This is a genomic window from Pontibacter chinhatensis, assembly GCF_900113285.1.
GTDB classification, from domain to species: Bacteria; Bacteroidota; Bacteroidia; order Cytophagales; family Hymenobacteraceae; genus Pontibacter; species Pontibacter chinhatensis.
This window is the reverse complement of the sequence record NZ_FOOT01000013.1, coordinates 1-56,701: the sequence shown is the minus strand read 5'-3', so window position 1 is coordinate 56,701 and position 56,701 is coordinate 1. Positions and strand designations below refer to the sequence as shown.

55 protein-coding genes and 2 tRNA genes are annotated in these 56,701 nt (G+C 52.0%); 27 read left to right on the top strand and 30 right to left on the bottom strand.

Annotated features, from left to right (window positions below; translation table 11 throughout):
• Positions 1–30: 30 nt before the first annotated feature.
• From BM040_RS20575 to BM040_RS20520, 12 genes are all read right to left on the bottom strand, one after another.
• The gene (locus BM040_RS20575) at positions 31–921 is read right to left on the bottom strand and encodes a DUF5777 family beta-barrel protein (RefSeq protein WP_092105524.1); all 891 of its coding nucleotides are present in this window, start codon (positions 919–921) and stop codon (positions 31–33) included.
• 2 nt (positions 922–923) lie between these two features.
• Entirely contained in the window at positions 924–1,490 is a 567-nt protein-coding gene (locus BM040_RS20570) for a YceI family protein (RefSeq protein WP_092105522.1), read from the bottom strand.
• 10 nt (positions 1,491–1,500) lie between these two features.
• Entirely contained in the window at positions 1,501–1,887 is a 387-nt protein-coding gene (locus BM040_RS20565) for a hypothetical protein (protein ID WP_092105520.1), read from the bottom strand.
• Positions 1,888–1,981: 94 nt separating this feature from the next.
• The gene (locus tag BM040_RS20560; RefSeq protein ID WP_092105518.1) at positions 1,982–2,479 is read right to left on the bottom strand and encodes a CHRD domain-containing protein; all 498 of its coding nucleotides are present in this window, start codon (positions 2,477–2,479) and stop codon (positions 1,982–1,984) included.
• Positions 2,480–2,581: 102 nt separating this feature from the next.
• On the bottom strand, positions 2,582–3,775 hold the full coding sequence (locus BM040_RS20555) for a porin family protein (protein WP_092105516.1): 1,194 nt from the start codon (positions 3,773–3,775) through the stop codon (positions 2,582–2,584).
• A complete protein-coding gene (locus BM040_RS20550; protein ID WP_175491141.1) occupies positions 3,768–4,301 on the bottom strand; it encodes an RNA polymerase sigma factor in 534 nt (177 codons plus the stop codon). Before BM040_RS20550 ends, BM040_RS20555 begins: the two co-directional genes overlap by 8 nt.
• 185 nt (positions 4,302–4,486) lie before the next feature.
• Complete coding sequence (locus BM040_RS20545; protein ID WP_092105512.1) at positions 4,487–5,344, bottom strand: cyanophycinase; 858 nt, start codon at positions 5,342–5,344, stop codon at positions 4,487–4,489.
• Between the two features lie 33 nt (positions 5,345–5,377).
• On the bottom strand, positions 5,378–5,710 hold the full coding sequence (locus BM040_RS20540; protein ID WP_092105510.1) for a plastocyanin/azurin family copper-binding protein: 333 nt from the start codon (positions 5,708–5,710) through the stop codon (positions 5,378–5,380).
• Positions 5,707–6,255 (bottom strand): DUF4142 domain-containing protein, encoded by a 549-nt coding sequence (locus BM040_RS20535; RefSeq protein WP_092105508.1) that lies wholly within the window; start codon positions 6,253–6,255, stop codon positions 5,707–5,709. Before BM040_RS20535 ends, BM040_RS20540 begins: the two co-directional genes overlap by 4 nt.
• A 73-nt stretch (positions 6,256–6,328) precedes the next feature.
• Positions 6,329–6,802 (bottom strand): hypothetical protein, encoded by a 474-nt coding sequence (locus tag BM040_RS20530; protein ID WP_092105506.1) that lies wholly within the window; start codon positions 6,800–6,802, stop codon positions 6,329–6,331.
• Positions 6,789–8,621 (bottom strand): glycoside hydrolase family 15 protein, encoded by a 1,833-nt coding sequence (locus BM040_RS20525; RefSeq protein ID WP_175491140.1) that lies wholly within the window; start codon positions 8,619–8,621, stop codon positions 6,789–6,791. The genes BM040_RS20530 and BM040_RS20525 overlap by 14 nt, the downstream gene beginning before the upstream one ends.
• A gap of 7 nt (positions 8,622–8,628) precedes the next feature.
• Positions 8,629–9,309, bottom strand: a complete 681-nt coding sequence (locus tag BM040_RS20520) for an RNA polymerase sigma factor (protein ID WP_092105502.1) — start codon at positions 9,307–9,309, stop codon at positions 8,629–8,631.
• Positions 9,310–9,428: 119 nt separating this feature from the next.
• On the opposite strand from BM040_RS20520, the gene BM040_RS20515 reads away from it, so the two are divergent.
• The 5 genes from BM040_RS20515 (at position 9,429) to BM040_RS20495 (ending at position 13,150) form a co-directional block, all read left to right on the top strand.
• Positions 9,429–9,848, top strand: a complete 420-nt coding sequence (locus BM040_RS20515; protein ID WP_092105500.1) for a tRNA (5-methylaminomethyl-2-thiouridylate)-methyltransferase — start codon at positions 9,429–9,431, stop codon at positions 9,846–9,848.
• Between the two features lie 382 nt (positions 9,849–10,230).
• Positions 10,231–10,965 carry a hypothetical protein gene (locus BM040_RS20510; protein WP_092105498.1) on the top strand — a complete coding sequence of 245 codons (735 nt, stop codon included), beginning with the start codon at positions 10,231–10,233 and terminating at the stop codon, positions 10,963–10,965.
• Between the two features lie 30 nt (positions 10,966–10,995).
• Positions 10,996–11,211, top strand: a complete 216-nt coding sequence (locus BM040_RS20505) for a hypervirulence associated TUDOR domain-containing protein (RefSeq protein ID WP_217646809.1) — start codon at positions 10,996–10,998, stop codon at positions 11,209–11,211.
• Positions 11,212–11,238: 27 nt separating this feature from the next.
• On the top strand, positions 11,239–11,748 hold the full coding sequence (locus BM040_RS20500) for a DUF488 domain-containing protein (protein WP_092105496.1): 510 nt from the start codon (positions 11,239–11,241) through the stop codon (positions 11,746–11,748).
• Between the two features lie 346 nt (positions 11,749–12,094).
• Positions 12,095–13,150 carry an NAD(P)-dependent alcohol dehydrogenase gene (locus tag BM040_RS20495; RefSeq protein ID WP_092105494.1) on the top strand — a complete coding sequence of 352 codons (1,056 nt, stop codon included), beginning with the start codon at positions 12,095–12,097 and terminating at the stop codon, positions 13,148–13,150.
• Between the two features lie 172 nt (positions 13,151–13,322).
• On the opposite strand, the gene purL is transcribed toward BM040_RS20495, so the two are convergent.
• The 5 genes from purL to BM040_RS20465 all read right to left on the bottom strand — a co-directional run bounded on the left by purL (position 13,323) and on the right by BM040_RS20465 (position 23,455).
• Positions 13,323–17,006 carry a phosphoribosylformylglycinamidine synthase gene (purL, locus tag BM040_RS20490; protein WP_092105492.1) on the bottom strand — a complete coding sequence of 1,228 codons (3,684 nt, stop codon included), beginning with the start codon at positions 17,004–17,006 and terminating at the stop codon, positions 13,323–13,325.
• A gap of 560 nt (positions 17,007–17,566) precedes the next feature.
• Positions 17,567–19,594 (bottom strand): T9SS type A sorting domain-containing protein, encoded by a 2,028-nt coding sequence (locus tag BM040_RS20485; protein WP_175491139.1) that lies wholly within the window; start codon positions 19,592–19,594, stop codon positions 17,567–17,569.
• A gap of 1,266 nt (positions 19,595–20,860) precedes the next feature.
• Entirely contained in the window at positions 20,861–21,676 is an 816-nt protein-coding gene (locus BM040_RS20480; protein ID WP_092105488.1) for a universal stress protein, read from the bottom strand.
• 931 nt (positions 21,677–22,607) lie between these two features.
• Positions 22,608–23,105 (bottom strand): DinB family protein, encoded by a 498-nt coding sequence (locus BM040_RS20470; protein WP_092105484.1) that lies wholly within the window; start codon positions 23,103–23,105, stop codon positions 22,608–22,610.
• Positions 23,106–23,380: 275 nt separating this feature from the next.
• Positions 23,381–23,455 (bottom strand) — tRNA-Glu (locus tag BM040_RS20465).
• Positions 23,456–23,634: 179 nt separating this feature from the next.
• Here BM040_RS20465 and gap point away from each other — a divergent pair.
• The 4 genes from gap (at position 23,635) to BM040_RS20445 (ending at position 27,124) form a co-directional block, all read left to right on the top strand.
• Positions 23,635–24,627 (top strand): type I glyceraldehyde-3-phosphate dehydrogenase, encoded by a 993-nt coding sequence (gene gap / locus BM040_RS20460; protein WP_092105482.1) that lies wholly within the window; start codon positions 23,635–23,637, stop codon positions 24,625–24,627.
• Between the two features lie 242 nt (positions 24,628–24,869).
• Positions 24,870–25,721: a universal stress protein gene (locus BM040_RS20455; protein WP_092105480.1), complete on the top strand. Its 852-nt coding sequence runs from the start codon at positions 24,870–24,872 to the stop codon at positions 25,719–25,721.
• An 84-nt stretch (positions 25,722–25,805) separates the two neighbouring features.
• A complete protein-coding gene (locus tag BM040_RS20450; protein ID WP_092105478.1) occupies positions 25,806–26,687 on the top strand; it encodes a diacylglycerol/lipid kinase family protein in 882 nt (293 codons plus the stop codon).
• A gap of 89 nt (positions 26,688–26,776) precedes the next feature.
• Entirely contained in the window at positions 26,777–27,124 is a 348-nt protein-coding gene (locus BM040_RS20445; protein WP_092105476.1) for a translation initiation factor, read from the top strand.
• A 558-nt stretch (positions 27,125–27,682) separates the two neighbouring features.
• On the opposite strand, the gene BM040_RS20440 is transcribed toward BM040_RS20445, so the two are convergent.
• The 6 genes from BM040_RS20440 to BM040_RS20410 form a co-directional block, all read right to left on the bottom strand.
• On the bottom strand, positions 27,683–28,108 hold the full coding sequence (locus tag BM040_RS20440) for a hypothetical protein (RefSeq protein WP_092105474.1): 426 nt from the start codon (positions 28,106–28,108) through the stop codon (positions 27,683–27,685).
• 61 nt (positions 28,109–28,169) lie between these two features.
• On the bottom strand, positions 28,170–28,904 hold the full coding sequence (gene kdsB, locus BM040_RS20435; protein ID WP_092105537.1) for a 3-deoxy-manno-octulosonate cytidylyltransferase: 735 nt from the start codon (positions 28,902–28,904) through the stop codon (positions 28,170–28,172).
• Between the two features lie 249 nt (positions 28,905–29,153).
• Complete coding sequence (locus BM040_RS20430) at positions 29,154–29,495, bottom strand: hypothetical protein (RefSeq protein ID WP_092105472.1); 342 nt, start codon at positions 29,493–29,495, stop codon at positions 29,154–29,156.
• 18 nt (positions 29,496–29,513) lie between these two features.
• Positions 29,514–29,843, bottom strand: coding sequence for a hypothetical protein (locus tag BM040_RS20425; protein WP_092105470.1), 330 nt, complete (start codon positions 29,841–29,843; stop codon positions 29,514–29,516).
• A 536-nt stretch (positions 29,844–30,379) separates the two neighbouring features.
• Complete coding sequence (locus BM040_RS20415; RefSeq protein WP_092105466.1) at positions 30,380–30,604, bottom strand: hypothetical protein; 225 nt, start codon at positions 30,602–30,604, stop codon at positions 30,380–30,382.
• Entirely contained in the window at positions 30,601–31,965 is a 1,365-nt protein-coding gene (locus tag BM040_RS20410; RefSeq protein ID WP_092105464.1) for an NfeD family protein, read from the bottom strand. The genes BM040_RS20415 and BM040_RS20410 overlap by 4 nt, the downstream gene beginning before the upstream one ends.
• A gap of 104 nt (positions 31,966–32,069) precedes the next feature.
• On the opposite strand from BM040_RS20410, the gene BM040_RS20405 reads away from it, so the two are divergent.
• Together BM040_RS20405 and BM040_RS20400 are read left to right on the top strand one after the other, a co-directional pair.
• Positions 32,070–32,837 carry a DUF4905 domain-containing protein gene (locus tag BM040_RS20405; protein WP_245756322.1) on the top strand — a complete coding sequence of 256 codons (768 nt, stop codon included), beginning with the start codon at positions 32,070–32,072 and terminating at the stop codon, positions 32,835–32,837.
• A 5-nt stretch (positions 32,838–32,842) separates the two neighbouring features.
• Positions 32,843–33,811, top strand: a complete 969-nt coding sequence (locus BM040_RS20400) for a septal ring lytic transglycosylase RlpA family protein (protein WP_245756321.1) — start codon at positions 32,843–32,845, stop codon at positions 33,809–33,811.
• Between the two features lie 971 nt (positions 33,812–34,782).
• Here the strand turns inward: BM040_RS20400 and BM040_RS20395 are convergent.
• From BM040_RS20395 to BM040_RS20370, 6 genes are all read right to left on the bottom strand, one after another.
• A complete protein-coding gene (locus tag BM040_RS20395) occupies positions 34,783–35,781 on the bottom strand; it encodes a beta-ketoacyl-ACP synthase III (protein ID WP_092105458.1) in 999 nt (332 codons plus the stop codon).
• A gap of 146 nt (positions 35,782–35,927) precedes the next feature.
• A complete protein-coding gene (gene plsX, locus BM040_RS20390; RefSeq protein WP_092105456.1) occupies positions 35,928–36,869 on the bottom strand; it encodes a phosphate acyltransferase PlsX in 942 nt (313 codons plus the stop codon).
• A 52-nt stretch (positions 36,870–36,921) separates the two neighbouring features.
• Complete coding sequence (gene rpmF, locus BM040_RS20385; protein WP_073854612.1) at positions 36,922–37,119, bottom strand: 50S ribosomal protein L32; 198 nt, start codon at positions 37,117–37,119, stop codon at positions 36,922–36,924.
• A 50-nt stretch (positions 37,120–37,169) separates the two neighbouring features.
• On the bottom strand, positions 37,170–37,712 hold the full coding sequence (locus BM040_RS20380; protein ID WP_092105454.1) for a YceD family protein: 543 nt from the start codon (positions 37,710–37,712) through the stop codon (positions 37,170–37,172).
• A 71-nt stretch (positions 37,713–37,783) separates the two neighbouring features.
• Positions 37,784–38,806 carry a 4-hydroxythreonine-4-phosphate dehydrogenase PdxA gene (pdxA, locus tag BM040_RS20375; protein WP_092105452.1) on the bottom strand — a complete coding sequence of 341 codons (1,023 nt, stop codon included), beginning with the start codon at positions 38,804–38,806 and terminating at the stop codon, positions 37,784–37,786.
• Between the two features lie 6 nt (positions 38,807–38,812).
• Entirely contained in the window at positions 38,813–40,246 is a 1,434-nt protein-coding gene (locus BM040_RS20370; RefSeq protein WP_092105450.1) for a leucyl aminopeptidase family protein, read from the bottom strand.
• A gap of 159 nt (positions 40,247–40,405) precedes the next feature.
• Here BM040_RS20370 and rsmA point away from each other — a divergent pair, with 159 nt between their 5' ends.
• The 6 genes from rsmA (at position 40,406) to BM040_RS20340 (ending at position 45,263) form a co-directional block, all read left to right on the top strand.
• Positions 40,406–41,191, top strand: coding sequence for a 16S rRNA (adenine(1518)-N(6)/adenine(1519)-N(6))-dimethyltransferase RsmA (rsmA, locus tag BM040_RS20365; RefSeq protein WP_092105448.1), 786 nt, complete (start codon positions 40,406–40,408; stop codon positions 41,189–41,191).
• Between the two features lies 1 nt (position 41,192).
• On the top strand, positions 41,193–42,545 hold the full coding sequence (mgtE, locus tag BM040_RS20360) for a magnesium transporter (RefSeq protein ID WP_092105446.1): 1,353 nt from the start codon (positions 41,193–41,195) through the stop codon (positions 42,543–42,545).
• A gap of 91 nt (positions 42,546–42,636) precedes the next feature.
• Positions 42,637–43,023 carry a hypothetical protein gene (locus BM040_RS20355; protein WP_139217861.1) on the top strand — a complete coding sequence of 129 codons (387 nt, stop codon included), beginning with the start codon at positions 42,637–42,639 and terminating at the stop codon, positions 43,021–43,023.
• Positions 43,024–43,135: 112 nt separating this feature from the next.
• On the top strand, positions 43,136–44,089 hold the full coding sequence (locus BM040_RS20350; protein WP_245756320.1) for an NAD(P)-dependent oxidoreductase: 954 nt from the start codon (positions 43,136–43,138) through the stop codon (positions 44,087–44,089).
• A 296-nt stretch (positions 44,090–44,385) separates the two neighbouring features.
• A complete protein-coding gene (gene greA, locus BM040_RS20345) occupies positions 44,386–44,859 on the top strand; it encodes a transcription elongation factor GreA (protein WP_092105440.1) in 474 nt (157 codons plus the stop codon).
• 2 nt (positions 44,860–44,861) lie between these two features.
• A complete protein-coding gene (locus BM040_RS20340) occupies positions 44,862–45,263 on the top strand; it encodes an HIT family protein (protein ID WP_092105437.1) in 402 nt (133 codons plus the stop codon).
• Between the two features lie 776 nt (positions 45,264–46,039).
• Here the strand turns inward: BM040_RS20340 and ruvC are convergent.
• Positions 46,040–46,612 carry a crossover junction endodeoxyribonuclease RuvC gene (gene ruvC, locus BM040_RS20335; RefSeq protein WP_092105434.1) on the bottom strand — a complete coding sequence of 191 codons (573 nt, stop codon included), beginning with the start codon at positions 46,610–46,612 and terminating at the stop codon, positions 46,040–46,042.
• Positions 46,613–46,665: 53 nt separating this feature from the next.
• On the opposite strand from ruvC, the gene BM040_RS20330 reads away from it, so the two are divergent.
• The 10 genes from BM040_RS20330 (at position 46,666) to BM040_RS20275 (ending at position 56,545) form a co-directional block, all read left to right on the top strand.
• On the top strand, positions 46,666–47,625 hold the full coding sequence (locus BM040_RS20330; RefSeq protein WP_245756319.1) for a lysylphosphatidylglycerol synthase domain-containing protein: 960 nt from the start codon (positions 46,666–46,668) through the stop codon (positions 47,623–47,625).
• A 71-nt stretch (positions 47,626–47,696) separates the two neighbouring features.
• Positions 47,697–48,770 (top strand): glycosyltransferase, encoded by a 1,074-nt coding sequence (locus BM040_RS20325; RefSeq protein WP_245756318.1) that lies wholly within the window; start codon positions 47,697–47,699, stop codon positions 48,768–48,770.
• Entirely contained in the window at positions 48,751–49,008 is a 258-nt protein-coding gene (locus BM040_RS20320; RefSeq protein WP_092105428.1) for a hypothetical protein, read from the top strand. The genes BM040_RS20325 and BM040_RS20320 overlap by 20 nt, the downstream gene beginning before the upstream one ends.
• Positions 49,009–49,469: 461 nt before the next feature.
• Entirely contained in the window at positions 49,470–50,699 is a 1,230-nt protein-coding gene (locus BM040_RS20310) for a PP2C family protein-serine/threonine phosphatase (RefSeq protein ID WP_092105424.1), read from the top strand.
• Between the two features lie 73 nt (positions 50,700–50,772).
• On the top strand, positions 50,773–51,402 hold the full coding sequence (locus BM040_RS20305; RefSeq protein WP_245756317.1) for a polysaccharide deacetylase family protein: 630 nt from the start codon (positions 50,773–50,775) through the stop codon (positions 51,400–51,402).
• Positions 51,399–52,490: a glycosyltransferase gene (locus BM040_RS20300; protein WP_092105422.1), complete on the top strand. Its 1,092-nt coding sequence runs from the start codon at positions 51,399–51,401 to the stop codon at positions 52,488–52,490. The genes BM040_RS20305 and BM040_RS20300 overlap by 4 nt, the downstream gene beginning before the upstream one ends.
• Positions 52,491–52,761: 271 nt before the next feature.
• Positions 52,762–53,529, top strand: coding sequence for a TatD family hydrolase (locus tag BM040_RS20295; protein ID WP_092105420.1), 768 nt, complete (start codon positions 52,762–52,764; stop codon positions 53,527–53,529).
• A gap of 1 nt (position 53,530) precedes the next feature.
• Positions 53,531–54,601 carry an asparaginase gene (locus BM040_RS20290; RefSeq protein WP_092105417.1) on the top strand — a complete coding sequence of 357 codons (1,071 nt, stop codon included), beginning with the start codon at positions 53,531–53,533 and terminating at the stop codon, positions 54,599–54,601.
• 67 nt (positions 54,602–54,668) lie between these two features.
• Positions 54,669–54,756 (top strand) — tRNA-Ser (locus BM040_RS20285).
• Between the two features lie 559 nt (positions 54,757–55,315).
• Positions 55,316–56,545, top strand: coding sequence for a T9SS type A sorting domain-containing protein (locus BM040_RS20275; RefSeq protein ID WP_092105413.1), 1,230 nt, complete (start codon positions 55,316–55,318; stop codon positions 56,543–56,545).
• The last annotated feature ends 156 nt before the right edge of the window (positions 56,546–56,701 follow it).

The following is a 56,701-nucleotide window of genomic DNA, read 5'->3' as shown; positions in this document are numbered from 1 at the left end:
TAGGGGCGTTTTCTTTGGACAGAGTATACTTTACCATTTCTCTTTTCCCTTCAGGTCGAACACACGGGAGATGTTGAAGCCGAAGTAGATGTCGCCGTCGGACCAGTAGCCCGTGTTCTGCGGCACAAAGAATTTCTCCACCATGCCCTGCGCGTTGGTAAAGATGAGCTGGAACACGTGCCCTCCCGTCTCGATGTCGAACCCGAGGGAAAGGGCGTTCCGAAAATCCTCGCGCGTATGGCTGGAGAGCAGGTAGTAGTACTCAGCGTTAAACGAGGTATGTTTGGTGATCTTAAAGCGGCCCCCGGCTCCCAGGGCGTACACATCCGTATCGTCGTGCCGGGTGGGAACGAGGTTGCGGTGCACCAAAGTAGGGGAGAGTTGCAGCGAGAGCCGCTCGGTAAACTTGCGCGCAAGCAGTGCCTGGTAAGTATAACTGAACCGGTGCTTGGAGTCGAAGTTGCCCCCGGATTCCTGCGGCCAGTCCAGGGTGCGGATGGCGGCACTGGTAAACAGCGTGAGGGTAACGGGCATGCCCATGCCTTGCCGTTGCTGCAGGAGTTTATACTTTAAAAAGCCGTCGTAGGTCTTCTCGAGCGAGCTGCGCCCGATGCCTACGTTCAGCCTGTCGGTGAGGCCATACTCCAGCCCCAGCCGGATGGTGGCCTGGTCGAGCCCGAAGAACTCGTAGGCGCCACTGTTGAGAGTACCGAAGCGGTGGGAGATTAGGAAAAGCAGCACGCCTGCCCCGTTTGTCTCTACCGAGTGCCCGTTGGCCAGGCGCGTAGCCTTAAAAGTACCCGTTACCAATCCCGTAGCAGCGCTGTCACTGCTTTCCGCCAGCTGCAACAGGTCGTCTTGTGCCTTGGCCGTGTGCAGGGCCAGGCAGCAAAGTATAATCAGAACGTATCGCTTTCGCATAATTAGAGGCTGTTGCCTTTTAATGGTTCGTAGGTGATATCCACGTAAATGTCAATGCGCCGGGCGATGTTGTTGCGCACCAGCCTCGGGATCCTGATGTCGAACTCCTGCGGCGTTACCGAGAAGGTCGACTTGCCCAACAGCCGGCCGTCTTTCACCTCCAGCACCCCTACCGTGTCAATATCCTTGTTTCGGCCATGTATGTTGAGCACCCCCTGCACCCGCACCTTGTAGGCTGCGTTCTGCTGCAGGTTCACTTCCTTTATGTTGACGACCTTGCCCTTGAAGGAGGCTTTCGGATACTTGTCTGACTCCACGTAGTTCTCGTTGAAGTGGGTTTGCATCAGCTTCTTGCGGAACTGGAACTCGTTCATGGGCACCGAGAAAACCAGTTCGCCGGAGCTCATGTCCAGAATGGAAACGACCTTATGGTTGTGCGCTTCAATATCCTCTAAAGGGGCATCCGAGAAAAACCAGATATGGCCGGTTTTGGTGGCGTACCGGGCCTGTGCCAAGACTTGGGCTTGAGTCCAGAGCAGCAGAAATAAAAGTAGGAGCAAGGGCTTCATAGGTAGTAGGTTAGTTGTTCGGAAAGCCGGCATCCACCCATTTGCGGATTTTGGCGATGTCACATTCAGCTAGTTTGGGGGCGTCCTGGGGCATGGGTATAAAGCCGGGCGCATGCGAAATCACGCCGACCAGGTGCCCGTGATGGGCCTCTTCGACCACACCCTCGTAGCTATCCAGCACCACTCCGCCCTCGGCTATGCTGGAGGCGTGGCACCTGTAGCAGTTGGCGGCAAGTATGGGCACCACGGTACCCGAAAACGTAACGGCGTCTGTGCTGCACTGCGCCAGCGGATCGGCGGGCATCAGGTCTTCTTCGTTATCGTCGGTGCAGGAAACAGCGCCAACAGCCAGCAGGAAAGCCAGTACCGACAGAAGTTTTATACTTTGGCGAATCATAGTGATGGGATGAAGTGGTTTATGAGATGTACCGGACAAGGGGAGAGTCCTGCCCGACTGCCAGTGAGCGTGCAGCCGGACAGGTAGCTATGAACTATTGTGGTAGCACTTGTGCCCTGATCTCTCCGTCCGGGAAGTCGCTGCTGTGGATGTTAAGGAACCAGCCACCGCTCAGCAACTCTGTTTCCTGGTCGGCTGTCAGCGCCGGCGAAGCACCTGAAAGCGGGCTTCTGAAAGGGTTGGCGCTCGAATAAGGATCTGCGCCAGGGTTAATCGGAATCACAATCGGACCGGGTGAGCCTACGGCGCCCCTGTGGAAGTGCATGGCGGTAGGCGTAATGCCCTGGAAGGTGATGTTGTAGGTCATGATGCGGGTGGTCTTATTATAAGTGCCCCGGAAGGTGCCTGTCGCTTCCGAGGTGTTGGCAGGCACTTCCTGGGCGCCGGTCAGTGTCACCTCCTGCAGTTGTATAATCTCATCCATCGGGTTCGGGTTGCCGCCATCATCGTCGTCGTTGCAGCCGCCCATGGCAAACAGCAGGGGCAGCACCAGAGCAAAAAGGGTTTTAATGGAGATTCGATATGTTTTCATCTCATTGATAAATTAAAAGTAAGAATTGAAATGTGTGGGCAATAAGCTTCTTCCTAACACAGGTAGGCTGTGTTATCGTGGTGGTGTATTAGTGGCCGGGAGTTAGCGCAAAGTATAGCCTGCCTTAAAAAGTATCCCCGCGCTCGTCAGTTTCACGCGCCCCGCCCCAATATCGGCGAGCGGGATCTTGGCAAAAGGCTCTGCCCCGAAACTGAAGGCAGGGCTCAGCTGGTGCGTGTAACCTACCGAGAGATTCTGCACCCCGAACCAGTGCCTGTTCTCGTTCCTCACCTCCAAATCCCGGATGTAGGGGCGCGGCCCGCCGTAGCGGTACGTATACTTCTCGTTCAGCATCAGGTAGCTGGAGAGCCCTGCCTGCACCGAAACTGCGTGTTTGCTGCGCGCCAGTACCACATACTGCAGGTTCAGCGGAATGTCGAGCACCTGGCATTTGGCCACAATGGCATCAGGAATGTGGTGCCCGTCCCAGAAACCGGTGTAGGGCTCGTATTCCCGGGCGTTGGTGTTGTAGCGCTTGGTGGCATTTAGCGCCCCGGTCACCAGGCTCAGGCGTTTAGTTAGCGGCAGGCTAACCAGCAAACCAGCATTCATACTTACCGCCTCGGCATTTTTGAACCTGACGGTGGTGAAGTCCGGCGCTACTACCAGGGCCAGGGTTATGTTCCGCAAAAACACCTTCTCCTGGTAGGGTTCATCAGGCTCAGCCTCCGTTGGCTGCGTGGTGGAGTCGGGTGCAGTAGCCGCCGGTTTATACTTTGCGGCCAGAGGGGCGACGCTGTTCCCAAAGCTATACTTTTTTATCGATGGCCCTTGGGCCGCTATCACAGGGGTGGTGCTTTTCAGAGGCTCTGCCAGGGTGGCCTTGGTTGCTGCAGGGCCAGGCGCAGCCGAAACGCTGCGCTGTGGGGAGGCGGGTGCCGCCGGGGTAAGGGGGCGAGAGGATGCGGGTAGCCTGGATTCGGGTGAAGTTATACTTGCTCCGGCATCCCCTCGCCCCGGCAGCTCAGTTGGTGGTGTAATCAGCGCTTTTTCTTTTGAGGCCGTGCCAGGCTCCGGCGCCACTGTAGGGGCAGCGTTTTCTGTCAGTTGCCAAACGGTTACTACGCCAAGCAGAAGGCCGAGTAGCAGTACCGGTAGCCAGCGCCTGAGGGTAGCCCCCGCACCAGCCTTTCCATCCAGCCTGCGATCCATGGCCTTCCAGGCTTCCGGGTCAAAGGGAGGCTCGTAGCCCTCGGCTGATCTTCTGAACAGGTCGTCAAGTTCTTCGTCAGACATATTGCTTATACTCTTCTATCCTGCTTTTTTTGAGCGTCTCCCGAAGGTTAGCCCTTGCCTTGGCAAGGTTCGATTTCGAGGTCCCGACCGAGATGCTGAGCATCCGGGAAATTTCCTCATGGTTGTATCCGTCTATCACGAACAGGTTAAACACGGCCCGGTAAGCTGGCGAGAGCTTCTGTACCAGCGAGATCAAGTACTCGTAGTTTATCTGCTGCACCACATCGTAAGGGTCAGCCTCCGGCTCTGCCGTTTCCAGGTTCTGGAGGTGGTAGGTCCGGAGGTTGTGCCGGTAGTTATCCAGGGCGGTGTTGATCATGATCCGCCGCAGCCACAGCTTAAAGGGCTTGTGCGGGTCGTACTGCTTTAGCCGGGTGAATACCTTCATAAAGCCGTCGTTCAGCACTTCCTTGGCCTCCTCCAGGTTCTGGGAGTAGCGGGCGCAGATGCTCAAAGCGTAGCCGAAGAAATGCTTGTACAGCTTTCTCTGTGCTTCCCGGTCCTGTTGCAGGCAACCTTGAAGCATTTGGTCCAACTCTTTGCCTTCTGTCTCGCTCACTGTTCCAGAATTTGCGCTCCCATCACGGACGAAATGCCGCCACGGTTGCCTTGGCCAGAAAAAATATTTTAGAGGATAGTTTATACTTTGGTGCGCAGGGTGATGCGATACTTTTATACTTGCTGCGAATGGGTAAGGTCTTTCAAGGCAGCTTAGCAGTTACTAAACTCGCCGGAGGCCAGGTGGTACGATTGCCCTTTTGGCAGGACGTGCAGGATAAGGTTCTCGATGCAAAGTGCCTCCTCTTCTTTCGCCTTTTGGTAGTTGTTTCGCAGCACCTGCCGCCCGTCGATGATGATGACCAGCCCGGAGCCGATTGTTTCGATGCAGCTGTTCTGTTTGATCAGGATGCCCGTGTCCTCGCCCAAACCTATGCCGATGTGGGAGGTGGTGGAGGCCACGGCCTCGATGAGGCGCGGGATGCGGCGGCGGTTGACAAAGTGCGTGTCGATGATGATCTGCTGCAGCAGGCCCAGCCCCTGCCGGAGCTCCACCGTCCCTTTTAGCAGCGGGTCTCTTTCCAGCGAACCGTTTATCATCAGGCCCGACAAGGCCATGGCCCCGGCGCTGGTGCCCGATATCAAAAACATCTCCTCCTGTTCGTAGCGGTTTCTGATGATTTGCAGCGCTTTCGTGCCAAGTAGCACGTGGGGCAAACGGCTCTGGTCGCCGCCGCTCAGCATCACGCAGTCCGTTTTGCGGAGGCGTTCCAGGTAGTCGGGCCTGGCAGTGTCTTCCCGGTCCTGAAGGGGCAGGATGCCCACGTTATCGCATCCCAGTTTCAGAAAGGCATCGGTGTATACGTTGCCCACCTCCTCAGGGAAGCGGGTGGCCGTGGTAATGACCTCGATGCGGGTGCCGGGGCCGTAAAGCTCATCATGGATGCGCTTAAGGATACCCTGGTTGAAAAAGTGTGAGGGTTGCTTGAGTTCCACGGCTTCCGGAGAAGGGGCGATGCCTTTGTCCTCGTTGCCGCCGATGGCCACTATCCTGCCTTTGGGTGATTTCATACTTATGGTGCTTTTATACGCCTGTACTTCTGCTTACTCCACCTTCACCTCGCCTTTCATGGTGGGGTGAAAGGTACAGTAATAGGCCGCACTTTTGGTGATGGCCATGCGCCAGCTGTCGCCGGAAGCCAGGGTGGGCGACTTCCAGGACGTTCCGGATTGCTCGGTGGCGTTGTGAGACACCATGTCCTTGTTCACGAACACGAGGGTATCACCGGCGCTGACCACCAGGGCAGCGGGCTTGAACTGCATCTGGCTGATCTCGATGGTGTGTACCTTGGGTTTGGGCAGGGGCGCAAATGTCGTGCAGAGCAGCATCAGCCCCAGCAGCGACAGATCGACCGGTAGCAGTTTCAGGGTTTTCATTTTTCGTTGAGTTGATTTTGCAGCATCTGGGCGTGCTCCAGGTGGGCTTGCAGCGCCGGAACTATACTTTCCAGCAGGCCGCGCAGTTCCTCGTTCTCCGACTCCGGTATCAGCAGGTCTTTCACAGCTGAAATAACCGCCTGATGGTAAGCCACCTCATTGTCTACATAGGCCTTGTCGAAAGCGGCGCCGGATTTAGTTTGTAGCATCTTGGCTGTTTTGGCTGCATTGGCCTGCAGTTGCTTGCCCACGGCGTTCTCCTGCGGCGTTACACCCAGCTTCTGTACCAGGTCGGTGGCCTGCTTAATCACCGCTTCGTGGTCGTTAATCATGGTTTGGGCGAACTGCAGCACAGCCTCGTTCTCAGACCGTTCCTGCGCCAGGCGGGCCTGGTCAATGTCGATCTGGTTGGCGATAACGGCTACAGAGGCTACTTCGGCGTCAGATAATTTGGGGCTTTCCTGCGCGGTGGCAGGTGCCGCGAGCAGGGCAAAGTATAAAAGTATACCCATGGCCCAAAGCGTTGTTGATTTTAATGCTTTCATAGTTATAAAGAGTTTGGTTTATACATTAGAGAAAGATTTCGCCTAGTCGTTACAAAAACTCGGGGGTTTGTTTTCAGCTGCCGCAGAACAGCCCCAGCACACCGCCATAAACCAGGTGGCCCAGCAGCGTGACCAGCGGGGTGCCGCGGCCATAGTTCAGGGCCAGGAAGCCCGGCGGCTCGAGTTGGCGCGTAGGGGTAGGCCCCTGGTAGGAGTTTGCCACGCGCGGGTGTAGCGTGGTCAGCAACTGCAGGCCGACTGTAAGTACAAAGGCGCCGTGCACAAAGCCTACGGCCATCCCAAACCACCAGGTGCTCAACTGGCTGCTCTCGAAAGCGGCCGCGTAGATAAAGGCGAAAAGCCAGCCCATGACCAGGTGCACCGCAAAACCGAGCAGTGGGGCCTTGTTGCGGTTCGGGGTGAAAAAGGTGCCCAGCAGAAAGGGCAAATCCATGCGCGTAAGGCCCAGCGGCCGGGACGCGGCCATCAGTATCGTCAGTATAAGCGTGGCCGCGAAGCCCCATAAAAAGAGATCACTTGTAGGCATAAGGCTGTTCCTGTTGCTGGTATACTTCGTTAAGGGCAAGTGCCGCGTTAATCAGGCCAATGTGCGTGAAGCCCTGCGGGTAATTACCCAGCAGCGCTCCGGTCTCGGGATCAATTTCCTCGGACAGCAGCCCGGCGGGGCTGGCGTGTTTGAGGAGGGTATCAAACAACTCCCTGGCTTGTTCGGGCTCACCGGACCGTGCCAGTACTTCCACGAGCCAGAAGTTGCAGATGCCGAAAGCTCCCTCACCGCCCTCCAGGCCGTCTGTTACGCCACGGTAGCGGTAAAGCAGCTTGTGCTTCAGCAGCTGTTGGCAGATCATTTTGGTAGTGGAACGCATGCGTTCAGCCGAGGCCGGACAATAACCCACCAGGGGCAGGGTGAGCAGGCTGGCATCCACGTCGTTTCCGCGAAAGGCCCGGGTGTAAGTCTGCAACTCCTGGTTATACCCGGCTTCCTCTATACTTTCCCGGATGCGGTCTTTTGTTTCGCTGAACTTCTGCACCGGCGCATCCTCCCATTTATACTTTCGGGCAAGTTTCAGCAAGCGGTCCAGCCCCACCCAGGCCATTACCTTGGAGTGGGTGTGGAGGGCCAGGTCAGCGCGTATTTCCCAAATGCCGTTATCAGGTTGCTGCCAGCTGCGGCAGATAATCTGGCCCAGGCCCAGCAGAAATTTGCGGGTGTCGCGGTCGAAGACTTCCACCAAGGGCGCATAGGCATGCACGGCGTCGAGCACCTCGCCGTATACATCGAGCTGAAACTGCTTGTCCGCACCGTTTCCGATCCGGACTGGGGTGGAGTTTTGGTAACCTGTTAGCCAGCCCAGTACTTGCTCCTTCAGGGAGGCGTGGCCGAATACCGAGTATACCACCTGCAGCTTTGGCCGGGTAAGGCGCGTGGCGTGCAGAATCCAGTTCATGTAGGCGTGTGCCTCCTCGGTGTAGCCCAGTTTTACCAGCACTCTTATCGTGAAAGAGGCGTCCCGGAGCCAGCAGTAGCGGTAATCCCAGTTGCGCTCCCCGCCCAGCTCTTCGGGAAGGGAAGTGGTAGGAGCTGCGACGATAGCCCCGGAGGGGGCATGCGTGAGCAGCTTGAGGGCCAGCACGCTGCGCAACACCTCTTCCTTGTACAGCCCCTCATAGCGGCACCGGCTGCTCCAACTTTGCCAGTAATTTATACTTTGGATCATCCGCTGAAAACCTGTTTCCCTTAGCTCGGGCAATACGGCAGGGCTTTGGCTGGAGTAGCTGAGTGAGAAGCTGACCTGCGCGCCGGGTGCTACGGTAAATGCTGCGGTGGCCATACTTTCCGTTATGGCAAACTGACCGGGCTCCAGGGTGCTGAGCAAGGTATAGATGTTTTCGTGCCAGGCAAAGTGAATGCCCAGCCGCTTCCTGTCCTGCAGGCGCGGCGTGTTTTTGCCGTAGTAGGTTCGGGGCACATACTCCAGCCGGAAGGTTATACTTCCCGAAACAGCCTCCACCACGCGCAGCAACTCATGGTCAGGGAAGAGGGCACGGGTCTTATCTTCCTCAGTTTGAACCGTGAAGGCATCCAACAGCCGTGCCTGGCCATCGGCTGTTTCAAAAACAGTTTCTACTACGTTGGTGCCCTCTAGGTAGCGTTGGCGGGAAGTATACTTGCCCACAGGGCGAATGCTGAAGTAGCCCCCGCGTGCATCATCCAACAGGGCGGCAAAAATGGCGGGCGAGTCGAACTCAGGCAGGCAGCACCAATCAACCGAACCCGTGTTGCAAACCAGGGCAGCAGCGCGGGCGTTGCCAATCAATGCGTAGTCCGACAGGGGGAGGGCCATGGCAGGTTTATACTTGCTTGTCGTGGGGGAGCGCCTGCAGCACCCGTGCCACCAGGGCATCGCAGCGCTTGTTGCCAAACTCAAACACATCCTGGCTCACCGACAGCTTAAACAGGCTCTCTTTTAAATGCGCTTTGGCCCGGTGCAAGCGTACTTTTACGTTGCTCTCAGACAGGTCCAGGCACTGGCTGATTTCCTGCACCGGCATGTCTTCTACCTCGCGCAGCGTGTACACAATTCTATACTTTTCGGGAATGTTGTCGATGGCTTTTTCCAGTAGTTGCTTTACTTCCTGCCGTATCGCGAGTTGCTCGGGGTTCATGGGGTTGGTCTGGTTTAACAGGTGTGAAAAATCCTCTGGCTGGTCTACCAGAAGCGAATGAGGCGAGAGCCTTTTCTGCTCGCGCAGCCGTGCCAGGGCATTGTTTATCCCTATCCGGATGAGCCAGGTGGAGAACAGGGAATCGCTGCGGAACTGGTGGAGCTTCTCGAAGGCCTTCAGGTAAGTGTCCTGCATGGTGTCTTCCACCTCCTGCTCCTGTTTAAGGTAGCTCCGGATAACGCGGTAGAGCTTCTGGTTGTGCCGGCGCATCAGAAGTTCATACAGCGATACTTCTCCGGCAAGTACCCGCTCGATGACCGCTGCATCCGGTAGGGCTGTGTTTTCGGCTACTGTGGTTTGCTTCATGATTGAAAGTATGATTTGTTGATTAGATGCGCTGTTTGCCAATGCGTTACAATGTTTTGTAACGTTTTTGCCAGGATTTCATCTAACTATCAGAATTTAAACTTAAAGGAGGATAAATCATGGGAACATTTGCATCAACAACCAGTGCGCACAGGGCGGAACGCCCGGCGTACGACCGCGTGGCCACCGCCACCAACCTACTCAAGTATACCTACGGCCTGGTGCCCATCATAGCGGGCCTGGATAAGTACACGCACCTGCTCACCGACTGGAATAAGTACCTGGCACCGGCTGTGGCGGACATCCTGCCCTTCAGCCCGGGCACCTTTATGAGTATAGTGGGTATTATTGAGATTGTGGCCGGCGTGCTTGTCTTCGTGAAACCAAAAATCGGGTCGCTGATCGTGAGCCTGTGGCTGGTGGGCATTGCCCTAAACCTGCTGCTCACCGGTGAGTATTTTGACGTGGCCGTGCGTGATCTGGTGATGGCGATTGGCGCGTTCACCCTATACTTGCTCTTGCCAGACGATAAGGCTTAGGAACAGGGTAGAGGTGAGGCCTAACATATTTTTTGTCTGGATAAGGGGCTGGCTGCTTCCCTTAACTTCGGGGAAAGTGGGGCATCAATAGGGTATGGCGTCCGTATTAGGGCAAGCTTACGTACAAGATACTGATTACCAGAAAGTACAGGAGCCCCGCGCTTCTGAACCCTGGAAGCAGCAACTTGCATGAGGCTATTTACACAAGGTGCTTCTGTCTATGCTTTCTGGTAGGTGAAGTATAGGCAGAAGCATTTTGTGTGCTAAGCCGTATCTGGAATAAAGTATGGAATGAGTGGCTGGTTTACAGTTGCTTCCTATCAGGCAAGCGGAACATGCCGGCTTATTCTCCCTTTGCGTGGTCACTTCTCTTACTAATGCTATGGAAACCTTACCTATCTATATCTCAGTTGTTTTCGCGCTCACTACTTTGCTGGCTGTCTGGCTGTTTTTCAGGGCAGCGCATTTTTCGAAGTATGTGCTGGCCCTTAGCTTAGCCTGGCTTGCCGCACAGGGTGGCCTGGCCCTGACGGGGTTCTATACTGTAACCAACACGCTTCCTCCCAGAATGCTGCTGTTGGTTCTGCCGCCCCTGCTGCTTATCGCCATTCTGTTTGCTACCAGCAGGGGCAGGCAGTTTATAGACGGACTGGACACTGGCGCACTAACCTTGCTGCATTTGGTGCGGGTACCGGTAGAAGTGGTGCTGTTCTGGTTGTTTCTGGGGGGAGTAGTGCCGGAGTTGATGACCTTTGAGGGGCGGAACTTCGATGTCCTGTCAGGGCTGTCTGCTCCCGTAGTGTACTATTTGGGCTACCGTAGAAACAGCAGCGTGCCCAAAGGTTTCCTGTTAGCCTGGAATTTTCTTTGCCTCGGGCTCCTGTTAAACATTGTCATCAACGGAATTCTGTCGATTCCCACGCCCTTTCAGCAATTCGCTTTCAACCAGCCCAATGTGGCTTTGTTATACTTTCCATTTGTCTGGTTGCCGTGTTTTATAGTGCCAGTGGTGTTTTTCTCGCACCTGGCTACCATAAAGCAGTTGCTGGCTTACAAAGGCAAAGCGGCTGGCAATGGGATTGATAAATCCGGAAGTCCTTTTTTACGTTCAGCTTAAATGGTTAAGAGTTGAACCTCCAGGATTGGTATGATAAAGCAGAAATTCAAGAAGGGCGATCACGTGCGCTGGAACTCCGAGGCGGGCTACGTGTCAGGCACCATCATCAGGGTGCATACGTCGGACTTCGACTACAAAGGCCACCGGCACCGCGCCAGCCAGGAGGAGCCACAGTACGAAATTAAAAGCGATAAAACGGACCACATTGCCGCCCACAAGGGTACTGCCCTTTCTAAAATTGAGTAAGCGCAGCGCAACGGTCCGCTACCTGATATGATTGCAAAAAACCTCACCATCTGGACGTTTGGGCACTCTACCCGCAGCCCGGAAGAATTTGTGGCTGCCCTTAGCTCCTTCGGGATAGAAGTGCTGGCCGATGTGCGCCGGTACCCGGGCTCCAGAAAGTATCCGCATTTTAACGTGGATGCGCTGCAAGCCCTTCTGCCCGAAGCCGGCATTGATTACATGCCTTTCACAGAGCTCGGTGGCCGGCGCAAACCGCGTCCGGATTCTACCAACACCGTATGGAGAAGCGAATCTTTCCGGGGCTACGCAGACTATGCGGAGACAGCTGAATTTGCCACAGGCATTGCGCGGCTAACGGAAGTAGCTACCCGGAAAAGGACGGCCTATATGTGCTCGGAGGCCGTGTGGTGGCGCTGTCACCGGGCCATCATCTCCGATTACCTCAAAGAGCGAAACTGGCGCGTGATGCATATCATGAAAGAAGAAGTCGCCAAAGAGCACCCCTATACTTCGGCCTATCTGAAAGTACATTCTTGAGAGGATGGGAAAAGCATAACTAAGCCCAGAGCGGGCCAAAAGAGGAGGAGCAAAGTATAAGTATAAGTATAAGTATAAGTATAAGTATAAGTCAGCTTATACTTTACTATACCTTCCTTGTAAGCCAATGGTAACCAAGTTTATACTTATGAAACCAGGTTTAGGCAACGTGGATCTATATAGCTGGTCCAGATAATCTCTTCTAAATAAGCTGATACCATACTTTACGGGGCACCTGAAAAAAGAAGAGCCTGCTGCGGAAAGTAGTATGGCTGTTAAATGATTTTTTCAGTAAAAGGATAAGTGCTGGCACAAAGCGCTTGTAAAAGTATAAAATAAACCAACTATGGAAGTAAAAGAAGTAAGAGCATTTGGTACAGAGGCAGCTGAGGCGCCATTAAATCAACTAAACATTAACCGCAGAAAACCTACGCCGCATGACGTAGAGATTGACATCCAGTATTGTGGCGTATGCCACTCTGATCTTCACACGGCACGAAACGAATGGCATGGGACCGTCTATCCCTGCGTACCCGGCCATGAAATTGTCGGCAGGGTCATACGTGTCGGCGAGCATGTTTCTAAATTTAAAGTAGGCGACTTAGTGGGGGTAGGCTGTATGGTGGATAGCTGCCGGGAGTGCCAGTACTGTAGAGAGGATCTGGAACAATACTGCGAGAAAGGCAATATCCAGACCTATAACTCACCCGATAAACACCTGGGCACCCAAACCTACGGCGGGTACTCCGAAAGCATTGTAGTAGACGAGGATTTCGTTTTACGCGTCCCTGAAAACCTAGACTTGCCAGCTGTGGCGCCATTGTTGTGCGCAGGCATCACGACGTACTCGCCGCTGAAACACTGGCACGTGGGGCCTGGTCAGAAAGTAGGGGTGGTTGGGCTTGGTGGCCTGGGGCACATGGCCGTTAAAATCGCCAAGGCAATGGGTGCCGATGTGATTGTGTTTACCACTTCCCCTTCTAAGGTAGAAGACGCTAAGCGACTTGGTGCTGATGATGTGGTGCTCTCCAAGGATGAGGCCCAGATGCAACGTTACGCCGGAAAGCTGCACTTCGTCCTGGATGCCGTTTCTGCCCAGCACGACATCAACGCTTACCTGAACCTGTTACGGGTGGACGGAACCCTGGCTTTGGTAGGGGCGCCGGAATACCCGCTTCCGGTGGCAGCCTTCAGCCTTATCCCGGCCCGCAGAAGCTTTGCCGGGTCTTTGATTGGCGGCATCGCTGAAACGCAGGAAATGCTCGATTTCTGCGGCAAACATAATATCGTGTCGGATATAGAGCTAATTAACATCCAGCAGATCAACGAAGCCTATGAACGTCTGCTGAAAGGGGATGTAAAGTACCGTTTCGTCATCGACATGACTTCGCTGAAGCAATAGGTATAAAGCAGTAGATGGTATAGGTGGCAGAGAGTTTATACTTCACTTATGCCCGCTACCTGAAAAAGTGACAACAAATGGCTTAAAATAAAAGACCTCCTGCCGTAGTTACAGCAGGAGGTCTTTGTTTATACTATAGAGAATTCAGGTCAGAAGATACGCCTGCATCTTCTTAGTTTCCATTTTCCTCCAGCCACTTTCTGGCATTCACGAAAGCCTCCATCCAGGGCGATACTTCATCCTGTCGGCCTTTCGGATAATGTGCCCACTGCCACTGCAGGAGCGAGCGCTCGATGTGCGGCATCATTACCAGGTGGCGTCCTGTCTCGTCGCAGATCATAGCCGTGTTATAGTCAGAGCCGTTCGGGCAGGCAGGATACGTATCGTAGGCGTACTTGGACACGATCTGGTACTTGTCCTCTGTGTGTGGCAGGCTAAAGCGGCCTTCCCCGTGCGATACCCAAACACCCAGCGTACTTCCGGCCAGGCTGGAAAGCATCACGGATTTGTTTTCCTGAATCGTCAGCGAGGTAAAGATACTTTCGTGTTTCTGGCTGGTGTTATGCAGCATTTGTGCCTTTTGCTCATGGCCCATGGTAATGAAGCCTAGCTCCACAAACAGCTGACAGCCGTTGCAAATACCCACCGATAAGGTGTCTTCCCGGTTAAAGAAGTTCTCAATGGCGGTTTTCGCTTTCTCGTTGTACATAAAGGCACCAGCCCAACCCTTGGCAGAACCAAGTACGTCAGAATTAGAGAAGCCACCCACTGCACCAATGAAGCGGATATCTTCCAGGGTTTCCCTTCCAGATATCAGGTCCGTCATGTGCACGTCCTTCACGTCAAAGCCAGCCAGGTACATGGCGTTCGCCATCTCGCGCTCGGAGTTACTTCCTTTCTCGCGGATGATAGCAGCCTTTATTCTTGGCTTGGAAGGGTCTATCACTGGCTTTTTGCCATCGAAGCTAGCCGGGAATTTATACTTCAGCTCGTGCTTCTTGTAGTTGTCGAAACGCTCTTTGGCGCTTACCGGCCCACTTTGCTTGATGTCCAGCAGGTACGAGGTCTTAAACCAGGTATCACGCAGCTGGGCAATGTCGAAGCTGTAAGCATCCGCGCCGTTTTTCAGCTCCAGGGTGGCAGCGTTTGTGCTTGTACCTATCTTGTGGAAAGGAACTCCGTTTGCTTGTAGGGTTGCTTCTACGTCTGCCGTGGCCTGGAATACAACGCCTATGTTTTCAGCGAAGAGCACTTTCACGCTGTCTTCCTCGCCCAGTGAGGTAAGGTCGATGGTAGCACCCAGGTTATTGTCGGCAAAGCACATCTCCAGCAGGGTGGTAATCAAGCCGCCGCTGCCAATATCGTGGCCTGCGGCTATTTTACCTTCTTTAATCAAGCCCTGCAGCGTATCAAAGGCCTTGCTGAACAGCCCGGCATCGGTCACATCCGGCGTTTCGTTGCCAATTTTGTTAACGATCTGCGCAAAAGAAGATCCGCCTAATTTATAGGCATCGTTGGATAGGTTGATGTAGTAAATGTTTCCACCGTCGCGCTGCAGCACCGGCTCCACCACCTGGCGTACGTTGCTGCAGTTTCCTGCGGCAGAAATGATCACCGTGCCTGGTGCGATAACCTCCTCGTCCTTATACTTCTGCTTCATCGAAAGCGAGTCTTTACCGGTCGGGATGTTAATGCCCAGGGCAATGGCAAAGTCAGAGCAGGCTTCTACTGCCTGGTACAAGCGGGCGTCTTCTCCTTCGTTCTTCGAGGCCCACATCCAGTTGGCAGAAAGCGACACGCTCTTCAGGCCATCTTTCAGCGGAGCCCACACAATGTTGGACAAGGACTCGCCAATGGCGTTGCGGCTACCAGCGGCCGGGTTAATCAGCGCTGAGATAGGGGAGTGGCCAATAGAGGTTGCGATGCCTTCTTTGCCCTGGAAGTCCAGTGCCATCACACCGCAGTTGTTGAGCGGCAGTTGCAGCGGACCGGCACACTGCTGCTTGGCCACACGGCCACCCACGCAGCGGTCCACTTTATTGGTGAGCCAGTCCTTACAGGCCACAGCCTCCAGTTGCAGCACCTGCTCCAGGTACGTATGCAGCTGGTCTTTATCGTAAGTCACGGGCTGGTACGTTCTTTCAACCGTCTGGTCGGTCATCACCATTTTAGGCGAACTTCCAAACATATCGCTCAACTCCAGGTCCATCGGCTTTTCACCGGTAGAGGCTGATTCGAAGGTAAAGCGGTAGTCTCCGGTAACCTCACCCACCGTGTACATAGGGGCGCGCTCGCGTTCCGCTATCTTTTGCAGGGTGGCAATGTCTTTTTCGCCTATTACCAGGCCCATGCGTTCCTGCGATTCGTTTCCGATGATTTCCTTTGCAGAAAGGGTAGGGTCGCCAACAGGCAGTTTGTCCAGGTCAATTTTGCCACCGGTTTCTTCCACCAGTTCAGAGAGGCAGTTTAAGTGGCCGCCGGCACCGTGGTCGTGGATCGATACAATCGCGTTGTGCTCGCTCTCCACCATGCCACGGATGGCGTTAGCAGCACGTTTCTGCATCTCGGGGTTAGAGCGCTGGATGGCGTTCAGCTCAATGCCGGTGCCGTGCTCGCCAGTGTCGGCTGAGGATACGGCAGCACCGCCCATACCAATGCGGTAGTTCTCCCCTCCCAGAATAACGATTTTATCTCCTGTTTTCGGGTGTCCTTTCTGCGCCTGGCTTGCTTTGCCGTAGCCAATGCCACCGGCCAGCATGATCACCTTGTCATAGCCTAGTTTCCGTGGGGCTTCAAGCTCATCAGATTTCTCGTCGTGCTCAAATGTTAGAACAGAACCAGTAATGAGCGGTTGCCCAAACTTGTTTCCGAAATCTGTGGCGCCGTTGGAAGCCTTTATCAGGATGTCCATTGGTGTTTGGTAGAGCCACTCTCTTTCCTGCGTTGCCTTCTCCCACGGGCGGTCCTTCTCCAGGCGGGATAGAGCCGTCATGTAAACAGCTGTACCGGCCAACGGAAGTGCTCCCTGGCCACCAGCCAGTCGGTCACGGATCTCTCCGCCGGAACCAGTAGCGGCACCATTGAAGGGCTCTACTGTCGTCGGGAAGTTATGTGTCTCTGCTTTGATAGAAATAACCGATTCAAACTCGCTTACCTGGTAGAAGTCAGGCACATCAGCGCGTTTAGGGGCAAACTGCTGCACAACAGGCCCTTTCACAAAGGCCACGTTATCTTTGTAGGCAGAAACGATATCGTTCGGATTTGCCTCCGATGTTTTGCGGATTAGCTTGAAAAGCGAGGTGGGTTTCTCCACGCCATCAATCACAAATTTGCCATTGAAGATTTTGTGGCGGCAGTGCTCGGAGTTCACCTGCGAAAAACCGAACACTTCAGAGTCGGTCAGCGGGCGGCCCAATCTTTCAGAAAGCTTGTTCAGGTACTCCACTTCTTCCTCGCTAAGCGATAGTCCTTCCTGCTTGTTGTAGGTAGAGATATCGGTTACCGGCAGCACCGGCTCCGGCTCGATATGGATAGTATAGATATCCTGGTTCAGCCCGTTATACTTTTGGGAAAGCATCGGGTCGAAGTCCGTGAAATCTTCTTCCACAATTTTAAACTCCTCAATCCGGATGATTCCCTGAATGCCCATGTTCTGGGTGATTTCCACGGCATTGGTGCTCCAGGGGGTAATCATGGCGGCGCGCGGACCAACAAAATAACCGCTCAGGGCAGTTTCCTGCTTTAAAGTGGCGTTGCCAAAAAGCCATTCGAGTTTCGGAATGTCTGTAGAGCTCAGTTGCCCCTCAGATTGCAGGGCGTAAACTGTGTTAGGCTGACTATAAAAGAAGTGAAGCATGCTTATTTTGTTTCAAGGCACTAAGTTAGGTTTTAAATTTTAAAAATAGGAAAGGTGGCGAGCAGGAAAGGCATATTTCGCATCCATTTCAGCATAAGTGGGAAAGCCGGATTGGCCAGACTATTTCTTATATCAACCTGAGAACACCGGATTTAATTCCGGAGAGGCGTTCTGAAAGGAGCTAAAGCCTGTCAGTCGTAATCTGCTAACGCTTTAGCTCAACTGGTTTAAAACTAAAAGAATCTGGATTACCCAACCGTTTCTACAGGGGGGTGGGATGCACTAGAGGAGAGTAAGAACTGAAAAGGAGGCGAATGATGAACGTTCTTCTGGATCTGTCCTGCCGCTTCGGGAGGCAACCAACATTAACCTATACCAGGGCTCGCCCTGCCTGTTGCTGAGGAGCGCCCAGCCCAGGGGAGAAGTGGTGTGAAAACCGAAGGCCTGCAACGCATACGTTGCAGGCCTTCGGTTTATAGGTTAAGCTGTAAGCAAACAGTTCTTGTAACTTTACAGCATCATATAACTGTGTTACAGATGCCCATGTCAGCAACCTCCTGCTAACGCTTCAGTATTAACTTAAGCGTTTTATTGTCTGTAGGGCTAACGATACGCACCAGGTACATGCCTTCTTTCAGACTGCCTGCTGCAACCTCAATGGTGATTTGCTCATGAGCCATGGCTGTGCCTTTCTGCAGCTCCCTTACAAGGTTGCCTTGGGTGTCGTAGAGGTTAACAGTATAGTTTCCTGCATCCTGCAGCATGAACTGCACGGTCGCTTTGTCGCTGAAGGTGGTAGGGTAGGCAAGTGCCTGCATCGCCTCCTGCTGCTGTACGCTCTCGCATGGGCTTGCTACCTCCGTCTCCACACGGAACCTGATGTCATCGATGGCGCCCGAGCCGGCGAAGTTGCCCGAGCCGTCCCTACCGTCCAGCACCACTTTCAGCTTTGTTACGCCTCTTGTATTGCCCAGGTCAACTGTCTGCTTGCTGTTGTCGCCCTTTGTCTTCAGGTGTATCTTGTGTAGCTCGTTTCCCGCTTCATCATACATGTATACCCACGACATATCCTCATAGTGGTCCAGGTCGAGCAGGCCCAGAGACTCAAGCGTTACCGGTCCGATGGCAGAGAAGTCTAGTATCAATTCGCCGCCCCACTGATTGTCGTCCGGCACATCCGACAGATCCGTGTTGATTATCAGTACACGGCCCCAATCGGTGGTGTAGAGGTCGGTATCATCACCTGTAGGTGCCCGAGTGTTGAAGATGGCGGCATGATTCTCTGAGGCATAGGTTTCGATGCTTCCCGGGTTACGCTTTCTGCCCATTATACTTACCGGCCCCGCATCAGTTTCTATACTTGAGATTAGGCCGTTCTTCTCGCTGTTGAAGTCGATAAGGTACTCCTTGGCGGTCAGCTCTGAGGTAGATGGTGTTACGGCAACCATCGTGGAGGCGGAGCAACCAGTCTCAGGATCAGTGACGGTTAAAGTATAATCGCCGGCCACTTTCACCGTCGGGTTTTGCTCGGTGGAAGTATAGCCATTCGGACCAGTCCAACTGTAGGTTACGCCCTCTCTGTCCGATGAGCCGGTGAGTTGGACAGAACCGCTTGCACAGTCCAGCCTGCCGCCGGTAGCACTGATAGAAGGTCCCTCATCACGGGTAACTTTTACGGTGTACTCTACCGGGCATCCTTTTGCATGCTGGAGTATTAAAGTATAGGTGCCCGGAGCATCAACAACCGGGTTGAGGGTTCTATAACCCGAAACGATGTTACCCCCATCGCTGGCCAGCCATATGGGCCAACCAAAATCATTCGTAATGGATCCTTCCAGCGTCACGGTAGGATTGTTGCATGTGAGCACTTTATCAGGACCTGCACTACCTTCCGGAAAACGTAGTTGCGTTACCCCTATTGAAGCGCTTGAGGTTAATCCTGAGGCCATGTGCTTTACCTCAAGCCTATACTCGCCTGGTTCCTTAACAGAAGCATGTCGTGCGTCCGACACATAATCATTAGGGCCGGTCCAACTGTACGTAATGCCCTCCGTCACCTCTTTGCCATTCAGTGTAACAAATGAGATTAATGTAATTGGATTACTGTCACAGTCAACCCGGGGAACATTACCATCACCGATACGTGCAACTAAAACATCTTCTGCTTCAGTAACCACCATAGCGTCTTGCATGGTGCAGCCGGCCGGGCTTGTCAGGAAGATGGTATAGGTGCCTGGCGCGTCGACAGTAGGCGTGTAGGTGTTTGCTCCAGATACAATGTTGCCACCGTTGCTGGCCTCCCACGACACATGGTAAAAATTGTAAGCTTTACCCTGCAGCTTTATGGAGGTATCCGTTGAATGCATCGTTAAGTCAGGGCCGGCATAATCATCCGGAAAGCCCGGCCCATAAACGATGTACTCTTTGGAAGATGTAAGCCCATCTGCATTGCTAACAGTGAGCCTGTACCAGCCGGGGACTGTTACTACTACGTCCTGTGTATTGGCCTCAAAGCTCGCAGGGCCAGTCCAGGAGTAGCTGAAGCCTTCTTTCGTAAGAGTTTCATCAACATATATTTGACTTTCCATTAACACCTCCGTGACGGCGCAATCCAGTATATTGCCTGTCTTGGAAGTATTTATCTCTAACCTGATAGTGTTAGCTGTAGATGAATTAACAAATGCAGATTTTGCTACTGCATTTGTGTTGGCCAAGAGGTATAGAGCCAAGCTTAAAAAAAGGAAGCGTAGTGAAGGGTAGACTTGCTGCCACTTAAAGTGTGTTTGTTTCATGCTGTAACTGTAGACTTTTTTCATAGCGTGTTATGTAAGAATGGTATTTGTAAAGACAAAGCGAAGCCGTGCGATGCATCTGTGGCTTCATCGCTTCTAAAGTTTTGATTTAATTGAAGTTGATGTTAGTTGATGTTCTTAACTGCAGGGAGAAAAAACATCAGGCTGGAGAGGGTTAAGTAGAGTTTTGCATAGGTACAAGTTTGGTTTATCATTTGTTGACTATGAATTTGCACTTGTAAGGCGCAGCATCCTGATTAATTATTGGACTATTATATGCTAATACCTTGCTACGAAATTGTACTGGTTTGATATGTGACACTTCTGCGTTTCCTTAGGTATAGGTGTGATTTTACGGGTGAAAAGACACTTCTAACTGGTGAACGGTTAATGATTCTCCGTTAAGGGTAGTTTAAAAGAAGGAAGCGCTGGATGTAAATACTTCTTTATGAGGGATAGAGATTATATCTTGGTATAAAGAATAGAAAACAGCAACCACACCTGCTTTTTACCTTTCTGGTCTTGCATGAAAAGAGAAAAAGTTGGCGTGTAAAGCAGAAAGTCCTCCTACTGACACACTTTCTGCTGCAAACATGCATGTTTGGAGGCCACAACCGAATGCCGCAGACCTAGGAGTATCCTATACTTCACCCGATCCCACACATTGTATAACATTGGCTTGCCTCAGGCTAAGCACTACTGCCTACACTGTCGACGCAAATCGTGGGTAGGCAAATTGTCTTCAGATATAATGGAAGAGAAGACGAATAGGCGTTGAGACTTAAGTAGTTCAAGAAACCTACTGAACACAAAAGCCGCTCCAGTTTTACCATGAAGCGGCTTTTGTAACGCAACTCATCAAATTAGCGAAGCTTAACCACAGGAACTTTACCGCTGCGGACGAATAAGTCCAGGCAGAAGCGTAGCAAAACTCGCCTCCCAGAAGCAGCCCCTGACACCATCTTCCCTTTCAGAATGTATAGTGAACAGTTACCTCTTCAAGCATTTCCGAAAGTGATATTTTGACAGTTTCACCAAGGATAAGGCTTGCGCCGCTGTTACCTATTCCTGCGTATTTATCACCAACAGGGGAATTTGGTTATGCCAAACGATTTCCCGGGTTATGCTGTGACGGAATAGTTGTTCCAGAAAGCTAGTCTGATGGGTGAACATGGCTAGAATCTCCCCGTGGCTGGCAGCAGCGTATTGTTCTATCGTAGTGGCAACGTCTTCACCTTCGAGGAGCTCAATTTCAATGGCTTGGTAATTGGTCTTCTGCCTTTGGGTTAGGAGTAATTTCTCTGTGTCGATATGTTCCTTGTATTCCATCGGAGGAACGTGAATGATTTTGATGGTCGCTTGCAGCAATCGGGCATAAGGCACTAAAGCCTCCGCTTCCTCACCAAGGTTTTTGAGATCTGATGCGTATAGCAAATGAGTAATAGGGGTGGAGATGGCGTGATCCGGAACCACCACAACCGGAACACTGCAGTGGTTGATCACGTCCACAGTGTTGCTGCCGAGGAGTACTTTCTTTAATCCGCTGGCTCCCCTGGAGCCCATAATGACCATATCTATAGCATGCTCCTGTACAAAGGATTCCACCACCTTTTCCACCCCGGCACCATGAGCAATCTGGTGGCTAAGCGTGAAGCCATCAGCTGTGATTTCAGCTTCTAAAGCGCTGAACTGCTTTTCTGCCCATTCAAGGAGCTCCTGCTTGAAGTGGTCTGAAGGCTGCCGGGCAATGGTAGGCCCTACGTTGGGCAATACGTGCAGCAGAATTAATTCTGCCTGTAGCTGCCGGGCAAAGCCCTCGGCGAACCGTATAGCTATTTTGGAGCAGTCAGAAAAATCTGTTGGAACGATAATTTTCATAAGTTTTTATTTTAGATCACCAATGATAGAGTATCGGAATAGAAGTTCTGTACTAATGCCAGCACCAAGAAAAAGCCCGCTATATATTGTTAAGCCTGTAGTAGACCAGGGTGGAGAAGTCAGGCCAATCACCCAATCCCTTAAAGTCCATCCCCGAGCTAAAGCTTCCTGCTTGAATATTATGAGCCCAGCTAAGTATACAAACAGGTCGCGTATCATGCTGTACCAGGGCGCTTTAACCTTAATTTTTATACTTGTTGCTCACAGATAGGAATATAACAAATTAAGTTGAAAGTTGCTACTTGTTGCAGTCGCGCACAAGCTTTCTGTTTGTTCAATACTATCAGTAGTCTTTTTATTCCTATCGGGTACTGCTGTGGAGCAATCATGTAGAAGCATAGAAGTATAGCTTTCTTTGGTTCTAAGCCTTATGCCCTAATCAAGGTGCGCAGCGACTGTATGTGTTATGGGGAATATGCGGAACTCAATGATTTGTGGGGAGGCCTTAAAATCACCCATTAAATAAGACTCGTTTTTAGGAAAGAGGATGATTGTATTATTAATAGCTAAAAAGAAAAAGCCGCTCCAGTTTCACCTGAAGCGGCTTTGGTAGCCCTAAGGATTGAATTATCGAATTTTATTCACAAGGATTTGCTAGCAGTGCTTGAATTTGTGTAAGCACCCTACAACATTATTGCCCTGCAATACTGGAAGCAAACCAATGCAAATCTTTCTGCACTATCTCAGATAAGGAGGGTTTTTATGAGATTCAGAGACAACAAGTGTAACTGTTAACAAGGCCGGCTCCAGTTAATGGGAGCCGGTCTCATAAACCCACTTATGTCAAGCAGGTAGCTGAACTGGTTTATTGTCTTACTTTTAAAGCAACAGCGCAGGAGCTGCCGTTTCAAGACAGCTCCTGCGCTGTTGTCTACAAGCCCTGCTCGTCGGCACTTGGTCCGTAACTACCTGGAATAGGAATGTTCAGCAACCGCAAGTACAAGCCAAGCTGCGCCCTGTGATGGATTGTTTGCGCCAGCGCATGGCGGATAGTTTCATACTTCGAAAGGGTCATGTAAACTACAGTACCGTTACGTAGCGACCAGGGCTCTTCCAGTTGCTCTTCTGTCGCCTGCTCCAAATCTGCTTTGGCCTTTGCCAGGTTTTTCTCGAGCAGCGTTAAGAGCTCTTCCGTATTATTTACATTGCCAGGATTGTAGGGGTTGGCAGCAAAGTCAAGCTCATCGGTAGTAACAGCTAAGGTGACCCAGGTGGGCAAGTCAGCAATGTGCAGTGCGAGATCTTTAACAGGCATGCTTTTGGGGTGAGGCCGCCAATCGTATTTGTCGTCTGGCACGATGCTTAGCATGTTGCGGGTTTTCTGCCCTTCTTCCTCGATTTCTTTCAGAAGCTTTTCGATTAGTTTCATAGGTTTATGCTGTTGATGTAGATAAAGCAATACTACTAAATAAACTAGTGTTAGCCAATAAATTTAGCTTGAAGTATTGGCTATTGGTAGACGCATATAATGCAGGAGAAAAGCAACCTGCCATAAAGACTATTCAACAATTGCCTTAATGCAAGAGAGCAGACCTGAAAGAGGCAGGCCGATAGAAGAGAATCAGAAAACTTTTGGTTGTTAAGCGTCCGAATAGTGTCTGAAGGGCGTAAAAAAAGCCGCTCCAGTTTTAGCTGAAGCGGCTTTGGTAGCCCGTAGGGGAATCGAACCCCTGTTACCAGAATGAAAATCTGGCGTCCTAACCCCTAGACGAACGGGCCGTTCTGTCTGATTGTGGTGCAAATATAGCCGGTGTTTTTGAATATGCAAAACTAAGCAGTAAATATTTTTGTCTTATAGGTATAAGATGCTAAGGGCCAGGGTGGAAAAAAATGTTGGTTTTACACTATCCTAAATCGTAACTTAGCAGCATTAACATAACTCTCAATATCTAGATACCATGTCTAAAATTAAAGTTGCAATTAACGGCTTTGGCCGAATCGGCAGACTTGCCTTCAAGGCGCTGCTTCAAAAGGAGAATGTGGAGGTAGTTGCCATCAACGACCTGACAGATACCAAAACACTGGCACACCTGCTGAAGTATGACTCCGTGCATGGCAAATTTAACGGTACGGTAGAGGCCTCTGAAGGCGGCATCATCGTAAATGGCAGCGAGATAAAAATCACAGCAGAGCGCGACCCTAAGAACCTGCCATGGGGCACACTGGGCGTAGACGTAGTGCTGGAGTCTACTGGCCGTTTCGTGGATGAAGCCGGTGCTGGCGGACACCTGGAAGCTGGTGCCAGAAAGGTAGTTATCTCGGCTCCTGCCAAAGGCAACCTAAAGACAGTTGTGCTTGGCGTTAACGATGATGTGCTGACTGGCGAGGAAAGAATCGTTTCCAACGCTTCGTGCACCACTAACTGCCTGGCCCCAATGGCTAAAGTACTGGACGATGCCTTCGGTATCGAGAAAGGATATATTACAACCGTACACGCATACACCGCTGACCAGAACCTGCAGGACGGTCCGCACAAAGACCTGCGCCGCGCCCGCGCTGCTGCTTACTCTATCGTGCCTACCTCTACTGGTGCTGCCAAGGCTGTTGGCCTGGTACTGCCTCACCTGAAAGGTAAACTGGACGGCGTAGCGATGCGCGTTCCAATTCCGGATGGCTCACTGACGGACCTGACTTGTGTGCTGAAGAAGCCAGCGACGAAAGAAGAAATCAATGCTGCCATGAAAAAGGCTGCTGAAGGCGAGCTGAAAGGAATCCTGGAGTATACAGAAGACCCAATCGTTTCCATCGACATCGTAGGCAATACACACTCTTGTATTTTCGACGCCGAGATGACTTCTGCCAACGAAACACTGGTGAAAGTTGTGGGCTGGTACGATAACGAGGCTGGCTACTCTAACCGCGTTGCCGACCTGATCGCACGCATCGGTTAAGTATAACCTTTTTTAAAGTATAGAAGGGGCTGCTCTGTTGAAGTGCAGCCTTTCTTTTTTAAATACAAACTATGCGGCTGCCTTAAAAGTATAATAATGATGAAGATCATGGTTTATATTAATTAAACGCTATACTTTTACAGACAAGTATACAACTTATAAATAGCGTGTCTGTTTCAGCTGCTGCTGCGCCGGATACCATACTTTACTGACGTTACATCATCCATCTAAACCGCACAAACATGAGAAGGATTTTAGTGCCAACTGATTTTTCGGAGGAGGCCCGCAACGCCTACGAGGTAGCTGTATCAATTGCACGCCGTACCGGTGCTGCCATTAAACTGCTGCACGTGGTAGAGGCGCCTTACTACGGTCCGAGCTTTAGCGTAACCGGCGATGCCATGGTAGGCTCTAACGGCATGGAACAGGTATACATGCTGCGCCTGCTGGAGCACACGAAAGCCAAGATGAGCGAGCTGCTGGGCAGCGTGCTACGCGATGGCGTGGAAGTAGTGGAGGAGGTAACTGTAGACCGCCCGATCAACAAAATCAGAAGGACTATAAAAGAGGATGCTGTGGACCTGGTGGTGATGGGATCGAAGGGGTCGAGCGGGCTGGATGAGTTCTTGATTGGCTCTAACACCGAGAAAGTGGTGCGCACCGCCGATTGCCCCGTGCTGACCGTGAAGAACCGCATGGCTGACTTTCACCCACGCGAGATCGTGTTGGCGTCTGACTTCAAGCGTGAGATCCGCAGCGCCATGGAGCAGTTTAAGCAGTTCCAGCAGCTGTTTGGTGCACGCCTGCACATGGTGTACATCAACACGCCGGGCGCTTTTGAATCGAGCTCTAACCTGCGCAGCAAGCTGCAGTACACTGCCGAGAAGTATGGCCTGGAGAACTATACCATCAATATTTACAACGATGTGATGGAAGAGGATGGCATCCTGCACTTTGCCCACGACATCAGTGCCGACATGATCATGATGGCCACGCACGGCAGAACCGGCCTGTCGCACCTGCTCAGCGGAAGTATAGCCGAGGACCTGGTGAACCACACCCGCATTCCGGTGCTGACCGTACAACTGAAGTAGAAAGTATAAAACTACACGTAGAGCCTGATGCCTTCCCGCGTCAGGCTTTTTTTATTCCGGGCCGAATGAGGTAATTTTGCCACTATGAGCCAACGCACCAAAGTCCGCTTTATCATTAACCCCACTTCCGGCACCAAAAGCCGCAAAGATGTGGAGGCCCTTATCCGGGAACACCTTAACCAGGACAAATATGCGCACGACATCGTTTACACGGAGCGTGCCGGCCATGCACCGGACCTGGCGCGGGAGGCTGCCAACCAGGGCGTAGCGATAGTGGTGGCCGTAGGCGGCGACGGAACCGTGAACGAGGTGGCACGCGGGCTGCTGCACACCGAAGCGGCTCTGGCCATACTGCCGAAAGGGTCCGGTAACGGACTGGCGCGCCACCTGGGTATCCCGATGGGGCTGGACGGGGCGCTGCGCGTCATCAACAAGGCCAACATCACCACCATCGACAGCGGGCAGATAAACGGGCACCCTTTCTTTACCACGGCGGGCATCGGCTTTGACGCCTACATCAGCTCGGTGTTTGCAGGCAACAAAAAACGTGGCCTGCAGACTTACGTGGAGCTGGTGATGAAAGAGGTGCTTAACTATAAGCACCTGCCAGTGATAGCAAGTATAAACGGCAACACCCTGGACACCGACTGCTTTGTGATGGCCTTCGCCAACGCCGCACAGTATGGCAACAATGCCTATATCGCGCCCAATGCCGACATTCAGGATGGCTTGCTGGACGTGTGCCTGGTGCGCCGCCTGGACCTTATTAAAGCGCTTAACCTGAGCTACTGCATGCTTACCAAGCAACTAGCCAATGCCGATAGCGCGGAGTATTTCCAGACCGACCGCGTTAACGTGCAGGCGGAGGAGGAGATGATGTACCATGCCGATGGTGATTACCTGGGCAAGGCGCAGACGTTTGAGGTAAGTATGGTGCCGCAGTCGCTAAGGGTGCTGGTGCCGTAAAAGAATGAGTAATGGTGAATGATGAATGAATAATTAAAAAGGTGTTTCACTATTAATCATTATTTCCTACTCATTATTAATTTAAAAACATGAAGGATAAAAATAAGAAAGGCCGCCAGGGCGTAGTATACTCCACTAACCAGGATTTTAACTACGAGTATGAGCAGGAGAGAGAACAGGAAACCTTGCCGCCACAGCAGCAGAACCTGAAGGTGATGCTCGACAAGAAAGCACGCGCCGGCAAGCAGGTGACGCTTATCACAGGGTTTGTGGGAACCGAGGACGACCTGAAGGAGCTAGGCAAGCTGCTGAAAAATAAATGCGGTGTGGGCGGCTCTGCCAAAGACGGCGAAATCCTAATACAAGGCGACTTCCGCGACAAAGCCCTGCAGGTACTGCTAGCCGCTGGCTACAAAGCCAAAAAAGCGGGAGGATGAGGAGAGTTGGGGAGTTGAGGAGTTAGAGAGATGGAGAGTTAGAAAGTTAGAAGGTTAAAAAGTTAGAAAGTTAGAAAGTTAGAAAGTGGAATGAGTATGCCGCAAGTTTAGCGGTAGTGTAACTTGTGGCTACCTATGGCAGCAGTTTGTAACTGCTTTGCTTTGGAAAAACAGGACAGCGAAGGATTTGGCTATACTTTATATTCCGATTAAAAGGCTTTCATTCTTCGCCTGTAAAGTCTGCTGAAGTATAAAATCTTTGGTGATAACACCAACAATGGCTGGAATGGGCGCTGGCTATACTTTGGCCATGCCCAATCCAAGTATAAAGTTCAACCATCATGTACTTTTCTGCTCCGCAGAAAGCAAGTTACAAACTTGCCCCATGCACAGCCACAAGTTACGCTAGCGCTAAACTTGCGGCAGGAAAGTATAAAGTATAAACGAGAGCGGCTGGTACTATTTATAGTACCAGCCGCTCACAATTTATACTTCAGAAGAGATAACTTTCTAACTTTTTAACCTTCTAACTCTCTAACTCCTCAACTCCCAAACTCCTCAACTCTCTAACTTCCCCAGGTACTTCTTCGGTCCTTCCAGTAGCCAGAAGTTAGCGGTTTGCTGTACAAATACGTTTCCGGCCAGGGCAGAGGCTTTGGGTGGGGTAGGTTTGTATACCTGTAGCGGCTGCTTCTGCTCGTTTGCCTTGGTAAAACCAATCTCCTCCAGCCGCTGCTGCAGTTGCTTGGAAGTAAACTTCTGCACAGGTAGCCGTACCAGCGTGCGGCGGTAAAGTATAAGCATCGTTATACTGAACACCAGCGAGAAAAGGGCTGCGTTTATACTTATCTCCCGAAGCAGCTGCGTGGTGTCCATCTCCGAGAAGCGCCCGCTCAGCCCATACCAAATCGCCGTCAACGCGAAGTACATCACGAAGAAGTATAAGTTAAGCCGCACGAAGCGCATCAAAGTATAATTCCGCATTTTAATGAGTAGTGATTAACGAATAATGACTAATGTTTGATTACCAATTACTGATTCATCATTACTCATTATTAATTACCCGCTCCAGGTCTTCCGGGGTGTCGATGCCGATGGTTTCGTGGTGGGTGAGGGCAGTGGTGATCTTAAAGCCATGCTCCAGCCAGCGCAACTGCTCCAGCGACTCGGCCAGCTCCAGGGCAGAGGGCGGCAGTTGGGTAATCTGCTCCAGAATATCTGCGCGGTAGCCGTAGATGCCAATGTGCTTGTAATAGGTATGCTGCTTGTGCCAGATGTCGTTAGGCACGTTGCGGCAGTAGGGGATGGGCTGGCGGCTAAAGTATAAGGCCTCCTTTGCCTGGTTGATGACGACTTTTGGGGAGTTCACGTTGAAAAGCTCCTCTGCCGTTTCCACCTGCTTTACAAGCGTTGCCAGCTGCGTGTTCGGCTTCTCAAAACAGGCGGCGACCAGGTCAATCTGCTCGGGGTGGATGAACGGCTCGTCGCCCTGGATGTTGATGATGTACTCGTACGGCTGGTTGTTTAGCTTGTAGGCCTCAAAGCAACGGTCGGTGCCGCTTTGATGATGGCTGCCGGTCATCACGGCTTTGCCGCCAAAGCTCTGCACATGCTCCAGAATACGCGCGTCATCAGTAGCCACCAGCACTTCCGCCAGGCCAGACTTCTTCGCCTGCTCGTACACGCGCTGAATCATACTTTTACCATGGATGTCGGTGAGAGGTTTGCCAGGGAAACGGGTGCTGGCGTAGCGTGCCGGAATGATGCCAAGTACTTCCATACTTTTCAGGTTTTGGATGAGCCCCAAAGGTACATAAGTATGGCCACTAATCCAGCGGGCGGTTTTCTTTTTGCTGGCAAGGGCTACTCTTCCTGGTGCTCCTCCCGTGAGGTGATAAAGAGCAGGTTCGAGAGCAAAGCAAGACTGATGTAAAATAGTTTTTTCATAGTAGGAGGCAAGGGCTATACTTTACAGAGCCTCCTGAACTTGAAAAGGTTGCATGCAAAATACGAAAAAGTATAATTTTAATTATAAAGCCTCAACCGAAAGTATGCGGATGGCCGGCATCACCCGCGGCTGTGGCAGCATGCCGCAACGGCGGTCGATGGGGTCGGAGAGGCGCGCGTACGTGAGCTGGACGCGGCTGCTGTCTACCTGCTTAAAAGACTCAGGTATGGCATTTTCGTTCTCGGGCAGGTACCGCTTGCCCTCAATCTCTACCTCAAAACCACAGCCATCGGCGGCAATCTCGCCAGTCCAGTAAAGTATGGCGGTGGTGCGGTGGTTCAGCTCGGTTAGTTCGTCCTGCCGGGTATTGTTTTGGCAGGAAGCCAGCAGGAACAGGGAAACAAGGAGGAGGAAGGTTTTCATAGGTTTACGTGCTTTAGATTAGCGTCTACGGATTTCCACAATTTTGATGGTGTTGATACCTGTTTGTGCCATGCAGTACCGCTGCGTTTTGTGGTAGTTGATGATCGTAGCCTCCACTTCCGTTGGGGAGTTTTCCCGGAAGGAGCTGCTGATGTCGTCCTCATTGACTGGCTTATGCCTCGTGTCTCCGATTTGCAGCATAAAGCCGCAGCCATCCACGGCATAATCCCCGGTCCAGATTAAGGTGGCGTCCACGGTTTCTACAGAGGTAGAGCTGTCCTCACCCTTTTTGCAGCCGGAGCAGAAGAGAATCATACTTGCCAGCAGCGGAAGCAGTGCCTGTTTCATGTGGTCTCTTTTAGAGTAAGAGTCGGATTTGGGTGGTGGGGTTGCAGCAGGAAGAAGAATGTAGAGAAAAAGCTTCAGCTTCAGTTGGTGCAAAATCAGTTGAGTGTAGATTTTGCAGCCGGTGGAGGGGTAAACTTTACTTTCGCAGGAGTTGGAGGAAAGGGTACTCTACCTGTGATATCTTCATCAATGGTATGCAGAAATATAACGCTCTTAGTTGATGAAATATTCATGATGGGCCTCCCCTTGTTAAGACTGCTGGTGTAGTAATTCATTGCCTTAAATATACCTTCCAATTCCTCTGGTAGCTTCCACCGATCAAAGCCTATAGTATACACATTTCCATCCTCCTTTACTACCTGGAAGAATAGTTTTGGACCGGAGTATAAAGGCCCTATTTCATTTGGGTTTTCCCAATCATGGTAATAAAACTGATCTGCCTCCAGTGCCGCAAAGTTAGCTAAAGCTGTAGCAACGGCAGCCCTGGGAGCATGCCCATATTGATGATGAAGGACAGAATCATCGAAAAACCCGGTTCATACTTCCATTTTGCCGCTCTTTGGCTGCAGGGAAGTATAACCAATCAACTTTGGCTTCGGGTCAAGGATCTCGCCCTCCGTGTGTATGTAATCTTCAGGATAGTAATACCCGAACTGCACCAGGTGCACCTCTTTGATGCCGTGGCTTTTAATTACTTCTTCCTGCGGCTGGCAACCGGCAAATATGGCCACGGCTATAAGTACAAAGTATAGCTGCTTCATACATTCGGCTCTATCTTCTTCACCCGCAGGGCAAAAGTACTCTGGTCAATCACCTGTACTACGTCGCCTTTCTCGATGAAGCCGTCACGGGCCTGGGCGTCGTAGATGGTATCCTCTATCATTACGCGGCCGGAGGGGGCCATGCGGGTATGGGCCACGCCGGTTTTACCGATCAGGTGTTCGGCGCTGTCGGCGGAGCGGTAGCCCTCCTTGCTGTTAAACTTGTTTTGCAGCACCACCCCCTGCATGTGCCGGCTGTTGAGCATGCGGTTCCAGGTCAGGGCAATCAGCACGGCGGCGCCCACCATCCCTATCACCACCGACACCAGGCTTCGCATCAGGTTTTCCGAAGGCACGAAGGTAAAATCGAACAGGTGGTTGTTCACCATAATCAGCACCAGCGAAATGAACGTGAGCACAATGCCGCTAATGCCTGCCACGCCAAAGCCCGGAATCACAAACACCTCCAGCATGATAAGTATGATGCCGGCCACAAACAGCAGAATTTCCCAGTTCTCGGCGAGTCCGTTGAGGTAGTAGGGCACTAGGTAAAGTATAGCGGCCAAGATGGCGGCTGCCAGCGGAAAACCTACGCCGGGCGTTTGTAGCTCAAAGTATAAACCGCCTATAATGATCAGGAGCAGGATACCGCTGATGATCGGGTTCAGGAAAAAAGAGATGACGCGGTCGGTGGAGCTGAGCTGGTAACGGATGACCTCCGCCTCCTGCAGGTTCAGTTTGGCCAGTACTTCGTCCACGCTGGGGGCCTCTCCCTCGCAGAAACCATACTTGATGGCCTCCGAAGTAGTAAGGCTAAGCACCTGGCCGGCGGCGAGGGTGCTGTCTACGCTGGCCTCTACCATGGCCTCGGCCATACGTGGGTTGCGGCCATTCGCCTCTGCCGTGGAGCGCATAATAGAGCGCATGTAGCTCTGGTATTTGCCCGGAGCTGCCTGGCCGTCGGCGCCCACCACGGTAGCGGCCCCAATGTTAGCCCCAGGGGCCATGTAGATGCTGTCGCAGGCCAGCGAGATAAGGGCACCGGCCGAGGCCGCATCCTTGTTGATGAACACGTACACCGGCTTGGGGTACTCCAGGATGCGTGTCCGGATTTCGTCAGCGTCGTTCAGCGCGCCGCCATAGGTGTCCAGTTCCAGCAGCACGTGGTCTACGTCCCGGGCGGTAGCCTCCTGCAGGGCCAACTCCACATAGCGGTTGGTGCGCGGGTCAATCTCAGCTTTCACCTCCATCAGCAGCACCTTTGGCCGAGCCTTGCTACCTGTTTGGGCAAGGGCGCAGAGGGGCAGCAGCAGGCAGAGCAGCAAAAAGTATACATGCCGGTGGTTTGGTGATATTTCCATAGCTTTGTAGCAGAATTCAAGGTTTCAGAGGATAATATACAAAAATCCAAACGCATATCATACCGCTACTTTACACATACGATTTTAAGGCCCCTGTGTGGCGGATGCGCCTCGACAGCAGCGCAGCCCGCCTAGCCCTGGAGGTGCGCGACCCGGACCTGCTGCTGACGCGGTTTTATACTTTTAATACCCATACGCATAACCTGGCTCAGCTGCCGCTGCCGGAGGCGAAGGCCTGGTGGCAGGGGCTGGAGGACGCTGAGTTCGGGAACCTGTACCTACACGGCTATGGGAACCGGCAACTGGGGCAGCACAAAGGCATCTCGGCTTACAAGGCGGCCGATCAGAGCAAGTTGTGGGAGGTGGCAGAGATGGCTTTCTATGGCACCATGAGCGGCGGTATACTGGCCTATAACCCAGACCGCCCCGAGCTCCCGTTGCAGCTGATAAACCCGCAAACGGGCGCACCTACGGGCTCCACATGCAGCCAGCAAGAGGCGGCAGAAGCGGTGGCCCAATACAGCAGGGAGCGTTTTCAGGATTGCCTGTACCCGGTGCTTTACCGGCAGGGAGAGGCGTATTTTGCGCAGGTGCAGGCCTTTTTAGAGGAGCAGCTGCAGGTGCAGGCGGTGCTGGCCCTGGAGTATGCCGAAACGGAGGCGCACCTGGTCATCAGCTTTTATACTTCCGAGGAATCAGGTAAACTAAAGAACGAGTTAGCTGTTTTCGATCTGGATGGAAAATTGCATCAAAAGATGGAAATTGCCAGCCAATTAAATGGGTTTGGTTCAGATACTTTTTTTATCTTTAACCACAAATTATATTTCATCCTGAATAAAGACATTCTACAGGTTTTCCAACTTTTAGCCTAGCCCTTATGTTACGAACTTTATTACTTTCCCTTGTAGCAGTGCCTGTACTTTCCCTTTCGGCTAATGCTCTGGACCTCAGTGCTGTGCGCGATTCTGTGGGCATAGAACGTAAGAACGGGAAGCTGTTTGTGCAGCACAAAGTGGAACCTAAGGAAACACTATATGCGCTCTCCCGCAAGTATGGAGTGCCTGTTGCGCAGATCGTGGAGGCTAACCCGAGTGTGCAGAGTTCCATAAGGATTGGCGAGGTTGTGCTGATTCCGCGCGGCTATACTTCCGTAACGGCTTCGGCTCCTGCCACCAGTACTACCAATGCCCCTGCAGCCAGCAACCGCACCTATACGGTAAACAGCATCGGCAACAAGCTGCATAAAGTGGAGCCAAAGCAGACGCTGTACTCTGTGTCGCGCATGTATGGCATATCGGTAGAGAACCTGAGGTTCTGGAACAAGCTACCTGACAATACCATCGAGATTGGTCAGGAGCTGATTGTAGGAATAGGGGAGCCTTCGCCTACGCAAAAGCCAGTTTACGTGCCGGAACGGGATGATGAAATGAGCAGGAGCACAGATGCCTCTGCTGTTGCCTCTGCCGGACCAGCCACTCCTTCTGCGTCTGTAACTCCAACGCCGGTAACCGTTACCATTAAGGAGCGCGTGGATGAGGAAGAGCCGGAAGCGGATGCCTCAGCCGCTGGCATGAACAAGATGATCGAAACAGGCATGGCCGAGTCGATAGATTCTAAAACCATTGATACGAACAAGTACCTGGCTCTGCACAAAACCGCTCCGGTGGGCACCATCATGCAGGTTAAAAACGTGGTGAACGGCCAGGTGGTGTATGTACGTGTTATCGGCAAACTGCCTGAAACCTCAGAGAACGACAAAGTGATTGTACGCCTGTCTAAGAAGGCTTACCAGAAGCTTGATGCCTCAGACCCACGCTTCAGGGTAGAGCTGTCTTACATGCCATAAGTTGTAGCAAAGTATAAAGTAAAAAAGGGGTAGGTAGCTTCACGCTGCCTACCCCTTTTTTAATCTGCTACGTGGTGCTATACTTTGCATCAAGCTGCTCTCGACAGCAAAGAGCCTGCGATATTGCTTTCAACTGAAGGCCTTGAAGTATCCGGAGGTCCCAAGAGTATCTAATGCAGTGCCGGGTCCAACCACCCCTACCCCTCCTTGTCTAAGGAGGGGAGTCTGTGATTACGATGGCTGAAGTATAAGTTTCGTAGTTGCTGTCCTTACGCGGACAGGTCGCGACCTGTCCCTACAACGTATAAACCCACCCCAGCCCCTCCCAGGAGGGGAATTCTCTGCTAACGATTACATCCCCCTGCCCCCTTTAAAGGGGGACTTGGCTAAAGCTCCGTTAGCCATGGCTATTGATTCTGTTCCCAGCCTTTGGGTTGAGCGCCTCGAGAGGTTCCGGTGCCCGTGAGGGCATTGCGACGTCAGGAGCAAAGGAAGCGAAAGCAGCGCGATGCCCGAAGGCGAGCCCTCTCGGGCATGAGAGCACCAAAGCTAAAGGTGAAACGATAGGTATGTTAGTCTGGAGGAAGAACGGCAACTAGCAAGGATAGCTTGGTTCAAGAGGAAGGAAGCAGCGGCTATAGAAGTTTAACCCGGCAATTATAAAGTATAGCTAAAGTATAGAGTATGGCTTTTCAAGCCAATCGAGTATGAGATTCGACCCTATAAAAAGGCACGAGTTGCAAACTCGCGCCAGCGAAGGATGTTATTTCTGCTTCGTTCAGTGATAACGCAAAAGCTAGCCTTTAAGCGAGTATGGAGACTCGCACCCACTGTCCGTCACCGGTTAGATACCGGCGCCAGAAACTATACTTTAAACTCACACTGCAGCTCTCTTATCTGCATAAGCTCAATTAAAAAAAGCGACCCTGTTTCCAGAGCCGCCTTTACATTATCTATATTTTATACCTGTCTTACTTCGGATCGTAGGCCCACTTCAGGTAAATGGCGCCCCAGGTAAAGCCTCCGCCGAATGCGGCCAGGACGATGTTATCGCCCTTCTTCAGCTGGCTCTCATACTCCCACAGGCAAAGCGGAATGGTGCCGCTGGTGGTGTTGCCATACTTTTGGATGTTGAGCATCACCTTCTCGCTGCTCAGGCCCATGCGGTTGGCCGTAGCCTCTATGATGCGCTTGTTTGCCTGGTGTGGTACCAGCCATGCCACATCCTCTCCGGTCAGGTGGTTGCGCTCCATGATCTCAGCTGAAACGTCTGCCATGCCCTTTACAGCGAATTTAAACACCTGCTGGCCCTCTTGGAAGGCATAGTGCTCGCGTGCCTGCACGGTCTCGATAGTGGCTGGTTTACGGCTGCCACCGGCCTTCATGTGCAGGAACTGCGCGCCTGTTCCGTCAGACTTCAGGATAGAATCCTGGATGCCCAGTCCTTCGGTGTTTGGCTCCAGCATCACCGCGCCACCTCCGTCGCCGAAGATAATACAGGTAGCACGATCAGTGTAGTCAACAATGGAAGACATCTTGTCGGCACCTACTACGATTACCTTCTTGTACTGTCCGGACTCGATGAACTTGGAGCCAGTGGCCAGTGCGAAAAGGAAGCCGGAGCAGGCTGCCTGCAGGTCGTAACCGAAAGCGTTCACAGCACCTACCTCAGCGGTAATCAGGTTGGCCGTAGCCGGGAAAACCATGTCCGGGGTGGTGGTGGCACAGATAAGCAGGTCTACTTCCTCTGGCCTTGTATTCGTTTTTTTGAGCAGTTCTCTTACTGCCGGCACTGCTATGTGCGATGTACCTTTGCCCTCGCCCTTCAGGATGCGCCTCTCTTTGATACCAGTTCGTGACGTGATCCACTCATCGTTCGTTTCAACCATCGTCTCAAGCTCCTTGTTGGTGAGCACGTAGTCTGGTACATAGCCACTTACACCTGTAATGGCAGCAGTAATCTTACTCATTTGTCAATTCGGTTAAGGTGATAAAGATTAAGGCAGGCAATTTAATAAAAAAAACTTGGCATCACCCTGTCAGTTTCTTTAAAAAGAATCTTTAGACAGCTGATGCCAAGTTTGAAAACGCCTTTTACAGCTACGAAGCTGCTATGTTATGCGCTGTAGTTTTTCTTGAAGCGCTCCCATACTTTAGAAGAGATCATTTTCTGGGCCTGCAGCACCATGTTGCATATGGCAACCGGGCTGGATACGCCGTGGCCAATCACCACGTTTCCGTTCACTCCCAGAATCGGGCTTCCGCCTTCCGCTTCGTAGTTAAACTTTTCGAAGAAAGGATCTTTCATGCCTTTCTCGTGCAGGATGTCGTAGATCGACTCAGCCATTTTCAGGATAATGTTGCCTGTGTAGCCGTCGCACACGATCACGTCTGCCTTGTCATTAAACAGATCTCGCCCCTCGATGTTGCCGATAAAGTTGATATTGGCATTGGCCTTCAGGCGCTGGTAGGTCGCCTGAATAACGGTTGTGCCTTTACCTTCTTCCTCACCCAGGTTCATCAGGCCCACCTTTGGGTTCTGAATGTCGAGTACATACTTGGCGTAGATAGAGCCTAGTTCGCCAAACTGCTCCAGCACTTCCGGCTTGCAGTCGGCGTTTGCCCCCACGTCAAGTATAATACCATACCCACCGCTCAGCTTCGGAACGAAGTTGGCGATAGGAGGCCTCAGAATTCCCTCGATTGCTTTTACGCTGAACATGGCTCCAACTAGCATGGCTCCGGTATTTCCTGCGCTGCAGAAAGCGTCCGCCTTCTGCATTTTCATCATACCAAAACCTACTGCTATGCTCGAGTCGGGCTTTTGCGTCAGGGCCTTGGTGGGGTGTTCCCCCATCTCAATTACCTGGCTGGCGTTTACGACAGTAATATTGCTGCCCGTGTACCCATATTCCTTGAGTAGACCATTAACCACATCCTCCTTGCCAATCAGCACGATGGTTGCGCTTTTGTCTATCTCCTGCGCGGCCAATACAGCACCCTTCACAATGGCTTCAGGTGCATAATCACCGCCCATGGCGTCTAAAGCGATTCTCATTTACGGGGGTGTTTAGAAATTATACGGAACTATAATTTAAAGCAGCGGGTGCTTACTGGGCGTTCGTTGTATAATTTTTAATAGCCAGCTTGCCTTTGTGGTACAGGTCGCCATCTACCACGTACGCGTGGTGGAACAGGTGTGGCGTGTCTGTAGTTGGGCAGATGGCAATAGCTTTCTCAGAAAGGCCTTGGTGAGTTCTTCTCTTATCTCTTCTGGTCTTCGAAATCTTGCGTTTAGGATGTGCCATTTTTAGTTAATGATTTACTTACGTTTATACTTTATACTTCTGAATTTCTGTTAGTTAAGGTTTCGGAGGGCATCCCAGCGCGGGTCTGTATCGTCCTCGTCGTCATCCTCGTCTGTGCCGGCATCGGTTCGGGAAGTATAGATCAGGATGTCCTGGTCGTTTGCTTCCTCTTCCTCGTCTTCCTCCACAAAGCGGGGGTGCAGCTTCTTCATTGGCAGCGACAGCCCGATATAATCGTAGAGGTGCTGCGCAATGTTGATTGTCTGCGTGTTTGGCGTTATCTGCCACAGGTCATCGTCCAGTTCCGCGTTCTCCTCACCGTATTTGATGCGGAACGTGGCCTGCACATCCACCGGATGGTCAAACTCCTCCAGGCTTCTGTCGCAGGTCAGGCGCACGTGGCCTGTAATGTCGAAGTGGAAGGTAAGCAGCGACTCTGTCTTATCCAGCTCCACATCTGCCTTCAGCTTGCCGCCAAGTATAATTTCCTTGCCGAACTCCTCAAAAAAGTCGTCGTTCAGCGTAAACTCATACTTGTGTGTGCGGTTGCTGAGCTTGGCAATGCCGATCTCGTAATCTTTTAGCTTCTTCACACCAATCGACTCTTTATTGCAAGGTTGCAAAATTAGAACATAATTCTGATAAATAAAATACCCCGCCTTAATTATAGTGCAGGATTTGCCTCCAACTGGCGCTTGCGAATAATGTCGCAGGCAAGGAACAACGCCTCCCGGAAAGAGGTTTCATTCGCAATGTGCTTTGCTGCAATATCATAGGCGGTGCCGTGGTCAGGGGAGGTGCGCACAATAGGCAGTCCGGCCGTATAGTTCACGCCGCTCTCAAAGGCCAATGTTTTAAACGGAATCAGCCCCTGGTCGTGGTACATGGCCAGCACGGCGTCCACTTGCCTGTACTGCTGCATCCCGAAGAAGCCATCGGCCGGGAACGGGCCGAACACCAGGTGCCCGCGCTCCTTCATCTGCATGATGGTGGGGCGGATGATCTCCATGTCCTCGGTGCCCAGCAAACCGTTTTCGCCGGCGTGCGGGTTGAGGCCTAGCACTGCGATGCGCGGCTTCAGAATACCAAAGTCGTTGCGCAGCGATTGCTGCAGGATAGTGAGCTTGCGGATAAGCAGCTGCTCAGTGATTCTGTCTGAAACATCCTTTAGCGGCATGTGCCCGGTTACAGTGGCAACGCGCAAATCGCCGCTCACAAGCAGCATCAGGCTCTCGGGGGCGTCAAAGTAGGAGGTCAGGAACTCGGTGTGGCCTGGGAACTGGAACTCCTCGCTCTGGATGTTGTCCTTGTCGATAGGGGCCGTTACCAATCCGTCCAGAAAACCGGCTTTCAAATCTCTGGAAGCTGCCAGCAGCGAGTCCAGGGAGGCCTTGCCTGATTCCGGGGTAGGGGTGCCGGGGGTGTACTCCAAGTCCTGATCCCAGCAGGAAATAAGGTTTACCTTGCGGGGTGACAGCGCCTGTACCGAATCTACTTGCTGGTAGTTGAAGTGCTCGGAGTGCAGCGCCTTGCGTACTTTGTTAAGTATAGCTGCCGACCCGTAGATGACAGGGGTGCAGTAATTCAGGATGCGGTTATCGGACAGTGTCTTCACGACTACCTCCGGCCCGATGCCGTTGGTGTCGCCAATGCTGATGCCTAATTTAACTTTATACTTGTTGTCCATGTGTGCTTATCGTGCCAGTGCGCTTAGGTAGTTGTAAACAAGGCGAACGCAGGTGCCTGTGGCCAATTTGCCGCGGTAGGAGTCCTCGCTCAGCAGGTAAGCCGTGCCGGCAATATCAAAGTGTACCCAAGGGTAGCTCGTGAAAACTTCCAGGAACTTGCCAGCCGTGATGGCCCCGGCGTCCACGCCGCCAATGTTCTTCAGGTCAGCCACGTCAGATTCCAGTTGCTTTTTATACTCATCCCACAGCGGAAACTCCACCAAACGCTCATGCACTTCCTCGCCGGCTTTCTTCAGGGCGCCCATCACCTCGTCGCCGGCGGTGCCCATCACTACAGAAGCCTCTTTGCCGATGGCGCGCAGGGCGGCTCCGGTAAGGGTGGCGAAATCCAGTACGAGTGCAGGGTTATACTTTTTGGCAAAGCAAAGGGCATCGGCCAGTATAAGGCGTCCTTCGGCGTCGGTGTTCAGTACCTCCACCGTCATGCCGTTAAACATGGTGATCACGTCGCCAGGAGCTACCGCCTGCCCGCCGGGGCGGTTGTCGGTGGCGGGAACCAGGCCAATCACGTGCAGGGGCAGCTTATTTTTGGCCACGGCGTAAAGTATACCGGCCACGGCAGCGGCGCCAGCCATGTCAGACTTCATGTAGTCCATCGAGTTTGGCGTTGGCTTCAGGCTCAGGCCGCCGGTGTCGTACACCACGCCTTTGCCCACGAGCACGTAGGGCTGCGTGTTGGTGGCGTTTTCCGGCTTCCACTCCATAATGGTAAAGGTGGCCGGTTCCTCGCTGCCCTGGTTCACGGCCAGCAGGCCGCCCATCTTCAGCGACTGTATTTGCAACTCGTCGAGCACCTCGGTCTTGAAGCCAGCTTCGTTTCCTAGCTCCACGAACTGCTCGCCCAACTGCGTGGCGGTCTGGTGGCTGTGGGGCTCGTTTACCAGGTCGCGGATCTTCAGCACGACCTCCAGCACATGGGCCAGTTCCTGCACCTGTTGCTCCGTTACCTGCGCGTCGGCAACCGTTATACTTTGCAGCGGACTTGGCTTGGTATCCTTGGTTTTATGCTTCAGGTAAGTATAGTTGCTCAGGTAAATGCCCTCGGCTAAGTATAAACTGGCACCTGTTCCTGTTTTATCCAGCAGGGTGATGTGCGCTACTTTATCGGATTTGAGTTGCTTCAGCAACGCATGGCCCGCCTGGCGGATAGCTTCCTTGCGCAGGCTCTCCGTTTTTGCCTCGGGGGCCACCACCACGTACACGCGGTGAGAGTAGCGGTTGAGCAGGATGAGCTTTGCCTCCTGATCCACCTGCTGCTGCACATAAGCCTGCTCCTCGGGCTGCAGTTCCGGCAGCTGCGCCGCCTTACCGGCCTCTACCAAAAGGGCCAGGTCGGTGTTTTTTGCGGAGCTTGTATCGTATTTAAGTTGCGTTGGCATGTCTGGTTCGTATCTTTGAAGCTGCAATATAGTAAGTATAAAACGTAATGCGAAAACCGGAACCTGACGGGTAGTTTACCGGAATTGCATCCAATTAAAGTATAACGGTTTTGGGCGGAAAAGTATGCTTACCGACCGAAAAACCATAAGCAACAGAACGTGAGCGACGTAAGACCCAAGAAGCACCTGGGCCAGCATTTCCTGGTAGACCAGAACATTGCCCAGAAGATAGTGGCGCAACTCACGCTGCCCGGCGGCGTGCAGGATGTACTCGAAATTGGCCCCGGCATGGGCGTGCTTACGCAGTACCTGTTGCAGCACCCGGAATACCGTACCACGGTGGTGGACATCGACCGGGAATCGATTGCTTACCTGCAGCAGCACTTTCCGCAGCTGGGCAACCGCATCATCTCCGCCGACTTCCTTAAAACCGACCTGAGCACGCTCTTTCCGGGCAAGTTTGCCATTATCGGAAATTTCCCTTATAATATATCCAGCCAGATATTTTTTAAAGTGCTGGAGCACCGCGATGTGGTGCCGGAGGTGGTGTGCATGATACAGAAGGAGGTGGCCGAGCGCATTGCCGCGCCTCCGGGCTCCAAAACCTACGGCATCCTGAGTGTGCTGCTGCAGGCTTTTTATACCATCGACTACAAGTTTACGGTGGGGGAGAAGGTGTTTAACCCGCCCCCAAAGGTGAAGTCGGCCGTGATAAGCCTGGTGCGCAACCAGGTGGAGCGCCTGGCCTGCGACGAGAAACTTTTCCAGCAGGTGGTGAAATTAAGTTTTGGAACCCGCCGCAAGACGCTGCGTAACTCCCTCCGAAGTTATAACTTGCCACCCGAAGTGCAGGCGCAGCCCGTTTTCGACAAACGCGCCGAGCAGCTTTCGGTGCAGGACTTTGTGGAGTTGACCCAACTGATTGAGCAGAATATAAAGCAATAGTATGCAGGTAGAGATCACACGTGAGTATATTGAGCAGGTAGAGGAAGCCATTGAACGCCAGGACCGGGAGTTTATCCTGAGTACCATGGATGAGATGCACCCGGCCGATATCATCACGGTGCTCTACGAACTGGACGCGAACGAATCGCGCTATGTGCTGGACCAGCTGCCAGCCGAAATCGGCGCCGAAATCCTCAGCGACCTCGACAACGACATCCGCAGCGAGTTCCTCGATAAGTTCACCAGCGAGGAGATTGCCCGCTATATCAACCTGATGCACTCCGACGATGCGGTGGACATCCTCAACGAGCAGTCGGTGCAGCGGCGGGAAGAAGTTATCGCGCACATCGATAACAACGAGCAGGCTGCCGCCATCCTGGACCTGCTGCACTACGAGGAGGATTGCGCCGGCGGTTTGATGGCCAAAGAGCTTATTAAGGTGAACCTGAACTGGCGCGTGCGGCAGTGTATTGAGGAGGTGCGCCGGCAGGCCGAGCGGGTGGCCCGTATCTATACCGTGTATGTGGTGGATGATCGTGACAAGCTGCTGGGGCGCGTCAGCGTGAAGCGCCTGCTGCTGTCCAAGGACGACACGCAGGTAAAGGATATTTACAGCGAAGATGTTATCTGGATTGAGTCTTACAAGAGTGAGAACGAGGTAGTGAACATGATGCAGCGCTACGACCTGGAGGCCATTCCGGTGGTAAACATACAGGGGCGCCTGCTGGGTCGCATCACCATCGACGACGTAGTGGACGTGATGCAGGAACAGGCCGAACTTAGCCGCCAGCTCATGACCGGTATTACCGAGAACGTGGAGGAGGACGACAGCGTGCTGCGTATCTCGCGCGCACGCCTGCCCTGGCTGATTATTGGCATGGTGGGCGGCCTGCTGGCGGCGCACTTTATGGGTTTCTATGAGGATGACATCGCCCTGCTGCCGGCCATCGCGCTGTTTGTACCGCTCATCACGGCTACGGGCGGTAACGTGGGCATTCAGTCCTCTTCTATCATCATCCAGACGCTTTCCTCCAACGAGGTGATGTTTGATAACATTGCCCAGCGTATGCTGAAGGTGTTTTTGGTAGCCTTGCTGAACGCCTTTATCATCTCCATACTTGTTTTTTCGGCCACGTACCTCTTTAAGCAGGATTTCACCTTGGCTATGGTGGTGTCGGTGGCGCTGTTTTCGGTAGTCATGCTGGCTTCGCTGATGGGCACCATCACCCCGATGATCCTCGACAGGTTTGGCATTAACCCGGCCGTGGCAGCGGGACCCTTTATCACTACCGCCAACGACCTATTGGGCCTTGCCATCTACTTTGGCGTGGCGCATCTGCTGTATAGTTTGTAGGTATACTTAATTTAAATTCATGGGCAAAGCTTTGCTCCTTATTGCTGCTTCCCTGATGGTGTTGAGCTGCCAACCTAAACTTGACAATAGAATGATAAATAAAGAATATCAATTTAAGGAAGGTCAAGTTTGGGAATACGAAACAAGGATAGGTGAAGAGTCCTCAAAATTAACAATTCTCAAAGTTGAGGAGTACCCAAGGGGCCAAGTAGTAGTACACATTGCGATAGACAATGTAAACATAAAAAGCCCCACAAGCGAGGACAGCATTGTAACTTCTATTGAGCATCTACCATTTGATTTGGAGGCGCTGGAAAAAAGTGTGACAAAGAAGATTACGGATAACCAGCCTATTCCTGATTTTAAAGATGGATATGAGGTATGGAAACTGTTCTTTGACGAGGGAGACGCTGGTGTATTCTCAACTTCTGTGAAAGAAGCTGTTGCATATACCGAAGAGACAATGGAGCAGGAGTAGTAAAAAAACATAGTATAACCTTTACAGGCTCCATATTTCGGCTACGCCTCTCCTCAGCCTGTACTAACCGGTTTACGAGTAACATTTAACGAATAACCAACAAATATCATCCGTGTCTACGAAACCTTCTACATCCAGCGTATTGATTATTGACGAAATCCACCCGAGCATTTTTCCGATGCTGGAAAGTATAGGCGTGGAAGCGGATTACCGGCCGGATATAAAACCAGAGGAGGTGCCAGAGGCGCTTCAGGGCTTTGACGGGCTGATCGTGCGGAGTAAAATGCGCATCACGGCAGACACACTGGCGCAGGCCGATAAGCTAAAGTATGTGGCCAGAGCCGGGGCAGGGGTGGACAACATCGATCAGCAGGCGCTGCAGGAGCGCGGCGTTATACTTCTTGCAGCCAACGAGGGCAACAGCCAGGCCGTGGGCGAGTTTACTGTGGGGCTGCTGGTGTCGCTGCTGCGCAATGTATCGAGGAGCCACAGCCAGGTGCAGCAGAAAGTATGGCTGCGCGAGGAAAACCGAGGGGAGGAGATCAGTGGCAAAACAATCGGCATCATCGGCTTTGGAAACATGGGGCAGAGCTTTGCACGGACCGTTTCTGGTTTCGGCTGTCGCTTGCTGGCCTACGACCGCTATGCACCCGAGAAAATTAACCTGCCAGTGGAACGTGTGTCGCTGGAGCAGCTGCAGGAAGAGGCCGACATTGTGAGCCTGCACATCCCCTTTATTCAGGAGAACCTGCGCTTTGCCAACGATGCTTTCTTCAGTGCTTTCCGCAAGCCTATCTGGTTTCTGAACACCTCGCGCGGCGAGGTGGTGGACCAGCAGGCGCTGGTGCGGCACCTGCAGTCCGGAAGTATAAAAGGCGCGGCCCTGGATGTGCTGGAGAATGAGAAGCTCCATACCTTAACGGCTCAGCAGCAACAGGATTTCGACTACCTGGCCTCGGCCCCCAATGTCATCCTCACGCCGCACATTGCCGGCTGGACACACGAATCCTACGTGAAGATAAACGAGGTGCTGGTGCAGAAAATAGGGCAGGTGCTGGCAAGCTGATTTCGTTGCTTGTTTCTTACAGAGCAGGGGCAGTATAAAATTTTGACCGGAAAAAATTTGGGTAGTGTATCATAAATATTTTTATCTTTGCTTTAGATGCGCACCGTGAGGGAGGAGCCCTGCGGGAATCGAAAATACAAGAATCAGGCTTATGCTAAACTCGGCACCTCTATAGAAAGTATGGAGCGGCCACCCTGGAAAAGAATTAAATAAGTAACATATTTAGCAAGAAGAACGGTTATGCAAGCCATAGCCGTTCTTTTTGTTTTTGTGTTTTAAAACGTGAAAACCGAATTATGAGCAAAATCAACTATTACACTGCTGAAGGGCTGCAAAAGCTGAAAGATGAGCTGGCAGAGCTAAAGACAAAGGGCCGTGCCGAGGTGGCGCGCCAACTGGCGGAGGCACGCGACAAAGGTGACTTGAGCGAGAATGCTGAGTATGATGCGGCCAAGGACGCGCAGGGCCACCTGGAGCTGAAGATCGCCAAGATGGAGGAGATTGTAGGCAACGCGCGCCTGATCGACGAGTCGAACCTGGACACGAGCAAGGCGCTGATTCTCTCCAAGGTGAAAATCAAAAACCTGAAGAACAACATGGTCGTTGATTATACTTTGGTAGCAGAGGAAGAGGCCGACCTGGCCGCCGGAAAAATCTCTGTGAAGTCGCCGATTGGCAAAGGCCTGCTGGGCAAATCCGTAGGTGATAAAGCTGAGATAACGGTGCCTGCCGGCAAGTTGCAGTTTGAGATACTTGAAATAAGCCGATAAACATGGAAGCTTCGATATTTACCAAGATTGTAAACGGGGAGATACCTGCCTACAAACTAGCGGAAGACGACCGCTACCTGGCCTTCCTGGACGTGTTCCCGACCACCAAGGGCCATACGTTAGTAATACCGAAGCAACAAATCGATTACATCTTCGACCTGGACGACGAGCTGTACCTGGGCCTGATGGCCTTCGCCAAGAAAGTGGCGGCAGCGGTGGAGAAGGTAGTGCCGTGCAAGCGCATTGGCGTGGCAGTGGTGGGCATAGAGGTGCCCCACGCACACGTACACCTTATCCCGCTCAACAGCATGCAGGACATGAATTTTGGCAACAAAAAGCAGTTCAGCAAAGAAGAGTTTGAAGAAGTAGCCCAAAAAATCAGAGCGGCTTACGACGCTTCATAGCAGACATCTGGAAAGAAAATTAGCAAGAGCCGGTGCGAAAGTACCGGCTCTTTTGGTTTAGGTTGGTTTGCTGTTGCAGCGCTATTTAAGGTAATAGGATTTAGTTACTGCTATCTGCGTGTGGGGGAGTTTCTAATGTACCAGGTCCAACCACCCCTAACCCCTCCTTATCAAAGGAGGGGAATTTCTGTTAACGATTATACCCCTATGGTCCCCTCAAGGGGACAGTTTATACTTGTTGCATAGCTAAGGCAGCGGCTATCGATTCTATTCCCAGCCTTTGGGTTGAGCGCCTCGAGAGGTTCCGGTGACGAGCGAGAGCGAGGCATTGCGACGCCAGGAGCAAAGGAAGCGAAAGCAGCGCGATGCCCGAAGGCGAGGCCTCCCGGCCTAGGAGGGCAGAAAGTTAGAGATGAAACGAGACGTTTGTGGGGCTGGAGGATGAGCCGCAGCTAGCAAGAATAACTTGGTTCAAGTGGAGGAAAGCGGTGGCTAAGTAAGTATAAATCGGCAAGTATAAAAGTATAGCAAAGTACGAAGTATGGCTTTTCAACCCGGTTGGGTTACAAACCCAACACCATAGTTAGGCACGGGCTGCAAGCCCGCGCCAGCGGCGGGAAGTATAAACCAGCAAGTATAGAAGTATAAATCGTAAGTATAAAAGTATGACTTACGCGGATTTGGAAATCCGCAGCAGAAGTGGTTCCGGACAAGGATGTCCGGAACAGCAGGAGCTTTGAAGTATAAGCTGAAGTATAAAATATAACAGCAAACCCCTACTTACTCGCTAATCGATCCGGATTATCCGCCAGAAAACTTTTCCACGACTTGCCGCCTTGCTTGGCGTTATTGCCTTTTTGGTAATGGTGGCAAAGCGCCACACCCAGGGCGTCGGTGGCGTCGAGTAGCTTGGGTACTTCCTGGATCTTGAGGATCTGCATCAGCATGGCCGCCACCTGTTCTTTGGAGGCGTTTCCGTTGCCGGTGATGGACTGCTTTATCTTCTTGGGGGCGTATTCCACGTAAGGGATGTCGCGGGAGAGGGCGGCGGCAATGGCCACGCCCTGGGCCCGGCCCAGCTTCAGCATACTTTGCACGTTGGTGCCGTAGAAAGGTGACTCGATGGCCAGCTCGTCGGGCAGGTACTCGTCGATGAGCTGTATCATCCGGTCAAAAATTTTCTTTAACTTGATGGCGTGGTTGCTGTAGCTTTTGAGGTGGATAACGCCAAACTGCAGCACCTGCACCTTAGTACCAGTCACTTCTATCAAGCCATAGCCCATAACCCGCGTGCCGGGGTCAATGCCAAGAATGAGTTTGCTGGGTGGAAGTGCAGTGGAGTAAGCCATAGGGTGCAAAAATAGACATTATCTTGAACATTAAGCGGCATAAAAAATTCCTTTTGCTCCTGGCAAAGTCGCTGGTGGTGGGGCTCACGCTGTTCCTGCTCTACCAGGCTATCTTCACCGCACCCGATACATTCCTGAGTTGGGGACACATTCTGACGCAGGCTGGGCAGAGCCCGCTGCGCTACCTGCTTCTGCTTACAGCCTTGCTCATACCCGTTAACTGGGGTTTTGAGGCACTCAAATGGCAGCTGCTGGGGCAGAAGCTGGAGCCTATGTCGTTCGGGCAAGCCTACCGCGCCGTGATGGTAGGGCTCACGCTAGGCTTCATCACCCCCAACCGCCTCGGCGACTATGCCGGGCGCGTGCTCGAGCTTAGGAGCCGGCAGCGGCTGGAAGCCATCGGAGCGATCTTCATCGGCAGGTTCTGCCAGTTGGTGGCCACCGTGCTGGCCGGCTCAGGCGGACTGCTATACTTTATACTTGCTTTCGGCTGGCAGGAGTACCCGGCGGTTGCTCTTAGCTTATTTATACTTTTGCTCACCCTTTGCGTAGCCATGCTCTTGTTGCTCTATAATGCCAAAGCTATGGTGGCCGTGGTGGCTGCCATTAAACCACTGCGCCCCTTCGTGCCTTATCTGTCCATCATGGGGACCTATACTTCCGGGGAGATGACGCGGCTGCTGTGGCTCTCGCTGGGGCGCTATGCTGTGTTTCTGGTGCAGTTTATACTGCTGCTCATACTCTTCGAGGTACGACTCAGCCCACTGCAATACCTGAGTGGAGTGTCGGGTACCTTCTTCCTTAAATCAGTGGTGCCGTCGGTCAGTCTGATTTCAGATTTAGGGGTGCGGGAGCTGTCGGCGATGTACCTGTTCGGGCTGCTCGGGCAGGAGAGGTTACAGGTGCTCAGCGCCAGCCTTAGCCTGTGGTTACTCAACATTGCTGTGCCCAGCGTGGTGGGTTTATACTTTGTGCTGCGGATGCGGCTGGCGCGGAAAGGAGTGCCGGCATGAGGTGGCTGCTGCTGTTTTCAGTTCTTTGGTACAGTTGGATTATTCTGAGGAGGTGGCTTGCCTGGAGGCGCATGCCTGTTACCGCACCGCCGGCTGCTTTTCAGCCCTCCACCGCCATCACCGTTATCATACCTGTCCGGAACGAGGCGGAGAATATCCTGCACCTGCTGCGCGATTTGGAGCGCCAGCGTTACCCCCGTGAGTTGCTGGAAGTGCTGGTAATTGACGACCACTCCGACGATGAGACAGCCACCCTGGTGGAGGAGTTTATACTTGCATCCGGTCTTCAAGCCAAGTATCTCCAGTTAGAAAATTATGTAAAGTATAAAGGCAAAAAGGCGGCCGTGCAGGTAGGGGTGGAGCAGGCGCGCGGCGAGCTGCTGGTGTTCACCGACGGTGACTGCCGGGTGGGACCGGAGTGGCTACGCAGTTATGCTTTCGTTTACGAAACAGAACAGCCATACTTTATCAGCGGACCCGTGAGTTTCCACAACACGCACACGCATTTCGAACGGATGCAGCTGGTGGAGTTCTCCAGCCTGATTGGGATAGGGGGAGCTTCTATTGCCCTAGGCCAGCCGAACATGTGCAACGGGGCCAACCTGGCTTACCGCAAGGACATTTTTGAGCGGGTAGGCGGCTTTGCCGGCAACGAAACCATTGCCAGCGGCGACGATGAGTTCCTGCTGCACAAGGTGCACCAAGCATTTCCGGAGCGGGTAAAGTTTCTGAAATCACCTGAAGCTATAATTTATACTTCGGCGCGTAAAACTCTGATTTCCTTTGTGCAGCAGCGAGTAAGGTGGGCCAGTAAATGGAAATTTTACCAAAACCTGCCGGTGCAGCTGGTGGCGTTGAGCGTGTTCCTCGTAAACCTGCTGCTGTTCCTGGCTATTCCAGCGGTGCTTTGGGGGAACCTGCCTGCCTGGGCCTTTTTACTGGCTTATCTTACCAAGTTTGCCGTCGATTTCTTATTTTTAAGAGAGATAACCAATTTTCTACAGGCACGCCGTTTCCTTTGGTACTTCCTGCCGCTGCAGTTCGTATACACACCTTACGTGCTGATTACGGCTGTTTGGGGCCTTTGGGGACGCTATCACTGGAAAGGACGAACCATCAAAACCTATGAGCGACAACGAGTTTGACATTCTGGATGAGTTATACTTTGTAACCCCCTATGCAGATCTGAAGAGCACCCTTTCTTTAACTGACGAAGAGCTATGCGCTGCTTTACAAGTGCTTATCAGGAAAGGGTATGTCAAGATATTCTACCCGGACCCCGACACAGAGCTGGAATATGACGAGGCAGGGTTTAGCAAACACTGCCAGCAGTATGCTTTCCTGGCCACCAAGGCTGGTCTAATTGTGCATAACTCCATCTAATCTTCCGCCTTTTCGCAGTAACTGCTTTTCTGTTTGATTGTCAGGCAAGTATAGGAAGCGACCTTTCTGCTAAGTACCGACAGAGGATTAGTGTAGCTGTGGGAACGTGCTAAAAAACGCCCTAAGTAAATGTTTGATTATTTGCCATGTTCCATCTGATTATCAATGTATTATTGGAAACAGGTAAAAAGATGCGGAGCGAAGGTGCTGCAGAGAGGGGAAAAAGCACGTATAAGTATGCCGGCGGATGTCCTTGGTGCAGTGAAAGCTGGACCAACTATACTTGTACAGCAGGCTTGGCCCAGATGGCTGAGGAGAAGCTCAGTTTTAACCGGAAATATGCCAAAGCTGCTCTTTTTTTTATACTTTTACGTTGTACAAGCATGGGCTTCCGGTGTCTGCGTTGGCACCCTGGGCGGCGGGAGGCGCTGTACTGAGAACATTAAAAACCCGAACCTCAAATGCCTGATATAAACGTACCGAGTCCACAGCCACAGCAGGAGCTAAACCTGAAGAAGCTGGAGTTATCGGCGCTGCTGGAGATAACGCAGGCAATTAACGCCAACCTGCCCGAGGCTGCCCTATACAAGATATACCGTTTCACGCTGCTGGCTCAGTTAGGGATCAAGCGGCTGACGCTGTTTGTACACGACGATCAGTGGAAGTGTGAGATCTGTTCCGGTACCGATATGGACTTCTCCAGAGCGAGTTTGCCAGAAGAGATACTAGCCCTGAAGGAGATCACCAAAGTATCAAAACTGCCGGTGGAGAAGAAGTGGCGTTGCTTCGATATCGTAATCCCGATTTTGCACAATGGCAAGGTGCTGGCCTTCGTGATGATCGGTAAGATCGAGAAGTACTCCAGCAACCTGGACGCCCTGAACTTTATCCAGACGGTGAGTAATATTATGCTCGTGGCGATCGAAAACCACCGCATGGCCCGCCAGCGACTGGCCCAGGAATCCATCCGCCGCGAGATAGAGATTGCCCGCGAGGTGCAGTCGATGCTGTTCCCCAAGAGCCTGCCCAACGACAAGGATGTGGTCATTCATGCGAGCTATATTCCGCACTCCTCCATCGGGGGCGACTACTACGACTTCGTTGAAATAGACGCCGACAACTTCCTGTTCTGTGTGGCCGACGTGTCGGGAAAGGGTGTGCCTGCCTCGTTGCTGATGTCTAACTTCCAGGCCGGCCTACGCACTATCCTGCGCCAGAGCGCCGACCTGAACACTGTGGTATCGGAGCTCAACAACCTGATTTTCCGTAATGCCATCGCGGAGAAGTTCGTCACTACCTTTGTGGCGCTTTACAACCGCCGTACCCGGGAGCTGAGCTATGTAAATGCCGGCCACAACGCGCCCATCCTGCTCTACGAAGACAACACCCATACTTTGCTGAACGACGGCTGTACCATGCTAGGGGTGTTTGATGTGTTGCCGTTTTTGAATGTGGGCAAAGTGCAGGTGCCGCCTAAATCCGTTTTGCTGTGCTATACCGATGGCCTTACGGAGGTGTTTGACGAGGATGAGGCCGAGTTTGGCATCGAGGGGACGATCCACTTCATGAAGCGTAACCGCTACCTGAGCTCCAAAATGCTGCACCTGGAGTTGCTCCGCGAAATCAACCTCTACAACGAGGAGGCCAACTTCAACGATGACATCACGCTGCTCTCGTGCCGGTTTAAGTAATAAATTGCTAATTGTTGATTGTTTATTTGCAATCACGTTATTTATAGGTATACCCAAACAATTAACAATCAAATTGCTCCGCCTCTACAAAACACCCACGCTGCTTAAGAAACTAATGCCCGGTTATACCTGGCACCGCGAGGAGGCGGACAAGATGCTATACCTTACCTTCGATGATGGGCCGATTCCGGAGGTTACGCCCTGGGTGCTGGAGGTGCTGGCGAAGTATAAGGCCCGGGCAACTTTCTTTTGTGTGGGGGAAAATGTGGCTAAGCATACGGAGTTGGCGCGGCAGGTACTAAAGCAGGGGCACCGGCTGGCAAATCATACTTTTAACCACCTGAAAGGCTGGCAAACGCCGCTGCAAACGTATGTAGAGAATACCGAGAGATGCCAGCAGGTGCTTGAAAAGCTGCAGCCAGAGGCTACTAAAATGTTCCGACCGCCTTACGGGCGCATTACCGGCCGGCAGGCGCAGGCGCTGCGTCAAAAGTATGAGCTGGTGATGTGGGACGTGCTCACCAACGACTACGACCAATCCCTGGCGCCTGAGGTGTGCCTGCGGCAAAGTATAAAAAGCACCCAAAGCGGCAGCATCATCGTATTCCACGACAGCCTGAAGGCGCAGCGCAACCTGGAGTATGCCCTGCCGCGGTACCTAGAGCATTTCACCAGCCTGGGCTATACTTTCCGGACCCTATGATCTTCTCGGTAGCCTATTTTATACTTTACTTCTCGCTCTTCCTGGTGCTGCTGGCGCTGCTGGTGTTCAACCGCAAAAGTTATACTCTCAGGCTGAAGGAGCAGCCCGCGGTTAGCATCCTGATTGCCGCCCGCAACGAGGAGCATACCATCCTGCGCTGCCTGCAGGCCATCGGGGCGCTGGATTACCCTAAGGACAAAATTGAGGTCCTCATCGGCGACGATGCCTCCACCGACAACACGCGCGCCGTGGTGGAAGCCTTTATCCTGGGTAAGCCGCATTATACGTGCATTTCCATCACCCATACCTTGGGCAAGGCCAGGGGCAAGGCCAATGTGCTGGCCCATCTGGCCAAACATGCCACTACCGACTTCTTTTTCTACACCGATGCCGACATTGCCGTGCCGCCGCAGTGGATAAAGGCCATGCTCTCGGGACTCGAAGATAAGGTAGGCGTGGTAACAGGTATCACCACCACCGAGGGCAAGAGCCTCTTTGCCCGGCTGCAAACCTTGGACTGGCTCTACTCGCTGGGGCTGATGCAGGTGGTGTCGGATGTGGGGCTGCGGGTGACGACCATGGGCAACAACATGCTGCTGCGCCGGCAGGCCTACGAGCAGGTGGGCGGCTATGAAAGTATAGATTTCTCCGTGACGGAGGACATCGCCATCTTCAACCAGGTGCTCAGGCGAGGCTGGGGCTTCCGCAATATCTACGACCAACATGTGCTGGCGCTCTCTACGCCGGCTTCCACCTTTACGGATTTCCTGCAGCAGCGCCGCCGCTGGATGCGTGGCTCGATGCACCTGCCGGTGTACATGGCTGTCATCTTTATACTTTACTCGGCCTACTATCCCGTGCTGCTGCCGTTCTTTGCCTATACTTCGGTGGGGGTGATGCTGGCCATCTTTGGCTTCAAACTGCTGCTGCAAAGCGTTTTCCTGCATCTCTGCCTCCGCCGCCTGGGTCGGAGCGCCCGCTGGTACCTTTACCCACTCTTTGAGCTCTACATGCTCATCTCCATGATTATCCTCATCCTATACTTCTTTCTGCCTGTCAAAATCAGCTGGAAGGGGAGAAAATATTAAGAGTTAGAGAGTTGAGGAGTTAGAGAGTTTGGGAGTTGTATAGACGCAATGCCTTGCGGCTTTTTAATTAGAAAGTTAAAAGGTTAAAAAGTTAGAAAGTATAAATTCCCTTCTACAAAGGTGTAAGGAGTGGTTTGACAATGTGCTCTCATCCATCTAACAATGCAGCTTTATAGCCATTCCAAAGCCATAAAATACCTAACTTGCAGGTACAAATTAGAAGTAGTACCATCATTGATTGCTGATCAATGTTAACTGATAAATGTCAAAAATGAATTTAGTTGATTCGCACGCGCATATATATTCCGAAAAGTTTAACGCCGACAGGGCTGAGGCGGTGGAGCGCTCGCGGCAAGAGGGGGTGAATAAAATCTACATGCCCAACATCGACCATACCTCCATTGACGCCATGCTGGAGGCTGAGGAGAAGTATAAAGGCACTTGCATCCCGATGATGGGCCTGCATCCAACCTCGGTGGACAAGGATTTTGAGCGGGAGCTGTACCTGGTGGAGGAGTGGCTGGGCAAGCGCGAGTTTGCAGCCGTAGGAGAGTGCGGCATCGACCTGTACTGGGACAAGACGTTTCTGCCTCAGCAGCAGGAGGCCCTGAAGGTGCAGGTGGAGCTGGCCAAAAAGTATAAACTGCCCATCGTGCTGCACACCCGCGACTCGTTTAACGAAACCTATGACATCATTGCCGCTGCACAGGACGGCTCTTTGAAAGGTATCTTCCACTGCTTCAGCGGTACTGTAGAGGAAGCTGAAAAAGTAAAGGATCTGGGCTTTCTGATGGGCATTGGTGGTGTGGCTACCTTTAAGAACGGCGGCTTGGACAACGTGCTGCCGCACGTGCAGCTCGAGAACGTGGTATTGGAAACCGACTGCCCTTACCTGGCGCCCACGCCGCACCGCGGCAAGCGCAACGAGCCGGTATACCTGCCCCTGATTGCGAAGCGCGTAGCCGAACTGATGCAAAAGCCGGTGGAAGAAGTAGCGGAGAAAACCACGGCCAATGCCTTAACCCTTTTCAAACTATAGCATGCAGGTTGTAAAAGTAGACATAGATACCGCCGCGCCGCTTAATCCGGAGGCCTCCATACTTATCATATACACAGGTGGTACCGTGGGAATGGTGTTCGACGAAAAGGAGAAGCACCTGGTGCCCTTCAACTTCTCACAGATTGTGGACCACGTGCCCGAGCTACGGCAGTTTAACTATCTGCTCACGGTACTAAGTATAGAGCCTGCCCTGGACTCTTCCAACGTGTCGGTGCAGGACTGGTTGATGCTGGCCCGGCTTATTGGGGAGAATTATGAGAAGTATGACGGCTTTGTGGTGCTGCACGGCACCGATACGATGGCTTACTCCGCCTCTGCCTTGAGCTATTTGCTGGAGAACCTGCAGAAACCGGTCGTTTTTACCGGCGCCCAGGTGCCCATTGGCCGTATCCGCACCGATGCCCGCGAGAACCTGATTACTGCCTTGCAGATTGCGGCCACCAAAAAGGATGGAAAGAGCGTGGTGCCCGAAGTATGCATCTATTTCCGTAACCTGTTGCTGCGTGGCAACCGCTCCAAAAAAGTGGAGAGCAGCCATTTTGACGCCTTCAAATCCGGTAATTACCCACCCCTGGCCGAAACAGGTATTGACATAGAGTATAGCTACGAGCACATCCTACTGCATCCGCAGCAGCCCTTTAAGGTACACCATACTTTAAACGATAAGGTGGCCATCCTGAAGCTGTTTCCGGGCATTACACCGCAGGTAGTACAAAGTATACTGCAGGCGCCGGGGCTGCAGGGGCTGGTGTTGGAAACGTTTGGTTCGGGCAATGCCCCTACAAAAGACTGGTTCCTCGATCTGTTGCGTGAGGCCGTGTACCGTGGTATCCTTATTTTGAATGTATCGCAGTGCGATGAGGGGCGCGTAGACCAGGGCCGCTATGAAACAAGCAAGCACCTGCTGAACATGGGCGTGGTAGGAGGGGCCGACATCAGCACCGAAGCGGCTATCTCCAAACTGATGTATGTGCTGGCGCAAGAGGGACTTAGCCATCCGGAGCGCGTAGAGTTGCTGCAGCAGGACCTGCGCGGCGAGATAACTTTGTAAAAAGTATGCGATAACTATACTTGCAGATATGCTTTTTTTTGGCGTATATTTGCAACTCGATTAACAAAGAGAGTTGTCCGAGTGGTTGAAGGAGCACGCCTGGAAAGTGTGTATACCTCAAAAGGGTATCGAGGGTTCGAATCCCTCACTCTCTGCAAAGCAAAAGCCCCAAATAGCTATAAATCAGCGTTTTGGGGCTTTTTTATTTTAAGTTTCGTCAAGTTTTAGTCAAAACTTTAGATTTAAACATCATGTTGTGCAATTCAATGGGTACCCGCTATTAGACTTCTATAGTGTGAACCTACTGCTTTTGCGAACCTAATCGAAGACCTTTTGGCTATCATGTATATAGGTGACTTGACATCGCTCTTTAGTTGTCACAAGCCATCTAGTCCCTGAGTAATGACTCTTACTTTGCCTCTGCCGAACCTCTCCGTAAGTCCATCGATTATTTGCATCAGTTTCGCATGCTTGATTCTGTCTACCATGTCCAGCAGTTCGAATTGAATCTGGTTCTCTGGGGCTATCTCAGTTGCCACCACTACAGACTTATTGTAGAAGTACCCTGCCATATAGTTTTTTTCAGTGCTGTGCTCGTGTAATGAAATAGGACAGGAATTAGAAAGCTGTGGTGCAGAGATAATCATGAAATGGATATAAACATAAGAATATGTATATATTTGTATTTTGTGATTTTAATCGTTCATATATAGCATGCAAAGAATTCTACTTCTGTTATTACTTGTCTTTACTAGTTTAGCTGTTGAAGCGCAGAGTACTATCTCACAGGTTAACTTCAATTCAAGCTCAGATTTAACTAATAATTTCTCTGATAGGAGCAATGCCGTGCCAACATTGTTTACCTATTCTACTGTGAATGGTGTTGGTAATTCAGGAGCCTTAGTTCCTCCAAACACTGTTTCATGGGGTAACGATGTGATAGTGTATAATAAGAGCTACTCATCAAGTACACAAGACACATTGAAGTTAAGTATCGCATTTAAGTACAAGCGTGCAAATGTGAACCCCAATGATTTTCAGCGCCCGGTCGCTTTCTTCCTGCGTAGCAGTAATAACCGTGATATAAGCTTCTACTTGAACATCATTCCCCACACAAATAATGTAGAGCTGGCAGTTACGTCCTATAATTATGCGCAGGGTACAGTGATACCACTTCAAGATAACAACTGGTATACCGTCGAAGCAGTGTTCATCCCAAGGGGCGGCAACTTCGGTGATGAGGTGTTCGCAGCGACAAGAGTGTACCACATCGGAGAGAATGGCACAGCCGCCCCAAAACTACTCGGCGCTCACAAAGCTCAGATATATGACATCGGTCTGGCAACGACAGAAAAGTTTGATATCCAGTTGTCAGGAGCCAAGTGGGGTGGGGCAGAGTACCTTGATAACTTTTCCATCAGTGGAAAGGAGCGTTGCTTGACTGAGAGGTTCGAGGAGGGCAGAATTGTGCAGAATCAGTGTTTTGAGCTGAATGGACAACAGTATTGCGAGCCGGGTCAGTTTACGCAAAGCACTGTTGACGAGAATGGGTGTGTAAACTTAACTCATATCACCCTCTACAAAACATATGTAGATACCACCTACGTTACCGTGACCGATACTACTTATGTTACTGTTACCGATACGTTAGTGATAAATACTACAGTCACAGGCATTGATGATGAAGCGATGAGTAACATAGTGAAAGTGTTCCCGAATCCGGCTCACGATGCGGTCCACTTTGACTTTGGAGAGTATAAAACACTTGCCAATCACAAACTGGTTATCTATGACATGACCGGACAGGTAAAATACGAGGCGGTTATAAATTCTAAGTCAGGCAGTGTGGAGCTACACCAGTTAGGTGCCAAAGGAACATACATCATTCGTCTCATTAATGCTGAGGGTAAACAGATAGCCACTAAGAAACTGATAGTTCGGTAAGATAACTATACGTATATAGTATAAGGAACTTGTAGTTTCCACTGTCATCTTTGCCTTTTAGGGCAGTATCTAATTAACTGTGTAAATGGAGGTTTGGGCGCAAGTTCGGACCTTTTTTATTAACTTCCATAACCATTCACACAGCGATGATAAGCA

What these genes read in the sequence shown, in the direction of transcription:
- BM040_RS20575 (WP_092105524.1), bottom strand. Translation starts at nt 921, where the DNA reads ATGCGAAAGCGATACGTTCTGATTATACTTTGCTGCCTGGCCCTGCAC.
- BM040_RS20570 (WP_092105522.1), bottom strand. Translation starts at nt 1,490, where the DNA reads ATGAAGCCCTTGCTCCTACTTTTATTTCTGCTGCTCTGGACTCAAGCC.
- BM040_RS20565 (WP_092105520.1), bottom strand. Translation starts at nt 1,887, where the DNA reads ATGATTCGCCAAAGTATAAAACTTCTGTCGGTACTGGCTTTCCTGCTG.
- BM040_RS20560 (WP_092105518.1), bottom strand. Translation starts at nt 2,479, where the DNA reads ATGAAAACATATCGAATCTCCATTAAAACCCTTTTTGCTCTGGTGCTG.
- BM040_RS20555 (WP_092105516.1), bottom strand. Translation starts at nt 3,775, where the DNA reads ATGTCTGACGAAGAACTTGACGACCTGTTCAGAAGATCAGCCGAGGGC.
- BM040_RS20550 (WP_175491141.1), bottom strand. Translation starts at nt 4,301, where the DNA reads ATGCTTCAAGGTTGCCTGCAACAGGACCGGGAAGCACAGAGAAAGCTG.
- BM040_RS20545 (WP_092105512.1), bottom strand. Translation starts at nt 5,344, where the DNA reads ATGAAATCACCCAAAGGCAGGATAGTGGCCATCGGCGGCAACGAGGAC.
- BM040_RS20540 (WP_092105510.1), bottom strand. Translation starts at nt 5,710, where the DNA reads ATGAAAACCCTGAAACTGCTACCGGTCGATCTGTCGCTGCTGGGGCTG.
- BM040_RS20535 (WP_092105508.1), bottom strand. Translation starts at nt 6,255, where the DNA reads ATGAAAGCATTAAAATCAACAACGCTTTGGGCCATGGGTATACTTTTA.
- BM040_RS20530 (WP_092105506.1), bottom strand. Translation starts at nt 6,802, where the DNA reads ATGCCTACAAGTGATCTCTTTTTATGGGGCTTCGCGGCCACGCTTATA.
- BM040_RS20525 (WP_175491140.1), bottom strand. Translation starts at nt 8,621, where the DNA reads ATGGCCCTCCCCCTGTCGGACTACGCATTGATTGGCAACGCCCGCGCT.
- BM040_RS20520 (WP_092105502.1), bottom strand. Translation starts at nt 9,309, where the DNA reads ATGAAGCAAACCACAGTAGCCGAAAACACAGCCCTACCGGATGCAGCG.
- BM040_RS20515 (WP_092105500.1), top strand. Translation starts at nt 9,429, where the DNA reads ATGGGAACATTTGCATCAACAACCAGTGCGCACAGGGCGGAACGCCCG.
- BM040_RS20510 (WP_092105498.1), top strand. Translation starts at nt 10,231, where the DNA reads ATGGAAACCTTACCTATCTATATCTCAGTTGTTTTCGCGCTCACTACT.
- BM040_RS20505 (WP_217646809.1), top strand. Translation starts at nt 10,996, where the DNA reads ATGATAAAGCAGAAATTCAAGAAGGGCGATCACGTGCGCTGGAACTCC.
- BM040_RS20500 (WP_092105496.1), top strand. Translation starts at nt 11,239, where the DNA reads ATGATTGCAAAAAACCTCACCATCTGGACGTTTGGGCACTCTACCCGC.
- BM040_RS20495 (WP_092105494.1), top strand. Translation starts at nt 12,095, where the DNA reads ATGGAAGTAAAAGAAGTAAGAGCATTTGGTACAGAGGCAGCTGAGGCG.
- purL (WP_092105492.1), bottom strand. Translation starts at nt 17,006, where the DNA reads ATGCTTCACTTCTTTTATAGTCAGCCTAACACAGTTTACGCCCTGCAA.
- BM040_RS20485 (WP_175491139.1), bottom strand. Translation starts at nt 19,594, where the DNA reads ATGGAAAGTCAAATATATGTTGATGAAACTCTTACGAAAGAAGGCTTC.
- BM040_RS20480 (WP_092105488.1), bottom strand. Translation starts at nt 21,676, where the DNA reads ATGAAAATTATCGTTCCAACAGATTTTTCTGACTGCTCCAAAATAGCT.
- BM040_RS20470 (WP_092105484.1), bottom strand. Translation starts at nt 23,105, where the DNA reads ATGAAACTAATCGAAAAGCTTCTGAAAGAAATCGAGGAAGAAGGGCAG.
- gap (WP_092105482.1), top strand. Translation starts at nt 23,635, where the DNA reads ATGTCTAAAATTAAAGTTGCAATTAACGGCTTTGGCCGAATCGGCAGA.
- BM040_RS20455 (WP_092105480.1), top strand. Translation starts at nt 24,870, where the DNA reads ATGAGAAGGATTTTAGTGCCAACTGATTTTTCGGAGGAGGCCCGCAAC.
- BM040_RS20450 (WP_092105478.1), top strand. Translation starts at nt 25,806, where the DNA reads ATGAGCCAACGCACCAAAGTCCGCTTTATCATTAACCCCACTTCCGGC.
- BM040_RS20445 (WP_092105476.1), top strand. Translation starts at nt 26,777, where the DNA reads ATGAAGGATAAAAATAAGAAAGGCCGCCAGGGCGTAGTATACTCCACT.
- BM040_RS20440 (WP_092105474.1), bottom strand. Translation starts at nt 28,108, where the DNA reads ATGCGGAATTATACTTTGATGCGCTTCGTGCGGCTTAACTTATACTTC.
- kdsB (WP_092105537.1), bottom strand. Translation starts at nt 28,904, where the DNA reads ATGGAAGTACTTGGCATCATTCCGGCACGCTACGCCAGCACCCGTTTC.
- BM040_RS20430 (WP_092105472.1), bottom strand. Translation starts at nt 29,495, where the DNA reads ATGAAAACCTTCCTCCTCCTTGTTTCCCTGTTCCTGCTGGCTTCCTGC.
- BM040_RS20425 (WP_092105470.1), bottom strand. Translation starts at nt 29,843, where the DNA reads ATGAAACAGGCACTGCTTCCGCTGCTGGCAAGTATGATTCTCTTCTGC.
- BM040_RS20415 (WP_092105466.1), bottom strand. Translation starts at nt 30,604, where the DNA reads ATGAAGCAGCTATACTTTGTACTTATAGCCGTGGCCATATTTGCCGGT.
- BM040_RS20410 (WP_092105464.1), bottom strand. Translation starts at nt 31,965, where the DNA reads ATGGAAATATCACCAAACCACCGGCATGTATACTTTTTGCTGCTCTGC.
- BM040_RS20405 (WP_245756322.1), top strand. Translation starts at nt 32,070, where the DNA reads ATGCGCCTCGACAGCAGCGCAGCCCGCCTAGCCCTGGAGGTGCGCGAC.
- BM040_RS20400 (WP_245756321.1), top strand. Translation starts at nt 32,843, where the DNA reads ATGTTACGAACTTTATTACTTTCCCTTGTAGCAGTGCCTGTACTTTCC.
- BM040_RS20395 (WP_092105458.1), bottom strand. Translation starts at nt 35,781, where the DNA reads ATGAGTAAGATTACTGCTGCCATTACAGGTGTAAGTGGCTATGTACCA.
- plsX (WP_092105456.1), bottom strand. Translation starts at nt 36,869, where the DNA reads ATGAGAATCGCTTTAGACGCCATGGGCGGTGATTATGCACCTGAAGCC.
- rpmF (WP_073854612.1), bottom strand. Translation starts at nt 37,119, where the DNA reads ATGGCACATCCTAAACGCAAGATTTCGAAGACCAGAAGAGATAAGAGA.
- pdxA (WP_092105452.1), bottom strand. Translation starts at nt 38,806, where the DNA reads ATGGACAACAAGTATAAAGTTAAATTAGGCATCAGCATTGGCGACACC.
- BM040_RS20370 (WP_092105450.1), bottom strand. Translation starts at nt 40,246, where the DNA reads ATGCCAACGCAACTTAAATACGATACAAGCTCCGCAAAAAACACCGAC.
- mgtE (WP_092105446.1), top strand. Translation starts at nt 41,193, where the DNA reads ATGCAGGTAGAGATCACACGTGAGTATATTGAGCAGGTAGAGGAAGCC.
- BM040_RS20355 (WP_139217861.1), top strand. Translation starts at nt 42,637, where the DNA reads ATGATAAATAAAGAATATCAATTTAAGGAAGGTCAAGTTTGGGAATAC.
- greA (WP_092105440.1), top strand. Translation starts at nt 44,386, where the DNA reads ATGAGCAAAATCAACTATTACACTGCTGAAGGGCTGCAAAAGCTGAAA.
- BM040_RS20340 (WP_092105437.1), top strand. Translation starts at nt 44,862, where the DNA reads ATGGAAGCTTCGATATTTACCAAGATTGTAAACGGGGAGATACCTGCC.
- ruvC (WP_092105434.1), bottom strand. Translation starts at nt 46,612, where the DNA reads ATGGCTTACTCCACTGCACTTCCACCCAGCAAACTCATTCTTGGCATT.
- BM040_RS20325 (WP_245756318.1), top strand. Translation starts at nt 47,697, where the DNA reads ATGCCTGTTACCGCACCGCCGGCTGCTTTTCAGCCCTCCACCGCCATC.
- BM040_RS20320 (WP_092105428.1), top strand. Translation starts at nt 48,751, where the DNA reads ATGAGCGACAACGAGTTTGACATTCTGGATGAGTTATACTTTGTAACC.
- BM040_RS20310 (WP_092105424.1), top strand. Translation starts at nt 49,470, where the DNA reads ATGCCTGATATAAACGTACCGAGTCCACAGCCACAGCAGGAGCTAAAC.
- BM040_RS20300 (WP_092105422.1), top strand. Translation starts at nt 51,399, where the DNA reads ATGATCTTCTCGGTAGCCTATTTTATACTTTACTTCTCGCTCTTCCTG.
- BM040_RS20295 (WP_092105420.1), top strand. Translation starts at nt 52,762, where the DNA reads ATGAATTTAGTTGATTCGCACGCGCATATATATTCCGAAAAGTTTAAC.
- BM040_RS20290 (WP_092105417.1), top strand. Translation starts at nt 53,531, where the DNA reads ATGCAGGTTGTAAAAGTAGACATAGATACCGCCGCGCCGCTTAATCCG.
- BM040_RS20275 (WP_092105413.1), top strand. Translation starts at nt 55,316, where the DNA reads ATGCAAAGAATTCTACTTCTGTTATTACTTGTCTTTACTAGTTTAGCT.